This window comes from Acidobacteriota bacterium, assembly GCA_016700075.1.
In the GTDB taxonomy this organism is placed as follows: Bacteria; Acidobacteriota; Blastocatellia; order Pyrinomonadales; family Pyrinomonadaceae; genus OLB17.
Genome location: CP065000.1, coordinates 1,554,636 through 1,612,306, shown reverse-complemented (window position 1 = coordinate 1,612,306; position 57,671 = coordinate 1,554,636). Strand labels below are relative to the sequence as shown.

The window sequence follows — 57,671 nt, the reverse complement described above, 5'->3', positions numbered from 1 at the left end:
GTAGTAGTCGCTGCGACCTGTGAACGTGCCGTCGCCCACACCGAAGATCACCGTCAACGTTTCTCGCCCACTGTTGCCGCTCGATGAGTTGGCGGTGGCGAAGTCCGCATGCCCGTCGCCGTTGAAGTCCGCGACAACGACATAGCGGGGCCCGCGGCCCACGTTGTAGACGACCGCCTCCTGAAATGTCCCGTCGCCGTTGCCGAGGTGGACGTTGATGAAGTCATTGGCGCCGTTGATGCCCCAGTGAGCCGTGACGAGGTCGACGTTCCCGTCGTCGTTGAAGTCGCCGTGGCCGAGGTCGCGCGGGATGCGGCCGATGTTGATGGTGTATGCGGGCTGGAACGTTGCGTCGCCATTATTGAGGCGGATGAAGATGTGCTGAGGATCGTTGCCGCCGGCACAGCCGAGCTGTTCGAGGTTGACCACGTCGAGGTCGCCGTCATTGTCGAGGTCTATCGCATCGATGTCGCCATTGCCGCAGGTGTTTAGGTCCCACTCCGTGAGCGGCCCGAACGTGCCGGTGCCATCGTTGAGGCCGACCCAGAAGTCGTATCCGGTTACGGAGTCCGTATGGGCGTCGTTGTATAGGAGGTCGAGGTGACCGTCGCCATTGAGATCGCGGAGCTTGGCGTTCGAGACGCCGCGCCCGTAGGCCGTGGAGTGCGTGTAGATGACAGGGTCAGCGAACGTACCATCGCCGTTGTTACGGATCAGTGCGCCCGGAGTGCCGAAAGCCTCACCCGAGGCGAAGAGGTCGAGATCGCCATCACCGTCTACGTCCCCAGCGACGAGGTGAAGCGTGGTGCCTGTGCCGCTGGGGTATCGAGGCGAATGAACGGGGAACTGACCATCGCCGGGGTTCTTGTGGACAGTGACGGCCATCGAATACCGGTCGGCCGAGAGGAGGTCGAGAGAGCCATCGCTATCCACATCGGCTACCGCCAGGGCGAAGGTGCCCTGCCCGGCGGGGATCATGGTGGACGGGCCAAACCCACCCGCACCGTTGTTATAGACCACCCGCAGCCCGTCGGTCGCACGTCCGTCGAAGTTGAGCCCGGCGACGTCCAGCCACCCGTCGCCGTCAAAGTCGGCCACGGCGAGGTCGGACGGGCCGGAGGAGTAGATGTTCAGGATGATGTCGGGCGCACGCGAGAAGGTGCCGCCGTTGTTGCGGAGGTGGGCGATCCGCGGCACTTCGGAGCCGACTGGTTTGCTGTCCGTGTTCGAGTAGAAGATGTCGAGGTCGCCGTCGTTGTCGCTGTCACCGAGAGCGATGGAGCCATAATACATGGCGTCGTGCCACGGGAAGATCTGGTCGTAAACGAGCGGCGCGCCGAAGCCGCCGGTGCCATTATTGATGAGGACCGAGACCTGCTGCCAGTTGTGGGCCACCGCGAGTTCGGGGCGGCCGTCACCGTTGAGGTCGCCTGCGGCCAGCTTAAAGGGACGGTCCCCCACGGGGTAGGTCACGTGAGACGCGAAATGCCCGGTCCCGTCGCCTCTAAGCACGGACACACTCCCGCCCGTCTGGAAGTTCTGGAAGTTCGAGGTCGCCACATCGAGGTGGCCATCGCCGTCAAAATCGGCCACGGTGATGCCGGTCGGGGCCGCGCCGCCTACGGTGAACGTGCGCTTGTTCGGGAAGGCACCTGTGCCGTCGTTGAGGAAGAGCACGACGGTGTTGCCGGTTTCCCAGAACGTGTCGGCCACGGGCACGACGATGTCGATGTCCCCGTCGCCGTCAAAGTCGCCCACCGCAATGTCCCAACATCCCTTATTCGAGACCGTGTAGTGCGTTGGCGTTCCGTAGGCTCCGTTCCCGTCGTTGAGAATGACCACGAAACCGGACGTTCCATCGGTGCCACCGCCCGGTGAGGCGAACTCGTAGTTGGAGACGGCCACGTCGGGGGCGCCGTCGCCGTTGAAGTCGGCCGTGACGAGAGCGGTGGGATCGCGCTCAAAGGGCGCCGGGTTGCCCGTGTAGGCGCTGGAGCCAACGTTATAGCCAACCCACGGAACGCCGAAGGGCAATGCCGATTTTGCGCCGCCGGCCCTGATCGGGACGGTCGTCAAGGAAAATGACACCACGCCGGCAGCCAGCGTCAGAAAAATGGCCCGCATCTTCCCCTTCAAGAGTTTTTTGTAAACTCCCCAGATCCTTTCCCCTTTGATGAAAAGGCACCACCGCTGTGCTATCTGCTTCATATTGCTCTCCCCGGTTGACGGACGACTGGGTAATAACTACTGAGCATTCGGCAATCTATCCAAACATCTCGCAATTTTTACACGTTAGTACAGTGTCATATTCCTAAGGAAAAAGACAAGGCAGATGCCGTTCGATATGGTAAACGCAAACACCGTGCCGTCAAATGGCTGCTATAAGCCGCTGGAACGAGACGAAATAAGCTTTCGATAGGGCTCAGGTAGCTTAATTTGTATGCGAGTTATTGCACATTTTGGGGATGGTCGGTGCGAAATTTCCCGCGCTGTGGCCGAAATCACCGAGGGGTGACATAGATGGGGAGATCGAAGGAGAGAGCCTCGCGGTGGGGAATAACCCGACCGCGTTGCATTCTTGCACTCTCAACTCTTAACTTTCAACTCTCAACTCCCCTCATTCCAGCCCAACGAAATCAACATCCGTCAGCGTATCTGTCACAACGACGACACGCGGAACGAAGCGGTAGTTGCGTGAATTTACGCTCATCACGAACGACTCGCCAACCGGCACTTCGTCGAATCGGTAGTAACCGAAGCTCGAAGTTACCGCACGGCGTACCACACCGTTAGCGTCCGTCATCGTGACCTCTGCGTTGCGGAGCGGAGCACCGGTCGACGTGAATACGCGTCCCGATACCTCGACTCCCGCAGCCGTGACCGGCAGCAGTTCGAGTCCCCAGCCGCAGATACCGCCGTTCTGCGTGTCGGGCCTCGGGAAGCCGCCGTCGTCTCTCACATACAGGCTCCATGTTCCGTTGGCGTTGATGCCGCCGAAGTTGCCGAACATCGTCTGGCTGACCGGCCGTGCGACGGTCGATCCCGGCTCGACATACGGTCCTGCAGGTGCAGGTACCGGGAATGTCGTTACAGGGGTCTCCCAGTTCGTCGGCTGATAGACGCCGGTTGCAGGTGCAGTGCTGTTCGCCACGACCTGCGGAGCGGAGTCAGTAAAGGTCAGCGTCCTCGCGTCGTTCGGATTGATCGGGACCACGCCGCCTGCGTCTGCCATCAGGATGTATTTCGCTCCGTTCGGGCCTACAAGCAGGATGTCAACGTTGTCCGGTGAATTCGACCAGTAGTCGAACAGCGTCACACGTACGCGGAACAGGTTCGTCGTAGCGCCGTTGACGAATATCTGCGACGGATATGGCAGACCGATGCTGTTCTCGAAGATATCGATGCACTGCGTGTTCCTGAACTGGTTGGCAGTGTCATTGATGGTCAGAACGGCATCCGTGCCCGGACCGAGCGGCGGAGCACCGCCTGCAGGCCCGATGCCTGTTCCCACAGGATTCGAAAGCTGCAGGATGACTGTCTCAGGGCCTTCTGCAGAGATGTCTCCGCAGATCTGTACGTTTACGATCGCAGTCGTCTGGCCGGGCGGCAAAGTTGACCGTCTGGTTCGTTACTGTGATGTAATCCACCAGCAGCCCACAAGCCGCTCCGCCAAATGCCGTTCCCGGCAACGTGCTGAAATCAACACTTGCCGCTCCCGACGTGTCACCTGATCGGTTTAATGTGATCACTGCCGTATTCGGCTCGTCATCCATATACGTCGGCGAGCTGAAGAACACGAAGTTCGTCGGCGTTGGCGACGGGCTCGGCGACGGCGAAGGAGTTGGTGTCGGCGTTGGCGTCGGTGTTGGCGTCGGTGTTGGCGTCGGCGTTGGCGTCGGCGATTCGACAGGTGACGGGCTAGGCGTCGGCGTCGGCGTCGGGCCTGTCGGGCAGCTGATCTCGACCGTATCTATGCCGATATAGTTCGAGTTGTTGCCGGTTGGTCCGCCGTCCTCTACGAAATACCTGAATCCAAACCGTCCGGTCGTCGGCCCGCCAAGTCCCGTTACAGTTACCGTAAACTGCGTCCAGACTTCAGGATATACACCGCCGGTTTGATACGTCGGGTTGATATCAAGAAGCAGGTTGGTGAAATCACCAACCGATGTGGCGGTTGAGCCAACGTTCGTGCTTGTGCCCGCCGTGCTCATACGCACCTGCAGGCGATCGGGGAAAGGATTGTTGGTTGTTGTACGCGTCCAGAAGGACATCTGCACGCCGTTCTCAAGCGTGACCACTGGTGTAAGTAGCCAGTTGCTAAGCGTTGCGACGCCCGTTCCGTTGTTGAAATTCGCTCCGATATATGAATTTGGGTCTCCTGTATGCGACGGGAACACCGTTGGATTGCCCTGGAACCAACCAGTCGTCCCTGGACCCGGTTCTGACAGGTTCTGCAGTGACCAACCACCACCCGGAAGTGTTCCAACATCCTCGAATCCCTGAGTGAAAGGCGTGCAGGACGGCGACGGCCCAGGTGACGGGCTCGGTGACGGTGTTGGTGACGGTGACGGCGTCGGTGTCGGTGTTGGCGTCGGTGTTGGTGACGGTGACGGCGTCGGTGTCGGTGTTGGCGATGGTGTCGGTGTCGGTGTTGGCGTTGGCGTCGGCGTCGGTGTCGGTGTTGGCGTCGGCGTCGGTGTTGGTGTCGGTGTCGGTGTTGGTGTTGGTGTTGGCGTTGGCGTCGGCGTCGGTGTCGGTGTTGGCGTCGGCGTCGGTGTTGGTGTTGGCGTCGGTGTTGGTGTTGGCGTCGGTGTTGGTGACGGTCCGGTACCTGCGACCGGTGCGAAATCAACACCCTTGATGATATTTCCAGCCGGTGCAGTAAAAAGTGTGACGTTATCCGCAGTATCGATCGCGATGGCCGCGTTATATCCCGCCGTGTCGATCAGGCGGATCACGCTGTTTGCCGTCAGAGCACCTTGACCGGTCGATACATAAAGGAACGCTCCAGGCGCGGTCGAGCGGCGTGCGGCTGCAAGTCCGAATCCGCCGAACGTTGTCGTGTAAGTTCCGTTTGCGACCCACGTCGATCCGTCAAAAGAGTATTTTGCGATCGTTCCTGCGGTGTTGCTCGTAGCTGAGAGCACGTATAGGACATCAAATGCCGAACCGTTCTCCACTGACGAGATGAAGTAAAAGTCCTGAGTGTTTGCGTTGTTCGTCAGCCCCGGCAGACCTGTGATCACACCGCCGCTCGGAGCACTTACGGTCGAGACCTGTATGTTTGTGGCCGTACCCGAAGCGAGGCCCGTGTAAACGACGCCGCCAAATGTCCTGATGTTCCTGATATTTGCGGCCGGGCTGGCAGAAGTCGATCCGTTAGTATAGACACCGCCTTGATCGGCGATCCACCAGGTTGAATTGTCTGCCGATGTCGCGGCACGCGTTTGGTTGCCGCTGTTGCCGGTGTATGTCGTCGGAAGAGTGAAGTTGCCGTCTGCGGTAAAAGCAACGACAGCCCGGGGGTTCAATGTATTGACATTCGAGCCGGTAACTTCAGAGTTTGCTCCGGTAAAGGTGAGACGAGTCCGGTCAGCCGTAAGGCTGGCGTATCCGGTGCTGGTCGCGGAGCCGCTTATGCGAATGGCGTCAGGGCCGGTTCCGGGGACGGCAATTGTCTGAACCGGGTTCGACGCGGGACTCGTCGGGCTGAGTTCGACCACTGACGCCGTAGTATTGTTGGCGCTGGCGGCGGCAACCACAACGGCTAGATTTCCGGACGTGAACGCTGCATCGTTGTTCGAGGCTTCAAAGCTTGCAGCTTTTTCAGCCGCCGCTTCGCCGCCTCCGACAACCGCATCCGGCCCGAAAAGCCCGCTGAAGGATGTACGTGCCTGAGACACCGATACATTTCCGGCGAGTGAGAACGCCGCGGTAAGCATTACGGTCAGTCCCAGGATACCTAGAAAATACCTGCCATTTCGTTTCTCAATGTTCTTCATTAGAAATACTCCTATAGGTGCGTTTGCCGGGCATACGTACCGCCCGCTTCAAGCAGAAAACTCGATCTGTGTTTCAAATAGACTTAAGCAGTAACGTCTAATTTACGTTCGTGAAGCTATCAAGGGAAATAAAAATCTCCCTGATTTAACATTCCTGCAATATGGCGTGGCCGGAGAGAAAAATGCGGCCCCCGAGATCGAAGGCCGCCTGCTTTGTGCCGAATTGTTTAGAGGGGATCACTCTTGCCCGATGAAATCGAGGTCCGAGATCGGATCGAGTACCGGCACGAGCCGCGTCGTAAAGCGGTACCGACGCGACGATACGCCCACGATGTAGGTGTCGCCGACCGGAATGTCCGTGAAGACATAGTAGCCGAGCGAACTGGTCGTTACCGTGCGTTTGATGCCGAGCGAGTCGGTCATCGAAACGACAGCGTTACGCAGGCCGGCTCCTTCCGATGTTGTCACGCGTCCAGATACGGTAACTGAGGTCGATGTCGGCGGGAGCAATTGCAGGCCCCAGCCGCCGAGTATCTCGCCCATGAGCGTGTCAGGTGCGAGAGGCGTTCCCGCGTCGTCGCGTATGTACAGGCTCCAGACGCCGTTGCCGTCCGCCAGGCCGAATTGCCCGAACATCGATTGTTCGACAGGCCTGATCAATGCGCAGCCCGGTTCCGTGTAGGGAAGTCCCGGTGCCGGCGGTGCGAATGCCAGAACAGGCGTCTCACAGTTCGTCGGCTTGTAATTGCCGGTCGTCGGTGCGGTGCTGTCGGGCACCGTCTGTGCGGCGATGTCCGAGAACGTCAGTGTGACGTGGTTCGGGAACTGTATTCCCGGTCCCGGTCCGCCAACGTCCGCCATCAGCACGTACTTGTTGCCGTTCGGGCCGACAAGCAGTATGTCCACGTTGTCCGGGAACTCGTGATAGAAGTCATACAGCGTGACCCTGATCGAACCGACCGATGCCGGTGCTCCCGTGACGTTGATGCTCGACGGATACGGATTCGCGACATTGCCGAGCGTGATGTCGATCGGCGTGGTGTTGCGCCACTGGTTCGCCGTGTCATTGATCATCAGAGTCGCCGTAGAAGGAGTGCCGATGTCAGCTCCGACGTTGTTTGTCAGCGACAGATCTGCGCTTTCCGTATTCTCGAACAGCATATCCGAGCACAGAGGCACGCTGAACGACTGCGATCCGCTACTGATCGGGAAGCTGACGTTGATCGGCCCGGAATAGACATAATCCACTGTCGGCCCGCACGTCGCTCCGCCGGTCGCGGTGTTGTCAGTAATGACCACATCCACGCTCGACGCCACAGTCAGATCGCCCGTTCTCGTAACCGTGATCAAAGCAGATTGCGATTCATCGTCCATGAACGTCGCCGCCGCGAACTGCACCTCAGTTATCGGCGTCGGTGTCGGCGAAGGCGGTATAAGGTCAAATGTCGCGGTCACGTTGCGAGCTTGCGACATTGTCACAATGCACGTTCCCGTTCCCGCACATCCGCCGCCCGACCAGCCCGTGAATACCGAGCCCATATCGGCGACAGCGGTCAGCGTAACTACGGTATTCTCGTCGTACAGCTCCGTACAATCGCCGCCGCAGTTGATGCCCGCGGGCGAACTCGTCACCAATCCCGTTCCTGTTCCCGCCGGCGTCACCGTCAGCAGATACTGCGGCGTCACCAGCACCTCGTCCGCACCGATGTCATACGCCGCACCCTGCGGTCGCGCATCGCCATCTATATCGATGGACACGCCGGCGATGGTCACACCGGTATCGAAAGCAGGGCTTAGATTCGTGATATGCAGGTCCGTAGGTGATACAAATAGCGGATCGCCTGATAAGGAGTTTGCGTCGCGTGCCGTCGCACCTTGCCACGCCGCCAGGGTTGCATGATTAACTGAATTGAGTCGGCCAAAGTTTGCCCCGGTCGGATTGTGATAGAGATTATAGTCGAGGGCTGAATAGGCCGCTGCGGTCGTGCCCATGTCGATAATTCCGTAACGATTGCCGATCGTCTGAGTATTTACAATGATGTTATTTCTTAGATCGACCCCGCCAGCAACAACTGTGGCGAGAATTAGGAAATTCGACGAATGGCCGCCTACCGTAGTCTGGTTTGTGTCCATTACAACAGTATTGTTATAGACGTTATAGCCACCGCCTGTAGCGATGGCTACGCCGTAGCCATTATCAGCAACGGCAAAACCATTAAAGCCTTGCGAACGGATATCCGAGATGAAGTTATTTGCAATCACCAGGCCTGACGTCGACGACGTCGAGCCAATCAATAAGCCATTGCTTCCCCAACCAACAGTGTTGTTCTGACGGATATCCTTTATTTCATTCCTCGCTATTAGACCGCCATTAATGACGCCGGCAATCTGAATACCGGACATTGTGGCGGACGTTCCCGTTGAGGAGGCGATACCACTAATGCGGTTCTCAGTTATCTGGAAATTATCGGCCCCACTGACAAACACCCCACGGAATGAGAGTTTTTGAGCGACCGTTGTCGAGCCAAAATCGTTTTCGGAAATGACCCAGTTCTGGTCACGCGTTACGGCATCACCTGAGGTGAAGACGCAATTCTGTACCCCGACGCAGCTATTATTCCTGATCGCGTTATTCGAGTTCGGTCGTCCGTTCTCGGCTGCGTTTCCTAATGTAGCGCCGCTTCCCGCGAGTATGCCTTGACCGGCAAACGAACCGGGCCCGACGAGGTTCAGGTTTTGAATTGAGTTATTGTTTGCACCGCTCGTAGCGTTAGTACCGATCCAAATGATCGCTCCCGAGCCGGTGTTGGTTATCGTCATCTCCCGCAATGATGCGTTGCCGCCAAGCACTGAAGCCGCAGACGAGCCGTCAATGCGTACTCGGTCGGCACCGTTAAGTTTGATAAGTCCATTAGCGTTCGATCCTGTGATAGTTCGCGGACCTGCACTTGGTTTGATCAGCACCGTGAATGGCGATGCAAACTCATTCAGAGCGTGCGTACCGGTCTCGCCCGCGAGGTCTGTGGTGATGTTGATCGTGACGTCACCGGTGACCTCGTTATTGTTGATGTATTCGAAAATACCGCCGGGGTTGGTCAGCGAAGTATATGTCTCGCCGGTCCCGACGTCATAGCTGCCGGAGACGGAGCCCACAATGTTGTAGGTGACCGGGTTTGTCGGTGTTGACGAGATGTTGTTTACGTCCGTCGCGGCAAAGCCCGCGTTCGGATTCGCTCCGACATTACCGACGGTATCCTGAGCGACTATGAAGTAGCGGATCTGGTCGCCCGCGACGACACCGCCGACCGTTGTGTAATTGATCTCGCAATCCCAAGTGCCGTTCTGCGGCGTGCCGCCCGTCTGTGTACAGGTTGTGCCGACATACGGAGCAGCGTTCTTGCTTATATATATCCTCGGGCCTAATGTGACCGTTGTGTTAACGCCTGTCACGTCAGTGATCGTCGCCGACTGCGTACGATTCGACGTGCTGCTCGTATTGCCAAGCGGTGTGTACGAAATGACCGGCGGTGCGAGGTCGATGCCGACAAAGTTGCCTGCGTCGGCTCCGATATCGACCGGTGTCAGGCCGCTGCGGGTCTGTCCGTCGAAATCGAGCACTACACCAACATCTACGCCGTTGCCCTCCGCAACCGTCGGATTCGTCGGGTGCAGGTGCAGATCAGGCGTTGCCGCCGTCGGTGCATTGAACTGCGGGTTTGATTCAAAACTGCCTAGGTCTTGGCCGACCGCTGTTCGCCATGCTGCCAAATTGGTTCGGTCGGCACCATTAAAATAGCCGAATACACCGCCGGTTCCGTTGGCAAAATAAACGTTGTTGTTTACCGTCAGGCCGGTAGGGTTAGGGACTCCTCCGTTGTATTTGATGGCATAGTTTGTCCCCGTGCCGCCGCTGTTCGTACGTGCGTTGAAATAGATATTGTCGCGGTTCGAACGGGTGTTTGTCGTAACCGTCCCGTTAAATGCGTACGAAGCACCCGCTCCGCTCGTTGCCGTACCGCCGATGTAAACGCTGTTGTGGAAAAATTGATTCGTGCCGAGAGCCTCGTTGATACCATTAATACCGGAAACGGCGGAGTTCGATGCAGCGTTACCGAGGGCGGTCGCCTGATTCGCCCCCAATGCGATCATATTGTTGCGATACTGCGTCGTACCGCCCGCGATACGGATACCGCTTATCTCGCCTCCGGTGTTGGTCGTCGGTGCAAGCAGGTTGTAGATCAGATTACGCTCAACGACGTTCGCTGTGCTACCGGTGAACTGAATGCCCGTTACAACACTCGCCGCCGTTGCGTTAGTGTTCGTCAGCGTGTGGATAGTATTCTGCGACAGCGTGTGATTAGGTGTTGAGCTTGTTATATTGATACCTATTACCGAGGCTCCGATGGTTGTTCCCGTTCCAATATTTGTTGTTAGATTTCTAACCGTATTTGATGTGAACACAGCCGGGGCGTTTGAAGTCTGTATGCCGATCATTTGCGACGCTGTGCCCGTGGCATTCAATTGAATGGAATTCGCAACCGTTCCGCCGACTAAATTTGAAGTGAGGTTTCCGGCAACCGTGGTTCCAGTGTTGAGTCTAATTCCGTAGAAGACAAAGGTTCCTGATGCCGCTGCATTGGTTACGGTAATACCGCCGATATTGTTGCTTGCCGCGTTCGTGATATCGAAACTGAAATTGAAGATTCCATGTACGTCCGTTGCGTTTGTGGTGTTAGTGGAAAACGTCAACGAACCACCACTTACGCCTTGCCCTCCGATCGAATTGCTGTTGGTAGTGGCAAGGCCGTTGTTAATAAGAATCCCAGTAAATGGACTTGAAGTACTGGTGCCGCTTGACGTAACACCGGACAAAAGGACTGATTGAATGGTATTGCTGTTGATATTGGAAACAGCTCCGCCCGTAATACCATTAAAGACGATACCTTGGAATTTTCCGGTAGAACCGGTCAGTGTATAAGTGCCGGTCCCCAAACTCGACGAGAATCCGATAGTATTTCCCGTGATCGTAAAACCTTGAGCACCGTTGGTTGCACTTGTATTACCAATATCAATCGCTCGGTGTATCGCACCAGTCGTCCATGTACGTGTTCCGGTTTGATAGAAACGGTTGTTGGTGATGGACCAAGTATTGCAACCGCCGTTGGTAGCAACTCCCGAACTCGTGACCGCCGCACCAAAATAATCGAAAATATTGTTGTTATTGATGACAATTCCGCTGTTTCCAATAGCGGTTGTTGTTGTTGAGCCGTTGCCGAGGATCGCCTTTGTCGGCAGATTCGCTCCGGCTGGGCCGATGTCGTTGTTTGAGATCGTGTTGTTGTCGTTGCCGTTGGCGGTAACAGCGTCCGTGCTGAAAAAGATCGTTGCACCGTTTGTCGCAACGCTCATCGTGCCCGAGCCCTGAATGTTCGAGTTCGTGATCGTGTTGTTCGTCGCACCGCCGATGAATCGGATCGTCGAAGTACCGCTCGTCGCCGAAACGGTCGTGTTTGCGATCGTCAGCGAGCTGCCGCCGGTGTTCAGGCCGTCGATAGTTACGTTGTCGGCGCCATTGAGATCTATTAGCGGATTGCCTGCGTTCGTTGCACCTGAAATGGTTCGGGCCGCACCGCCTGCCGGACTAATTGTTATTGTCGTGTATGAAGCTGAGCCAGTCCCGCTCGCGTTCAGCGTCGCCGTTGCCGTGCCTTCGTCTGTATTGCCGCAGACGTCTATCGCAATATCTCCCGTATGCACGCCTCCGTTAATAGCAACGAAAGCCGCCGCCAACGTCGGATAAGCTGTCGGCGTCGTGCCGAGGATCGAACCCTCGACCTCGATCGGCCCTGCTGTATCGCACGTGCCGGGAGCAAACGCGGCGGGCGGTTCTACGTCAAAGACGTTTACAGTCTCGGCCGGGGCGAAAAGTCCGAAAGACGCCGCTGACGCGCGGTCGGTGATATAGGCACCTGCCGCAACTGCGGCTGCGATGGCGATGACGAGGGTTGCAAAACGAAACGATAGCTTGTTGACGACCATGATTTTTCCTTCCTGTTGATATCTGAACTTTCTCGTTGAGATCAAAGCGCACGGATGCTCTCCGTCAGCCCTCTATACAAAGGGGAAGCGGGGCGTCCATTCGCAAGAGAGCTGAAACAGCTGATCATACTGACTGCGCGAGATTGTTCTGTGAGTATAAACCTATACAAATATATGTCAAGGAAAAAGGCAGGGGCATGGGCGACAGAGAAGCGGTCACGGAGCGGGGGCGTTGCCCCCTTCCCGACTGTCCGGTTGTGATCTTGCATCAGTTTCTCTGCGTTGACCGGTGATCAGGCTTTGATCTTCTCTTCAACACAAATACAAGTGTGTCAGGAAGGGGGCAACGCCCCCGCTGATCTGCGCAGGCTGCCAGCCCGCATCTTGTCAGAACCACCTGCGGTAGCGGGTGGTTGGACTCAGAGACCGCAGGCTGCCAGCCCGCATCTTGTCAGAACCACCTGCGGTAGCGGGTGGTTGGACTTAGAGACCGCAGGCTGCCAGCCCGCATCTTGGAAATAATTATTTAGAATTGCCGTCGGCTTTAGCCGACGGACAAGGTGAACAACCCTGATCCGGGCTTTAGCCCAAATTGCTTTCCATCATTGAGGGCTAAAGCCCAGGTTCTAAAGAGCATCAAAAAACCCCGCTCTAAAGGGTGGGGCAATTCCAAACAAAACCATTAACCCTCAACTCTCAACTTTCATCTGTCAGCTATCAACTCTGCACGCTGCTCTGCTCGCGGCGCCTCACGGCCCCATGCGTATGGTATATCCCGCTTCGATCCGATGCCTGCCGCCATTCTGCACAGCGGCCCGTCTATTATCTGACCTTGTTGCGTGATCCTGACGTGCAAACGGCAAACGGCGACGGGCATTTTTTGCCCGCCGCCGTAAAGAGCCGTGTGTAGCCGAGCCCCTTTTTAGCTATTTTTTGATCGAAATGTCGCCGTTTTCGTCTATTTTTGGAGCATTCTGGCCGAAATCCGTTTCTGAGAGCGAACGCATCTTTCGGATGGCTTCGCCGGACGGATCGAGGACGGGAATTCCGCGGCCCTCCTGTTTGCCGGCGTGGAGCTTTCCGCCGAGGAAACGGCCTTCGGGATCGAGCTTTGCTTCGAGGATGATGGTCAATGCCGTCTCACCGGCAAGCTGGAACCAGCCGTAAGTGCAGAAATTGCCGAGGCTATACGCGATCAGGCGGTCCTTGTAGATCTCCATCCCGCGAAGCACGTGCGGCCCATGGCCCAGGACCAGGTCGGCACCCGCATCGATGACCGTTCGCGAGAACAGCGGCAGATTGCCTCGTGCCTCGCCAAAATACAGCTCGGTGCGGTTCGGGACGTTCTGTGCGCCGGAGCCCTCGGCACCGCCGTGGAACGAGACGACGACGATATCAGCCTGTTTGTCGGCCTCAATTACATAGTTGCGCGCCGCCGCCAGATCGTTAATGTTCGGAACGACGTTGTTGTGTGCAAACCCAATGAATGCAACGCGTTTACCCTTTACGTCGAGATATGTAGTGGAGAACTGTGCGCGGTCGCTGCCGGCGTGTTTTATGCCGACCGCGTCCAGAGCCGCACGTGTATCTGCACGGCCCTTGTCGCCGAAATCACCGGCGTGATTGTTGGCAAGGCTCATCACGTCAAACCCCGCTTCTTTCAGGTATTTGTTGTAACGCGTAGGCATCCGGAATGCGAAACAACGCGTCGAACCGGGCCGGCATTTAGCCGAAACGCCGCTGTCGGTCATCGGTGCTTCAAGGTTGCCGAAGGCGATGTCAGTAGCAGACAAAATGGGCGTCACATCCTTCAGCAGGTCGGCTCCGTCGTTCGGCGGCATGCGGGATTCATTGGGAAATGGCGAACCCAGCATTATATCGCCGACAGCCGCGATCGTGACGGGTTCAGTGTTCTTCGGGGTCGCCTCGGCCTGAGGTTTCTCCGGCTGTGAGGGCGACTCGCCGCTCGCCGTTTTTGACTGGCACGCAAGAAGCAGCACGAGGACCGCTGCGGACGCCAGTGACGTAAAAAGAAGATTACGGATCTCGATATTTACCTTCATTCTTCAAACTTCTAATTCTGTACTGCAGCGGTGCTCTCCGCAGAACCGGTATTCAGAGTTTCCGCGACGAGCTTAGACTGTTCGAGCTCGTGTATCGCGTATGATCCCGTTGCGGGTGAAGCGGACGCGGGCCGGCCGATAAATCTCAATGCCTTGCCGTCGGGCAAAACAGCCTCGATGCGGCGTTCGACGAACTGCCAACCGCCCATATTCATGGGTTCTTCCTGCACCCAGACGATCTCTGCAGCATTTGAATAAGAGGCGATGGCATCACGGAGCCGTGTCGCCGGAAAAGGATAAAACTGTTCAAGCCTGATGATGGCTACGTCGTTGTTTTCACGTGCTGCCAAGAGGTCGTAATAGACCTTTCCGCTGCAAACCGCAACGCGGCGAACTGATTCCTTGCTTTCGATCGAAATGTCATCAATTACAGGTTGAAATCCGCCATTCTCAAGCTCGGCCATCGTGGATGTGGCGGCCGGCAAACGGAGCAGGCTTTTAGGCGTCATCACGACGAGCGGACGAACGCTGTCTTGCCTGACCTGCCGACGCAGCAGGTGGAAATACTGTGCAGGTGTGGTCGGATAGCAGACCTGCATATTGTTCTCGGCACAAAGCTGCAGGTAGCGTTCGAGCCTTGAGCTGGAGTGTTCCGGACCTTGGCCTTCGTAACCGTGCGGCAACAGCATCACCAGTCGGCATTTCTGCTGCCACTTGTCCTCTGATGCCGAAATATACTGATCAATGATGATCTGCGCGCCATTCGAGAAATCGCCGAACTGAGCCTCCCACATTACGAGGTCGTTGACGCAGACGACGGAATAACCGTACTCGAAACCGAGAACGGCGTATTCGGAAAGCGAGCTGTCGAAAACGTAGAACCTCGCAGTTGGGTTTCGTTCGCTGGTCAGTTCGCCGAGCGGTGTCCAGCGGTCGCCGGTCATTGTGTCGTACATCGAAGCGTGCCGCTGAGAGAAAGTTCCACGCCCCGAATCCTGACCGCTGATCCGAACGGGAGTGCCTTCGGCCACCAGCGTTCCGAAAGCCATAGCTTCCGCAAAACCCCAATCCATCGGCACTTCGCCCGAGCCCATCTTTGCACGACGGCCGAGTTGGCCAACCATCTTAGGATTGATATTGAATCCGTCAGGAACCAGCGATACCTTGTCCGCGACCTTAGAAAGTACATCTGCAGACGCGCCGGTCTCCAAAATGGTCGAGCCGTCCTCGTCATTAGGATGTTGGGGCAAGGCAGCTCGTGCAGGCTTTTCGGACGCGATCTGTTTCGCATGCGACAAAATGCCTTCGTACTTTTCGACGACCTTGTCGGTCATCGCCTTAAGGTCGTCCTCAGATATGACGCCCTCACGGATCAGCTGCCGGGCGTAAAGGTGCTGTGTGCCCGGATGTGCCTTGACGCGGGCGTACATCACAGGCTGTGTATAGCTCGGCTCATCGCCTTCGTTGTGGCCAAGTCGTCTAAAACCGACAAGGTCGAGTACAACGTCCTTGTTGAAAGTGTGACGGTATTCAAGTGCGATCTGTATGACGCGAAACGCAGCTTCCGGATCATCGCCGTTGATATGGAAGATCGGCGTCTGCGTGATCTGAGCGGCGTCGGTAGAGTAAATAGAACTTCGGCTAAGTTCCGGCGATGTCGTGAATCCGATCTGGTTGTTGATAACGATGTGTACCGTACCGCCGGTCCGATAACCGGGCAGATTAGCGAGCTGCAGCGTTTCCATCACGACGCCCTGACCCGCAAACGCTGCATCACCGTGGAGCAGGACCGGCATCACTCTATCGTAGGCTTCCTCACGAGTTAGCCCTGCACCGTTCCTCAGATCGTCCTGACGAGCACGGGCCATGCCCTCAACTACGGGATTCACGGCCTCCAGATGGCTGGGATTACACGACAACTGTATGCGTATCTCTTTTCCGTTCCGTGTTTTACGGTTGCCGATGGCACCCTGGTGATACTTCACATCACCTTCGTCAGCAGGGAAGTCAGGGTGCGACGTTCCTTCAAAGACCGTGAAAATACGTTCCGCCATGTCTCCCGTTTCAGGGTCGCCAATGATGTTCGACAGAACATTAAGGCGCCCACGGTGAGCCATTCCCATGTAGATCTCGTCTATGCCGCGGATCGCGGACTCCTCGACAAGCTGATCAAGCATAGGAATAACGGTCTCACAGCCTTCGAGCGAAAAACGCTTCTGGCCCAAATATTTCTTGTGCAGGAACTGTTCGAACTGCTCAGCTTCGATCAGCTTTTGCAGCAATTCTTTCTTAATGTCGGCTGCGAGCGGCTCTGTATCGACGAAGTGTTCGCGGACTTTCTGCCTGATCCATTCTTTTTCTTCTTTAGATTGGATGTGGCGGTATTCGATACCGACCTTGCCGCAGTATGCACGCCGAAGAATACTCAAAATTCGCCGCAAACTTGCCGTTTTTTCACCGTGCAGTCCGCCTGTAATGAATTCACGGTCGAGGTCCCAGATCGTAAGCCCGAAATTTTCCAGATCAAGCTCCGCCGCATGGTAAGAGGTCATCCCAAGCGGATCGATATCCGCCAAAAGATGGCCGCGCGTGCGATATGCGTTAATGAGCTGAAGGACATTCGCCTGCTTTTCTATGTGTTCGGCTTCGCGGTTGCTGCCGAAAAGAGCGGGATTGTTATCCGTGGCCCAGCGAAGCGGAGGGTAATTCAGTTCGATATCGGCAAAGATGCCGTCATAAAAACCGTGCTTTCCAACCAGATATTCATGAATTCGGGCGAGAAAGAGTCCGCTCTCCGCACCCTGAATGACGCGATGATCGTAAGTGTTCGTCATCGTCATTATCTTGCTGATGCCGAGCTGGGACAGGGCTTCGTCGGTCATCGCCTGATATTCAGCAGGGTATTCAATAGCTCCGGTCGCAATGATCGCACTTTGGCCGGACATTAAACGCGGGTTCGACGCCACAGTGCCTATCGTGCCGGGATTGGTCAGCGAGATCGTGGTGCCCTGAAAGTCGGCTATCTCGAGCTTTCCTTCGCGAGCCCGGGAAATCTTGTCATTGTAAGCATCAAAAAACTCAGAGAAATTCATCGCCTGAGCTTCTTTGATATTCGGAACGAGCAGGTTCCGCGAGCCGTCCTTTTTCTTGATGTCGATGGCTATGCCGAGATTGACGCTTTCACGTTCCAGACGGGCCGGCACTCCGTTCGTAAGGCCGTAGCCTGTGTTCATCGAAGGAATAGCCCTTGCGGCCTCTACTATCGCCCAAGCAATGATGTGTGTGAACGATGCTTTGCCGCGGCCGCGGTTCGCTAAGTGTTCGTTGATGATCCGTCGATTTTCCTCTAAAAGCTTGACGGGGATGGATCGGAAGCTGGTTGCGGTCGGAACCAAAAGGCTCTGCTCCATGTTCTCGACGATCTTTTTAGCCGGGCCCGTGATGGGTTTCCCATCTGTAACCTCGAGTGCCGCCGCTTTTGATGCTGTCTTTTGCGGTTCTACGGGCTGTACCGACGCATTTGCTGCTTTGGGCTCACCGCTTTCCGACGAGGCGGTCAGCAGTTCACCGAAATACTCCTGCCACGACTCATCGACCAGCTTGGGATCCTGCCTGTATCGTGCAAGCAGTCCTTCTACGTAGGTGGCGTTAGAGCCAAAAGCCTCTTTGATAAATCCCGAGATATCTTTGTTTTCCGTCGTATTCATCTCAACCTCTGACGTAAACCCCTATGATACCGCATATCGCGGCCGCAAAGTAACTCTTTGGCGATCGAATGCAGCGAAATGTCAGCGGAGCGGATTCGGGACCTCTAGGTCAAAGTCAACTGGGATAACGCGTTTGAAGGAAAAGCCGAACTTCTTAAAACGCCCGAACACAAAGATGCGGCCTTTCACCTTCCATTGCTCTTTTGAGTCAACGAGTTCGCGATAAGCGGCACGCAAGATATCGGTATTGCGGATATAAGCTCGAACGGGAAGCGTGAGCGGTTTTGAGGGGTCGCCCGAAAGCTCGAACGGCTTGCGATATTCCTCAATTTCTAGGGGTATTCCGTTTACGGTAATACCGTGAAACATAAGGAATTCGACTTTACCTCGTTGTTTCGGAGGCGAAATGTTGGTTGTGACCTCCAGGATAATTCCCGTCAGCCCGATGTCGACGACACGCGGACGAGGCACCTTGACGACGGCATCAGGCTTAGCGGAATGCCCCTGATCGGCGTTGCTCTGTTTTGGGTCGGGTTCAACAAGAACCTTGGCTCTGTGGACCTTGTAGCCGCGGATCTCTTTTGGCAGCTCCTGAGCCGCTGCGGTGGAAAAGAGAACAAGAATGCCGAGGAGAATAACAGCGGATACCCCGTAATAGGTTCTGCTGCTATTTTGTTGTTGCCTTGGTCTTGATGGCGTCATCTGCTGTCGATGCGTCATTCTCGAGATCGTGCTTGATCGCATCAAGGATGCCGTTGATGAACTGGGTAGATTCAAAGGTCGAAAAACAACGAGCGAGTTCGAGTCCTTCGTTAATGATGACAGTCGCCGGCGTATCCCGATACAGGAGTTCGTAAATGGCGAGTCTGAGAATGTTTCGGTCAACGCACGCCATTCGCTCGATGCGCCAATGTTCCGCCCGATGCTTGATCCGCTCATCAACGACCTCGATCTTCTCGAGAGTACCTTTCGCCAGGCTGTCGGCGAAATCACGAGTGGCGGCGTCTAGGCCATCCTCGCCAAGAGTGCCCCAGTAGTTGTTGCAAAGGTCGTCGGGAGCGGTTTTCGCCACATCTGCGGCAAAAAGCATTTGCAGTGCGGCTTCGCGGGCTTTGTGCCTTGTGCCTGAACTCTTCTCTGGCTTTTCAAAAGACATCGGGATACTGCTGATGTTGCTAAATTTGGACGGGATCGCTGATCTCCCGGCAGATGTGAGCCATTTCGATCGCCGTGACCGCAGCCTCATTGCCCTTGTTGTGAGGATCGTCCGCGTCACCGGCTCGGGCGATCGCCTGCTCTAAATCCTCGGTCGTTATCACTCCGAATATCACCGGCACGCCTGTTTCCAGCGAAACATCCATTAAACCGCGTGCTGCCTCGCCTGCGACAAAGTCAAAATGCGGCGTGTCGCCCCTGATAACGCAGCCCAAAGCAATGACCGCATCAAACTTTCGCGTATCAGCAGCCTTTTTGCAAGCGAGCGGCAACTCGAAGGCCCCGGGCACAGCAAAAATGCTGATATGTTCTTCCGCACATCCGGCAGATGTCAGCCCGCGGATGGCACCTGCCTCAAGCTGTGATGTGATGTTGCGGTTCCAACGGGCAACGACGACCGCAAACCTCATTCCTTCAGCAGACAGGTTCGTGCGTTCGAATTCAGTTTTCAAATAGTGCCTCCCATCATTGCTGCGTACCTCGTAAAGTATAGTTAACGCAGAGCTTAAAACACAAGGGAAACGCTGCGTCAGCCAAAATCAACGCGAACTGCCTCGCACCTTCCGCGTGGCTGAGATAAAATCTCGGGTGTGACGCGAAACATACTTGTAACGGGCGGAGCGGGTTTCATTGGCTCGCACCTAGTGGACAGGCTCCTGGCGGAAGGCGGCTGGCAGATCACCGTCGTTGATGATCTTAATGATTTTTATTCGCCGGAGATAAAGCACTCGAATATCGCGGAGCATCTGAAGCGGCCGGAATACAAATTCATCGAGGCGGACATTCGCGACGAGGACGCGATGGCGAAAGTTTTCGCTAGTGAGAAATTCGATGTCATCGCCCATCTCGCGGCACGAGCCGGAGTGCGGCCGTCGCTTTCCGAACCGAAGATATACGCGGAAACGAACATCAACGGTACGTTGAACTTGCTGGAACTATGCCGTGAACACGGTATCAAGCAGTTCGTTTTTGGCTCATCATCGAGTGTTTATGGCATTAATCAAAAAGTGCCGTTTGCGGAGGACGACCGCATCCATCAGCCGATCTCGCCATACGCGGCTACAAAGGCAGCCGGCGAACTCATTTGCCACACATACTCGCATCTCTACGATATTCGCTGCATTTGCCTGCGGTTCTTCACTGTTTACGGTGCGCGGCAGCGGCCCGACCTCGCGATCCACAAGTTTGCGAAACTTATCACCGAAGGCAAACCGATACAGGTTTTCGGTGACGGTTCGACGCGGCGTGACTACACATATATTGACGATATAATCGACGGCGTCCGAGCAGCGATCGACTACGACAGCTCGATATACGAGGTTTTTAACTTAGGTGAATCGGAGACAACCGAACTCAGCCAACTGATCTCGCTGGTCGAACGGTCGCTCGACATGAGCGCGGTCATCGACCGCCAGCCGATGCAGCCCGGCGACGTTCCGGCGACTTTTGCGGATATCAGCAAATCACGCCGGCTTTTGGGTTACGATCCCCAAACAAAGATCGCCGATGGTATTCCCAAGTTTGTCGATTGGTTTAGGTCAACCGTCTAACTCCAACCAAATACTCGTTTCATGATAGGCAGCAGGCGATGTCCGCTCACGACGTCGCGGAAGAACACCTCGTGTTCCACTTCGACGCGTGCCATGTCCAGCAGATCGTTGACACAATCCTGCATGCCGAGTTCACGGGCAAAAACGGCCGCATCCTCGTATTCGACGGAGTTCTTGCTTTCTAAACGGCCGGCAAAGTACATCGGCATGAACCATCCCGATACATAGCAGGTCAGTCCCAAAACGCGGCCGATGGTCCAGAATACCTTTTCTCTAAACGGCCTAGGTGCAGCTCCGAGTTTCGCGAGCCACTCGCCGACACGCCGCCGGTGATCCCATTCTTCTTCTTCGATCTGCCTGATCCGCTCTTTCTCGGGCGAGTTCTTCAAACTCTTCCAGTGTCCGCGGTAGGCATATGCGGCCGCAACTTCGCCGGAAAATGCGCTTTGAAGTATTCGTACTAGGTCTCGTTTGGAGGCTTCATCTGCCATGGCCACAATCTTATCACCAACAAGCATGTCGCATTTCTTTGGAAATGGAGGTACTTGGAATTGACAGCACTTAGAATTGGAATTATTCTAAAAAAGTAAGAGTCGACGCCGGGTTTTAAAAAACTTTTACCGTAAGCCTCTAGTTGGTTAAGGACGTCGGCAGGAGCGATTTCAGGTCGGTTATTATTCGCTGTAACGATAATCTTTAAAGTTTTAAACAGATCTACACAAACAGTTTGGGGGACAATCAAATGCAGAACATAGAAGAACAAAACCAAGGCGAGGCTTTGGAGATCAATGATTCAAGCAGGTGCCCGTTCACGGGCGGTGCAATGAGTTTTACGACCAGCACAAAGCGGTCTAATCGTGACTGGTGGCCGAATGCTCTCGACCTGAAAATACTCAGGCAGAATTCAGAGCTCGCCGATCCGATGGGCGAGGATTTTGATTACGCAGCGGAATTCAAGACGCTTGACCTGAACTCGGTCATGGAAGACCTGAAGGCGCTGATGATCGATTCGCAGGACTGGTGGCCGGCAGACTATGGCCACTATGGGCCGTTCATGATCCGTATGGCTTGGCACGCCGCAGGAACGTATCGCGTTGCGGACGGCCGCGGCGGTGCCGGCAACGGCGAGCAGCGTTTCGCTCCGACGAACAGCTGGCCCGACAACGGCAACCTCGACAAAGCACGCCGTTTGCTTTGGCCGATCAAACAGAAATACGGCCGCAAGCTTTCGTGGGCAGACCTTTTCATTCTCGCCGGTAATGCGGCGCTCGAATCGATGGGCTTCAAGACATTCGGATTCGGCGGCGGCCGTTCGGACGTTTGGCAGGCTCAGGAAGATACCTATTGGGGCTCGGAGGGCGAATGGCTCGCAGACAAACGCTACACCGGCGACCGCGAGCTTGAAAATCCTCTTGCAGCGGTTCAGATGGGTCTCATTTACGTAAATCCGGAAGGCCCTAACGGCAATCCCGATCCGCTCGCGTCTGCACGCGACATTCGTGAGACATTTGCCCGCATGGCTATGAATGACGAAGAGACCGTCGCTTTGACCGCCGGCGGCCACACGTTTGGTAAGGCACACGGTGCGGGTGATGCTGCACACGTCGGACCCGAACCGGAAGGTGCGCCTATAGAAGCACAAGGTTTCGGCTGGTTGAGCACATACGCTTCGGGCAAAGGTGCAGACACGATCACCAGCGGTATCGAGGGTGCTTGGACGCCGACGCCGACGCAGTGGGACAACAGCTATTTCGAGACACTTTTCGGCAACGAGTGGGAGCTTACAAAAAGCCCCGCAGGTGCGAATCAGTGGCGTCCTGTGAACGTTGAGCCGAACGTCCCCGACGCTGCCGATCCAAATAAAAAGCATCTGCCGATGATGACCACCGCCGACATGGCGATGCGTATGGACCCGGCGTATGAAAAGATCTCGCGTCGGTTCATGGAGAATCCGCAGGAATTTGCCGATGCCTTTGCACGAGCTTGGTTCAAGCTGACCCACCGCGACATGGGTCCTAAGGCACGCTACCTCGGGTCGATGGTTCCGTCGGAAGACTTGATCTGGCAAGATCCGGTACCGGCAGGCACGCGTATAGACGCAGGCGACGAAGCCGCTCTTAAAGCGAAGATCCTCGAATCGGGCCTGAGTGTTTCGGAATTGGTATCGACGGCGTGGGCCTCAGCTTCGACGTTCAGATGCTCAGATTATCGCGGCGGTGCCAATGGTGCCCGCATCCGCCTGACCCCGCAGAAATTCTGGGAGGTCAACAACCCCGTACAGCTTGAGAAAGTCTTGAACGTTCTTAGTGCAATTCAGTCCGAATTCAACGCGGGCGGCAAGAACGTTTCGATCGCGGACCTGATCGTGCTCGGCGGCAATGCGGCTATCGAAAAGGCCGCGAAAGATGCCGGAAATGACGTTGCCGTGCCGTTCACCTCGGGTCGTGGCGATGCTACGCAGGAGCAGACCGAGGTCGATTCATTCAAGTTCCTCGAACCGCAGGCGGATGGTTTCCGCAACTATAAAAAGGGACATCACAAGACGCCCGCCGAGGAATTGTTGGTTGACAAAGCCGCGTTGCTGGGCCTGACCGCACCCGAAATGACGGTGCTTGTAGGCGGTTTGCGTGTTCTCGGTGCGAACTGGGACGGCTCGAAGCACGGCGTATTTACCGACCGTCCTGGTCAGTTGACGAACGATTTCTTCGTTAATCTGCTCGATATGGGCACGCGTTGGGAGCCCGCTAATGGCGACGGCCAGGTTTTCAACGGTGTCGACCGTAACACCGGACAGGTCAAATACACCGGCACCCGCGTCGATCTGATCTTCGGTTCAAATTCGGAGCTTCGGGCACTTGCCGAAGTTTATGCCTGTGCTGACGGCAAGGAAAAGTTTCTGAAAGACTTCGTTGCTGCCTGGAACAAGGTGATGAACGCAGATCGTTTCGACGTTGTGTAAACTGTTCAGACTGACGCCTTCAGGCGTGAATCTCTAATTATTGTGGGCGGCCCTATAATGGGCCGCCTTTTTTTCATCGTTGAAATGTTGCCGGATGGGACCATTTCTAATTGAATTTTGAGCCCAATGCCTTCATCCACTCCCATGGTTTCTTAACAACCGGAGCGGCTTTGGCGATGAAGGAACGTTTTTGCCGGGCTTCGTCATCGAAGCCGTCACAATCCGCGGTCTTTCGAGCATCGCTATAGCTGACGGCCACGGTATTATGATCCTCAGAGCGAGCGGGCTTTGGCGGTGTGAAATTGATGCGATCAGCTTTTGAACCGTCGGTTTTTGCCGCGAATGTCGAATTTTTCCTTGCCGGCCGTTTGATAGCCGAGGCGTACACATCCGAGTTCCGCGATACGGCGCGCAAACCGGAAATATCCCAGTTTTTGGCAGGTTCGGACGATGGGGCCGGACCATCAATGCTCACAGGCGAAGGCGTGAGCGGATCAGCGCCAAACTCAACCGCCGCAACATCAAGTTCAAGCGGGGCCTGCAGCTGCGTATAGACGACAAATGCGAACTGGATGATCCCTACTAAAACTATTCCCAAGATCCATTTTTTCATTCGCCCTCCTCGTAAACCTGATAAAACAGGTTTAACAAATCTTAGTATAAACTTTAGTATTCAGGGTTGTATAGGTTCCGGCGAAAAATGTAGTGAATCAGCTTGCGGATCCGTCTTTATCTCCTTGAGCTTTGACCTATTCTCAGCCGCTTTCATATCCTCAGCGAACCGCGAAAGCCCCTCGCGGCGTAATACGATTCCGCTCCGTTGTGATAAATGAAAACGTGGCCGTAACGCCAGTCGCCGAACAACGCTCCTCCGCGCTCACGAATATCGGCAGGAGTCGCGATCCAGCTTGAAGTTTTTGTATCTACGGGGCCGAAACTCTGAAGTTTGCGGTATTCGGCTTCGTCGAGGATCGCGATGCCCATTTCGGCGGCCATTCCGAGAGCACTGTGGGCGGGTTTGTGCTCCTTGCGGGATGCTAAAGCCGCAGCGTCGTAGCAAACGCTCCGCCGGCCTTTCGGACTTTCAGGCGAGCAATCGACAAAAATGAACTCGCCGGTCTTTTTGTCAAAACCCATGACATCAGGTTCGCCGCCGGTGCTCTCCATCGCAAAAAGCGAACCGAGTTTGGCGGGACTTTTCTTGAGTTTGGCCTCGACGGCGGCCCAATTGACGCCTTTGTGGCGGTGTTTATTCGCATCGAAACGTGATTTGAGAGTTTCAATGAGGGCGTTGCGTTCGGCGGCGGAGAGGTTTTTCTTCATAGCGGCGACATTATCGCAAAATATACCGAATCAATACTAATCTGACGCTGAATTGCCCGCGGCATTGTCGAGAACATCCAAAAAGAACTGCGGAATTTCGATCTGGTACCTTGCCGCATACGCGATGAATTCGTTAATGGTCATTGGCGAATACGTCCTGCCGTACTGACATTTGCGGTCTTCCTCATAAGAATAGACCTTGCCCTCAAAATACAGGTATCCGCTCTCGCCCCACTGATCCACGTGCCCGACCGTAAAATGCGGATGCTCAAGATAATAGATGTTCTCGTAGTTTTCAATTTCATTCATTAGGAGGGATCTCCATCAACAAGTCGCCGACCCGACTAACCGTTCTCATTCTCCTCTATCTGAGGCGCTCCGGTTTTTACGTCGCCGTCGCGTGTGTATGTGATGCAGATGTTGCCGTTTGGCGAGATCAGGCTGTCGGTCACCTTGAAGGACGCCGGGATCGTGCCGTTCTGGAAGAGGCGTTTTCCCTCGCCGAGCGTGATCGGCATTATCATCAGTTCCAATTCATCGACGAGGTCGTTTTTGAAAAGCGTCTGAAGCAGGTCCGCGCTTCCGAACACGTACAGGTCGGGGCCGTCCGTTTGTTTGAGCTCGCGTACCTTTTCCGCAAGATCGCCGCCCAAAAAAACCGTCGGCTACCAATCGCTTGAGGTTCGAGTGTTCGAGGCGACGTACTTCGTCGCAGTCATCACATTCGGCCAGAAATGCGAATGCGTCGGCCAATACGGCTCCCACATGTCAAACGTCTTCCGCCCCAACAGCAGATCCACCGGCTTGGCCAGCCGCCTCTGTATCACTTTCCCGGCTTCCTCGTCCGTATATCCGAAAAACCACCCTTCATACTTAAACCCGTCACCGTCTGCTTCCTCGTTCTGTATGACACCATCGATCGTCATGAATTCTGCTGCAATTATTTTTCTCATTATTTCTCCTTATCAGATTTCAGTGCTTGGTGAGCAGCTTCTCGAAGCTTAGCTCCTTATTAGTAATCGTCTGAAGAACACCATCGCTGCACCCATGTTGCTATTTTTGTCTTGCATAGATTGGCGTCAGTCTTGATCGTGTTCATTTTGTTTGGAGCTGCCTTCCACATGTTTGTGACAACAAATTTGCTGTCCACACCCATCTCGTCAAGGTATTTATAAATGTCTACGTAAACCTGCGAGGTGAAGGGCACAGCTCCATTCGTGGTGTAGATTTGATGAAGCCCTAGGGAAGGATAAGGAGACCATATAGTACGTTTCTCACCGCCCATGAATACAAGAGGACAAGCTGAGTAGCAGTTATTCCACAATGTGGTTTCAAGCCCAAGTGAACGAATATATCGCCCGGCCTTTAGTGCTTCATAAACCGATCCTCCCCCGCAACCGAGTGAGATAGTCTCAACATTTGGATTATTTTTTATTGCCGAAATAATCTTGTCAGAAAATCCAGATTCGATCGGTCCCAAAATTTGGAGAACTTTTCCTTGATTGGTAATTCGGAAGAAAGTTTTTTCTTTGCCTTCACCAATCCACCTATTTTTTGGTATCCCATGATTACCCACACAATCAAGATTCCATTCAATTACTCGTTCGCCATATGACATCGCAAGAATGTCCTTTGCGACATTTGAGAAGTTATCTAGCGAAATCGCCATAACCCTTAAATTATGTGCGTTTTTGCTAGTCCTGAGCTTAAAGTTGGGTTGATACTTAACTATTAAATGCTGAACAAACTTCTGCTGTCCTAAGAGACTTCCGAGCACAAAACAGGAATGCTCGGGAATATCAATCTCGTTGTACATAGTTCCAACATGGAGTTCATCGTTTATTGCATCGGCTGCGGAGCGAATCTTTTTTGCTAGACTGTTTGACGCCTTAATCTTCTGACGCAATATTTGTTCGACTTGCTCGGGGGGTGATTTCTTGTTCTGACCACTCATATCGGCTCCTAATCCAAACAAAAAGAACAACAAAAGCAGGAATTTCATATTTCTCATAATGTTCCTTATGCGATTAATTCGTATTCTCAAACCCAAACGCAATTGCCGCTTTGAGAACGTCGGTGTTTATATCTTTTAGAGCTTTGAACCTGATGCAATAGCCGGTCACGGTCGCTTTGCCGAGGGTGCTGGCGTATGTTTCGGCCAGGTATTTTTTGTCTTCGATACCGAGGATATAGACGGAGATCCCGCTTTTGTTTGGACTCAGGCCGATCTGATAGAACTCGCGAGTAGTCCCGTTGGCGTATTTGTGGGGGCGAGACCCGTATCCGATATCCGGATTAGAAACGACCTTGCCTTCGCTGCTTTTGCCGTCGAGAAACCACAATTTGCATCCCGGATCTACACGCCGGATCATATCGTGCAATGTTTGGATATCGGTGCATTTTGGTTCCGGGTGGCTGGCAATAAACTGTTTGATCTGTTCCTGTACGTTCATTAGATTCTTATGAGGCTGCTTCAGCAGTCTTCTTCGATCATAGCCCCGTCGTTCACGGCGGGGCTATGCGTCGCTTCGCGGAATGACCGACCGTCGGTCTAATTCTATTGGGCCGAGATCCCCGCCAGCACGTTGTCGAGCTGCTTATAGCTCATTTCCATGCCGTCGGTCATGCCTGTTGATACCGCCGCATCGCGATCCTCTTTCGATGCGAATTTGATCGAGGTTGTGACGTGGGTAATGCCATCGGATTCGTTGAACGTGACCGTGATGATCGATGCACCATCGCCCATCGATCCGCCCATATTGCCGGGGTCGTAAACCTGCGTATGCACGATCCTTTCGTGCGGCACGAACTCAAGCATTTCTCCCGTGAAGCCGAACTCAACGCCGTTCGCGTCATCGCGCCAACGCCAGCGGTACTTGCCGCCGACCTCTGTGGTCATCTCGCACACCGGCATCGACCATCCGGGCATAGCCGTTAGCCAACGACGCATCAACTCGGGCTCCGTATATGCCCGCCACACCAGCGACGCCGGTGCATCAAAACTTCGTTTGATCAACACTTCTTCATCCGATGGTGTGCTTACTTCTGCAGGTTTCATTTCTATAGCTCCTATTTATCCTTTTGTTTAAGTTCGGTAAGTAACGAATCGAGCTGTTCGAACCTCGATTCCCATATCATTCGATATTGCTCCAGCCATTCATCGATCTCTTTCATCTTCTCGATCTCAAGTGTGTAAAAGATCTCGCGGCCTTTCTGTTCCTGCGTTACCAATTCGCATTCGGTGAGTATCCGAAGGTGTTTCGAAACCGCCTGCCGCGAGGTGTCAAAATGCTCCGCAATAGCATTCGGCGTCATCGCCTGCAACGCGATCAAAGCAATGATCGCCCGCCTCGTCGGGTCCGCAATGGCCTGGAAAATGTCTCGTTTCATGACCGTGAAAACATTATGCAACCACACGGTTGCATATGCAAGCGGATACGTCGCATTTTTTGATCGCGTAGCGATCGACGATTGTAGCCGTGGGTTTCAACCCGCGGTTTCGGTGCAAAAATGAAAGTTGCCGCGTCAGCGGCAAATGAGATGGATCGTTCAATCGTCGCTACGCGACGCGGTTCCTGTGGCAATTGTCCGTGGGTTGAAACCCACGGCTACAGTCAACTGCCGCTACACGGCCGATTCGTCGAGCTGCGCCAACGCTTGCTCGCGAGAAACTATTGGAAAGTCATCCAAGAATTCTTTGAGTGTGTGTTCCCCGGCGAGATAATCGAGCAGGCTCTGGGTGGGCACACGCGTACCGGTAAATACAACCGCTCCGCTCATGATGTCCGGCGACGAGGAAACAACGCTGGTCTCGTGAGTCGTGTTCATAGCCGCATTATAACTGAAAATATCAACGGACCGGGCCGGGTTTCGGCCGGTTGTTGTTGTCTTTTCGGGCTTCGTCGAGCACCCGCGGCCCTTCGGAAGCCATGTTTTGGCCTTCGTGAGGGACTTGCACCGCTTCGGGAGCGACTTGTAGTGCTTCGGGTCGGACTGTTGCTGCTTCGCAAGCCATTTTACTCGCTTCGTCAAGCACTTGCACGGCTTCGTGAGGAAGTTGCAGGGCTTCGTGAGGCACTTGCAGCGCTTCGTCTGAGACTGGCGCCGCTTCGTCTGCGATTTCAATCGTTTCTCTTCGACTTGAACTTGGTTAATAACCACTCGAGCACCGCTTCTTGGTCCGAGATCGTCGCACGGCGAATTTGAGAAAGTAAATGGACGCGATCGGGCTTCGGCATCGATGCATTTTGAATGCCTTCGTTGCAGTTAGTGCATAACGCTCGGAGGTTGTTGACCGAATCGTCGCCTCCTTTGGACTTGTCAACAATATGGCCCATCGTTAGACGAACCGTCCGTGCCGGATTGAACGGGTCGACATCGCCGGCCGCCAGTCCGCACATCTGGCACGTGTTTCCGTTTCTATCGAGAACTCTTGCGCGCGTCTCCTTAGAAATATCCCTTGCAAAAGCGGGCAAGCGTTTATCTGTTTCGAGTAAATATTGGTTGGGCTTCAAGTCTGCTCGATCTTTGTGCGAAAGAATTTGATAGCCGTCCTCATTGCGTAGCTCCCGCACTCTACGCGCCCACTCCACGGCACCGCCGCTCGCGGCCTGAATATCTCGTGACTCCAACACCTTGCCAAGGTTAGCGAGGAAGTAGTCGAGAATCTTCTTTTTCGATCCGGGTTCTCGTGCCATGTCTATTCCGCCGTCTTGCGCATTTGGAGTTGGGGTTGAACTGTTCGCCCACGTTTCTCGCTCAACTCTACGTACTCTGGATTCAGCTCAATCATTATTGCTTTCCGCCCCAATTCCATAGCGGCAACACCAGTGGTTCCCGATCCGCCGAAGGGATCGAGGACCAAATCACCAGTTTTCGAGCCAAGCAGAATACATCGTCGTGCCAATTCCCGCGGGTAAACCGCTTTGTGGCCGTTGCCGCTCGGCTCTGGACCAAGATGCCAGAAGTTCCGAAGGTTTGCTCCTGTTGGTTCACGAAAGCCTTGGGAATCGTAGAAGTATGTCGGCGATTTCGTCAGCAGGAAAATCTCCTCAGTACAGGTTGTCGGGCGGTTTTTGACGCTTTCCGGCATCGCGGTTTTCTTCACCCACGTGATGCGCTGACGCAAGTACCATCCGTCCTCTTGCAGAGCGAAAGCCACGCGCCACGGAAGTCCCATCAAATCCCTGTCCTTCAATCCCCAGATCTCGGGCACCTTACAGTTTCGTTTTTGAATGAGCTTCTTTGTGTTACCTACGATAGCGTTCGGCCCGTGACCGCCGGTACCACCGTTACGGGCGTATGCATCCCCAACGTTGAGCCAAACCGTCCCGTCTTTTCGGAGGACGCGCTTCACCTCGGCAAATACCTTGACCAAATTTGCCACGTATTCGGCCGGCGACGGCTCAGCCCCAATTTGACCCGGATGGTCATAGTCGCGTAGGCCCCAATATGGAGGCGACGTTACACAGCACTGAACAGTTTCAGCATCAATTGTGGGCAGAAGCTCAAGACAGTCGCCGTTAATGACGCGATAGCGATTAATTTCGTCGATGGCCTTTGGGATTTGAAGCATTTTTTCTTTCGATTATATCCAACCTAACCTTTACCCGGAACGCAGCACCCACACTTCACTCAACGTAAAACTCGACAACAAAATCACACTGCGGCGACGCGGTTGTAGACTGTGTCGCGTTCGACGGCCTCGAAGCCTGCACGCTGGATCATTTCGATGATCTCTTGTTTGGTCATTTTTACTTCGCCTTCGGCGGCGTAGGCGTGGGTTAGTTCGCCGCCGTCGGTGATGGTGCCGTCGAGGTCGTTGGCGCCGAAGTGGAGGGCGGTCTGGGCGGTGGCTTTGCCGAGCATGACCCAGTAGGCTTTGATGTGGTCGAAGTTGTCGAGCATCAGGCGTGAGACGGCGATGGTCTTGAGATTATCGATCGCGTCGGGGCCGGACAGGCTGTCGAGCGCGGTGCCCGGCGGATAAAACGCGAGCGGGATAAAGCACTGGAAGCCGCCGGTCTTGTCCTGCTGTTCCCTTAAACGCACGAGGTGGTCGATGCGGTCTTCGATGGTCTCGATATGCCCGTAGAGCATGGTCGCGTTGGTCTTGAGGCCGGCGTTGTGGACCTTGCCGGCAAGCTCGAGCCAACGTTCGCCGTCGCATTTGTGATCGCAGATACGCGAACGCGTCGGTTCGGCAAAGATCTCAGCACCGCCGCCGGGACATGAGTCCATTCCCGCGGCTTTCAGCTTTTCAATGACCTCTTCATCGGACATTTTGTAGAAGCGTGCAAAGAAATCCAGCTCGACCATCGTCAGAGCCTTTAGGTGCAAGGCAGGGAACTCACGCTTCAGCGATGAAAAAAGGTCCGTATAATATTCGAACGGCAGCTTGCTGTTGAGCCCGCCGACGATGTGCAGCTCGGTCGCGCCCTCGGCAACCGCGTTGCGTGCGATCTCGATGCCTTCTTCGATCGAATGCGTGTATGCGTCCTCTTGTCGAGCACGCCGATAAAACCCGCAGAATTTACAATCCGCGACGCAGATGTTCGTGTGATTGAAATGACGATTGACGTTGTAATACGTCGTCAGGCCATGCTTGCGGCGGCGAACGGTGTCGGCCAGTTTGCCGAGAGCGTTGAGGTCAGTCGATTGGAACAACGCCATGCCTTCGTCAAACGTCAGCCGCTCGCCGTCTTCCACTTTGAAGGCTATTTCGATCAATTTTGAGTCAAATGAGAACTGCATACCGATAAATAAATTCTACCACTCTTTCATTCGCTTCGGCGCGACGGGCAGATGTCCGCGAGCGTGCATTCTCCGCATTTGGGCCGGCGTGCGATGCAGACGCGGCGGCCGTGCCACGTGATCCATTGGCCGAATTTGATCCAGTGTTTTTTCGGGACGATCTGCATCAGGTCGCGTTCGATCTTTTCGGCGGTCTTTTCGTTCGAGAGGCCGAGCAGATGCGAAAGACGGATGTTGTGAGTATCCACTACGATGCCTGCCGCTACACCCATCGCCTCGCCGAGAACGACGTTCGCGGTCTTGCGGCCGATGCCGGGGAGGGTGAGCATTTCGTCCATGGTCTGCGGCAGCTCGCCGCCAAAATCATCGATCAGCCGTTGGCAGACCGCACGAATTGCCTTTGTTTTCTGACGAAAAAATCCACACGTGTAAATATCGCGTTCGATCTCTGCCGGATCGGCATCAACGAAATCCTGCGGCGTGCGATATTTGCGGAACAACTCGGGCGTGACCTTGTTGACGTTCACATCGGTGTTTTGAGCAGCAAGTATTGACGCGATCATCAGCTGAAACGCGCTGCCGTGATCGAGCTCAACGCGTGCGGCCGGATAAAGCTTCTTCAGACGTCTCGCTACCTCTGCAACATGGTTCTTTTTGTCGATCATCAAGGCCCAATTATATGACATTCCAGCCGAACGCCGATAAGCCCGTCGGCGGGCCTTTTGTTCGTCCAGTTCCTTTTATGATTGCAATCATTTTTATCGCGGGGCTCCGGATATACGTTGGAACAGGTAATTGGAGATCTAACATTGAAACATATCAAATTGGTCGCGAATTTAATGGATCCGGATACTGATCATCAATCGAAGGACCTCGCGGTGAGCCACCTGTTCGAGGGCGAGTCACGAAAGGTCGTCGCCGTTCGATTGCAGAATAATGCAGTGCTTGCCCGTCATCACGCAGATATCCCGATCACGGTGCAATGCATATCGGGTAAAGGGGTTTTTGCCGCCGGAGCGAAACTTGATGAATTTCAGGAGCTGCGGCCCGGCGTCTTGCTCACGCTAGAGGCGGGCGTCGAACACGAGGTGGTCGCCGATCCGGACGTCTATGTATTGGTAACAAAATTTACGCATAAATGATCTCTTGATCGAGGAGAGGGTCGATATGAAAAGGCTTTGGATAATTCTATTTGCAGTATTTATTTTTTCATTCGGAATTTTGGGTTGGGTCGGTTCAGAGATCTTTCGACAGGCTCCGCCGATACCTGACGCAGTCGTTTCTACAGATGGACGGGTCGTAATAGGCGCCGGGCAGGTGCTAGATGGCCAAAACGTTTGGCAGGCAATGGGCGGAATGCAGGTCGGTTCGATCTGGGGGCACGGTTCATATGTGGCGCCCGATTGGACGGCAGATTACCTGCATCGCGAGTCGATATTTATCCTAAATTCGTGGTCGAGAAGCGAATTCGGCCGCGAATACGAATCGATCACCAGCGAGCAGCAGGCCGCCTTGCGCCAGCGTTTGCAGTATCTGATGCGAACCAATACATACGACGAGGCAACTGGCAAGATCTCGATCGACCCGCTGCGGGCGGCTGCCTTTGAAGACAATCTCGCTCATTACACAAATGTCTTTGCAAACGGCAATGCCGCATACGCGATACAACGCGGAGCTCAGGCAGATCCGGTCAAACTAAGGCATTTAACGGCGTTCTTCTTTTGGACGGCATGGGCATCAGCGGCAAATCGTCCGGACAATACGATCTCATACACCAGCAATTTTCCAGCTGAGCCGCTGGTAGGAAACGTGCCTACAAGTTCGGCCATCGTTTGGACCGGCGTTAGTGTGATCATGCTGATCGCGAGCATTGGGGCGATGGTTTGGTTCTACGCCGGATGGCGAAAAGAGGATGATCATGCTGAAACGCCCGACGACGACCCACTGATCGGCGAGACACTCACGCCATCGCAAAAAGCGACAGTCAAGTATTTCCTTGTCGTGTCGCTATTGTTTCTCTTACAGATCGTAATGGGAATAATCACGGCGCATTACGGTGTCGAGGGCGGCGGGTTTTACGGCATACCGCTTTCTGATTATTTGCCGTATGTCGTATCTAGAACCTGGCATACACAGGTCGGTATCTTTTGGATCGCTACGGCATGGCTTGCAGCCGGATTGTTCATTTCGCCTTACATCTGCGGCAAAGAGCCAAAGTATCAGAAGCTCGGCGTCGATGTGTTGTTCGTTGCACTGCTGATCGTCGTCCTCGGGTCAATGGGCGGCCAATGGATGAGCGTAATGCACAAGCTCGGTAGCGGTGACATGTGGTTCTGGTTCGGCCATCAAGGCTACGAATACGTAGATCTTGGCCGAGTATGGCAGGCGGCATTGTTCATTGGCTTATTGTTATGGCTGTTCCTGATCGGCCGCTCGGCGATACCGGCGCTCAGACGCGAGGGAACCAACAAGTCGCTCGTCTGGCTTTTTATGGGCACGACCGCCGGCATCGCCCTATTCTATGCCCCGGGGTTGTTTTGGGGAATGCGTTCACACATTACGGTCGTTGAATACTGGCGTTGGTGGGTAGTTCATCTCTGGGTCGAAGGATTTTTTGAGGTTTTTGCGACCGTGGTCATCGCCTTCCTATTCGCTAGACTGAAGGTGATCAAGGCCGAACACGCGGCCCAAGCCTCTCTGCTATCGGGCGCAATATATCTGAGCGGCGGCATCATCGGAACACTGCATCATCTGTATTTTGCGGGCACGCCGACGATTGCACTCGCATTTGGTTCTGTCTTCAGTGCACTCGAGATCGTGCCGCTCGTATTTGTAGGATACGAGGCGTTCGAGAATATCAGACATTCAAAAGTTAAGCCGTGGCTCGCTCAGTATAAATGGGTGGTCTATTTCTTCGTTGCAGTCGCGTTCTGGAATCTCGTCGGCGCAGGCATTTTTGGATTTATGATCAATCCGCCGATCGCCTTGTATTATATGCAAGGGCTCAATACGACAGCGGTCCACGCCCACGGCGCCTTGTACGGCGTTTATGGAACGCTCGGCCTGGCACTTCTGCTATTCTGCATGCGTGCGATGCAGCCTGAGCGCATCTGGAATACAAAACTGCTCGGGTTTGCGTTTTGGGCGATCAACATCGGTATGCTGATGGAAATGCTCCTCAGTCTGCTGCCGATCGGCTTGCTGCAAACCTATCAATCGGTTTCGGTCGGATATTGGTCCGCCCGCAGCCCCGAATTTATGCAGACCGATCTAATGCAAGGATTGCGATGGATGCGGATCGTCGGCGATACGGTCTTTGCGGTTGGCGCGGTCGCGTTCGTTTGGTTCGCCCTCAACCTAATGTTGACGAAGGGCAAGTACAATATAGTTGAAGACAATTAGTCCGAGAACCAGGCTGATGCACATCAAGACGTTAAAAATAGCGGTGCCTTTCCTTTGTTTCGGGATGGTCTTGGCCATCTCATTCAGGGAGGCGCCGCTCAAATTTCAGGCTCCGGGGATCACGATACCGCTGGGTTTAGGGATCGGGCGGCTTGTATTCTTCGCGCTCAACAAGATGGAGATCGTCTGGGCTTTGCTGCTACACATCGCGTTCGTTCGAGATCACCCTAATACGCGGACGATGAATATCACGATCGGCATGGCATTTTTGATCCTGTTTCTTGAGACGGTCTGGCTACTGCCGTTACTTGGAGCACGGACGGATAAGGTGATCGCCGGAACCGCGGAGCCGTTTTCCAAATTGCACGTTGTTTATATTGTTTTAGGCGCGATAAAGCTGATCTTGTTAGCAGTACTTGGGATCGCGACAACGCGACGAGCGATCGCAGGAGCCGCGACATGAAACAGGACATCGAAACCCGTGGCGACATAGATCTGCTGATGCGTGTCTTTTACGATCGTGCGCTCAGCGACGACGTGATCGGCTACATATTTACTGACGTTGCAAAGCTCGACCTCGACGGGCATTTGCCGATCATCGGTGATTTTTGGGAGACGTTGCTTTTTAAAACGGGCGATTACGCACGCCGCGGCCGTAATCCGATGGAGGTGCATCGGCAGCTTCATCTCAAGTCCGCGATCGAACCGAAACATTTCGCGAGATGGCTCGAGCTATTCACGAAAAGTGTCGACGATAATTTCGACGGGCCGCGGGCGGACTTCATTAAGATGCGTGCAAAAGCTATCGCCGGTCGTTTTCAAGAGAATCTAGGTTTGAACTAGATTCAACAATCAGCCTCGCAGAAACTGCCGCAATGGTGCGACGTCATCGATCAAGATCTTTCCGTGGACTATCCGAAGATAGCCGAGATCGGCAAATCGGCGGACGACGCGGATGGTCGTCTCGGTGGTAAGGCTTGCCATTTCGGCGATGTCTTGGCGGCGAACCGAGATCTTTAGCGGGAATGCAGGTTCTTGTGCCTCGGTAAGCTTGATGAGGACATTGCCGACGCGATGCTCGGGCGATGCGGTAGCGAGATTGTGTATGATCGCGGATTTTTCCCGCAGCATCTCGCACGTCCATGCGATCACCGCAAGGGCGAATTCTGACGATTCCTTCAAGAGCTGAATAAAGTCACGCCGGCCGATGTTGAGCAGGATGGTTTCCTCGATCGCGACGGCAGTTGACGGATACGGAGCACCATCAAACACAGGCGGCACCGCAAACATCTCGCCGGCACGAAATATCCCGATTATCACCTCTTTGCCCGGTTCGAGCGAACGGATCATTTTTACTGCGCCGGAGATGACTATTGGTAAAAAATCAGCTGCCTCGCCCTCGGCAAAAATACGTTGGTCGATATGGTAAGAGTGCTTGTGTCCGGTCTCGATCAATCTCGAGCTCAATTCAGGGCTGATGTTGTCGAGGAGTTGTCTCATGGCCTGAAGAGGACCGCTCCGCCGAATGTTATCAGCAAGATGATGCTTACGAAAGCGTTTGTCGTGAAAAATGCGGCATTCATTCTGCTAAGGTCGTCTGCCTTCACGAGGGTGTGTTGATAGATCAGCAAGGCTCCAACGGCGATGACTCCGATGAGCGACGGCCAACTGAGTTCTGCGACGGAATAAAGCAGGACCAGCACGACGAACGCCTGCAGGTGAAAGAGCCGTGCGATCCACAGCGAATTTTTGACGCCAAATCGTGCCGGTATCGACCGCAATCCCGCTTTGCGGTCAAACTCCTGATCCTGGCATGCATAGAGCACGTCGAATCCGGCCGTCCACATCATCACGAAAAGCGAAAGAAGCACGGGAACTTCACTGTCCAAAGTTCCGCGTACCGCGATCCAGGCTGCGGACGGAGCGATCGCGAGAGCGATCCCTAGGAAAAAATGTGCGAATGCAGTAAAGCGTTTTGCGTATGAGTAACCGAGAACGATCAGCAAAGCGATCGGCGACAGAGCGAACGTCAGCCAGTTGAGCATATACGCTGCAAAGACAAAAACCGCGATCGACACACCCAAAAAGATCCATGCAAACCCTACGGAGAGTTTCCCGCTTGGCAGTTCGCGGTTCGATGTACGCGGATTTTGCGCGTCAATGTCCCGGTCCGCGATGCGGTTGAAAGTCATCGCGGCCGAGCGTGCCCCGACCATTGCCACCGTGATCCAAAGCAGTTGGTTCCATGCCGGTATGCCTTCCGCGGCGAGGATCGCGCCAAGAAATGCGAAGGGAAGTGCAAAGAGAGTGTGCTCGAACTTGATCATCTCGAGCGTTGTTTTCAGCTTGTTCAAAAAGCCCGCCATCGCGAAAGCACGATTTTAACATAATCGGCAGGCTATCAGCCTTTGTTGCCGGTTCGTGCGTTGACCAAACGGGTCGCGTGGCGGCGCACAGCCTCAGGAACATTACGGTCTTTCGTCAATGATGTAAGGTCCCGCAGCTGCAGCCGGTTCATTATCGACATCGAATTCGCGAGCGGTGTTCGAGGGTTCTTCGCCAGTCCAAGCTGAACCGTATAGCTGCGGCTCCATTGGCGGTTCATCGCGATCAGTCGAAGCACTTCCTCGGGGACCGTACGCATAGCGGCGATCATTTCGACCTCCTGTTCCGTGATCCGCGGATTGTTGATAACGGCGGACGCGACCAGCTTATTCGGATCGCGGATCAGGATATTGCGTGCTTCGCGGTCGCCTTTCATGCCGAGTTTGACGCGGTCTTTCACACCCATTCGCATGACGCGCGTCAGCATCGAGATGCGGTCGCCCGGCACCTCTTCCTCTTCGAGTTTCAGCTCGCCGAGGATTTTTTCGAAAGCCGCTTTCCTCTGCTCTTCGGACTCCTCGTAGATCTCCTCGATATACTCTAGAGCCAGCCACGAATCATCGGTTTCCCGGTCAAGGACCTCGATGTGCTTTGCGAGGAACAAGGCGTCCTCAACGTCCATTTCGTCCGCGTTCTCTGAAGTCTCAAAGAATTCAGCGGCGGCTTCATGTCCGCGGGCCCGCAGTTCGTTGGCGATCTGCTCCGCACCACGCTCCTTTTCGAAGAATTCGCGTTTGATCTCCGCTGCACGACGGTCTGCCTCTGCCGTGCGGGCCGGATTCGAGATCAATGCGTCGAGGATGGACGGATTCTGGATCAGGAGCTGCTGATTAAGAGTGATAAGCTCCAGCAGGCCGCCGTTTTGCGTCGTTTTTGCGAATTGTGCGATCGCCGCCGCCGGCGTTCTTGTGTTTGCAAGAACTGATTCGTGGATCGATGCGGGCAGATCGGTACGTTTGACAAAGTAGGCAAGAACGCTCGGCGCTGTTTCGGCCGAGCGAACCGAAGCCTCGATGTCAGCGGTCTGCTGTTCCCCCAGGGCACGCTGTGCATTCGCACGCAGTTCTTCATCGGAGGCATCGGCAAGATGAACGAGCAGTTCAAAAAGATCCGTCTGCGGCAGCGGCAGAGCTCCGCGCGAGGCCGCAAGCTGCGCGGGACGCGGAGCCGTTCCCTCCAGGACCGCTCGAACGACCGGATTGTTTGAGGTGATCTCAAAACTCATTTTGTTTGCGGAGGTTCGCGTTGATTCGAAGTTTCAATCCTATTCGGACCGAAGTTCCGTTTAAGTTTAGCAGAAGACGATATTCTTGACTAACAACATTGTTTCGCATAGCCTTGATGGTTGACGCAATTGCAGTTCCACAGCCTATTTATACCTCGCTTATTGATCGTTTTTTAATTAAACATGCTGAAAGACCAGTTGATCGGACTTATTAATGACCGTAATGCGCGTGTCGGCGTTATCGGGCTCGGCTATGTCGGGCTGCCGCTGATCGTCGAATTTGCTCTTAAAGACTTTGATTGCATCGGTTTTGAGGTCGATACAAAGAAGTCGCATGAGATAAACAACGGACGTTCATATATCGTTGACGTTCCTGATGAGAAAGTACACAAATGTGTCTCGTCCGGAAAACTCGCAGCGACAACAGATTTTAGCCGTCTGAATGAATGCGACGTCATCATCATTTGCGTCCCTACGCCGCTTCGCAAAACTAAGGATCCGGATATGTCCTACATCCTCACCGCGGGCGGCGAGATATGTAATTACATGCGTCCGGGACAGTTGATCATCTTGGAATCGACGACATACCCGGGGACAACTGACGAGGTCCTACAACCTATGTTCGAGGAAAAGGGTTTTGTGCTCGACCGTGATTTTCTGCTCGCGTTCTCGCCCGAACGCGTTGATCCGGGCAACCCGCAGTTTCAGACGCACAACATTCCCAAGGTCGTCGGAGGTGTTTCGGACGATTCGACCGCTGCAGCATCGGCGCTTTATTCGCAGATCGTTGACACGGTGCACGAAGTCTCCAGCGCACGTGTTGCCGAGGCCGCTAAGCTTTGGGAAAACACCTTCCGTGCGATAAACATCGGCATGGCGAACGAAATGGCGAAGGTTTGCAACGCTCTCGGTATCGACACTTGGGAGGTCGTTCGTGCCGCGGCGACAAAGCCTTTCGGTTTTATGCCGTTCTTTCCGGGGCCGGGAATCGGCGGCCATTGCATCCCGCTTGATCCGCATTATCTTTCGTGGAAAGCAAGGCAGCATGGTTTTGATTCACAGTTCATCTCGCTTGCTGAGCAGATAAATTCAACGATGCCTAATTACGTCGTCGAACTGGCATCCACTGCCTTAAATGATGACAAGAAAGCAGTCAACGGCTCGAGGATATTGATCCTCGGAGTTGCATACAAGAAAGACATTGACGATATGCGCGAGTCACCTGCTCTTTCGATCATCGATCTGCTGCGTGCCGATGGAGCCGATGTCGTTTACCATGACCCGTTCGTACCTGAAGTGACCTTCGATCACGCGTATACGATCGGTGATGGAGAGCCGTTATTCAACTCCGAATTGACCGATGAGATCATCTCAGGTGCTGATTGCGTGATCATCTGCACGGAACATTCCAACGTGGACTACGACCGTGTTTGCAGTTTGGCAAAACTCGTCGTTGATACACGCAACGCTCTGTCTAATGACGTTCGCGACGGTGCATCGGCCAGGATCGTGAGGCTGTAAAATGCTTAAGGTCATTCTCGTAGCGGGGGCACGCCCAAATTTCATGAAGGTCGCGCCGATCTATGCCGAGATGAAACGGCGGCCCGACGAGTTTGCACCTTTGATCGTTCACACGGGCCAGCATTACGACGCGGCAATGTCGAATGCATTTTTTGATGATCTGAAAATGCCGCGGCCTGATATTTACCTCGGCGTCGGATCGGCATCGCATGCAGTTCAAACCGCCAAGATAATGACAGAGTTTGAGCCTGTTGCGATTGAACATCAGCCCGACTGGGTCGTTGTCGTCGGCGATGTCAATTCGACAATCGCGTGTGCCTTGGTCTGTGCAAAGCTGGGCATCCGCGTAGCACACGTCGAGGCAGGCCTGCGTTCGCGGGATCGAACAATGCCGGAAGAGATCAACCGGATCCTGACCGATTCCATCTCTGATCTGCTGTTGACAACGTCTCAAGATGCCGATGAGAATCTCGCTGCTGAGGGAATACCGGCTGAGAAAATTAGATTCGTCGGCAACGTGATGATCGATTCCCTGCTCGATCATCTAAGACTCAGCGAAGATTCGAGTATTCGAAGCGATCTTGGCATCAACGCAAAAGATTACGCGGTGCTCACGCTTCACCGCCCATCGAATGTTGACCAAATAGAGACCTTCTCCGGCATTGCTGATGCTCTGATCGAGATCGCTGAGAGGCTGCCGATCGTGTTTCCTGTGCATCCGCGGACTCGAGCAAAGATCGAGGAATTTGGCCTCAATGGCAAACTCTCCGATGCCGACATAATGTTGGTCGAGCCGCTCGGTTACCTCGATTTTATGCGTCTTTACAGCGGAGCAAGGCTAGTGTTGACTGATTCGGGCGGATTGCAGGAAGAGACGACGGTGTTGGGCATTCCGTGCCTTACTCTTCGCAATAATACTGAACGGCCGATAACGATAGAGATGGGAACTAACGTCTTGGTCGGGACGGACCGTCACGTGATCGTTGAAGCCGCGATGAAGGTAATGGACCGTTCATCGACCGATTCGGACACAAAAATACCGCCGCTCTGGGATGGCAAAGCGGCGGGGCGTATTTGCGACGAATTGCTAAGGTTCTAATCTCCGCTTGCCATCGGATATCCGGCGTTCTTCCATGCCGCCGTGCCGCCGACCAAGGCGTACGTATTTGCTATGCCTTTTTGGTTCATTTGGTAAGCGAGTGCCGCGCTCGTGTGCTCAGCCGCACAGGAACAGTAGACGATTATCTTCTTGTCTTTCGGCAAAACCCCGTAAGCCTCCTCAGATGAGCCCCAAACAACATTCAGTGAATCGGCGATCCGTTCGTGCTTGAATGCGAATTCCGGTCTTGCATCGACGATCACCGCAATGCCGGCATCGACGTCTTTTTTCGCTTCGTCGACGTTGATCCGCGGAACATCAGCGTCGTTTGCATAAGCACGATATGCCGGCAAGCTGTTGCTGGTGCAACCCGAAACCAGAGCCGCTGCTACGACGGCCAAAATAAATACGCCAATACTAGAATTACTTTTCACCAAAAGCCTCCAAAACCTCATCGGCGTGCTCCGCGACCTTTACCTTGTCAAAGATCTTCACGATCTTGCCTTTTTCGTCGATCAAAAAGGTCTTACGGTGCGTGCCCATATACTTTTTGCCGTACATCGATTTTTCGCCCCAAACGCCGTAGGCCTCAACGATGCTTTTGTCCGTATCTGCTAACAGATCGAACGGCAACTGATATTTGGAGATGAATTTCTGATGCGCTTTTTCGTCATCGACCGATACGCCGAGAACCACAATACCTTTCTTTTTGTAAACATCGTCAGAATCGCGAAATGAACACGCCTCTTTTGTGCAGCCGGGCGTGTCATCTTTCGGATAGAAATACAACACGACCCGTTTTCCCTTATAGTCACTGAGTTTTACTTTCGTGCCGTCCTGGTTGGTCGTCGTAAAAGCAGGTGCCTTATCGCCTTCGTTGAGCATATCTCTCCTAGTTCAATACTGTGATTTTAACATGGAAGATATCCGCAGGTATATTTAAGCTAGGTACGTCTGATGAAGTTTCTCTCCGAAACAACAGCCCTCGCCCGGCTATCTGCTCAAAGAGATGCTTTTCGCCGACGGATCGTCTCTGAGTACGAGTTTCGGGCAAAGGATTGCTCGAAATGCGAAACTCAAGGCGTTTGCTGTACTGACGAGCATTTTGTTAATGTCCGAATCACTCGACTCGAGGCTGTGGCGATCAAGAGCGTGATCGAAAATTTGGATGTCCGTCAAAAAGAGTCCGTTCGTGAGCGCATCAAGGCCGCTTCAGAGAATATATCGTCGGGAAGGGAATTCTTCGCGTGTCCTTTATACGTAAAAGGCACCGGCTGTTTGGTTCATGACCAAGCAAAGCCGATGCCGTGCATATTCCACGCTTGTTATGAAAGCCGCGATGATCTTCCGCCCCAAGAGATGCTCGATGATGCAGAGTCTGTTGTCGCGGATCTGAATGCAAGGACCTACGGCGTCGGGACCCTGCTGCCGATCCCGACCGCTCTCGCTAACACGTTGTGGACTAGTTCGAACGCCGTAGACGACCGCCGAGCACTGTCATCGGATATAGCATCAGAACAAAAATGATGTGATACCAGGCAGGGGCGAGATTCCAAAACATATACTCCACGCCCACGCCTACAACTACCAGTATCGCTCCGAGGAACATTGTTACACGTCTATATTCGCCGGCGACGAGTGCTGCGATATACCCGCCGATGATGGATGTAATAAAACTGCGGATCAGGTTGACCACGGCGATCAACGGAGAAGAATTAAGCACCTCGCCGTTTACAAATGCCCTTTCCGCAGCCGCAGAATGCTCAGCAAATTCACCCCAAAAGCGGCCCAGTGTTCCTTCGCTGCCAACCCAAACGATCGACCAAGCTATGAAGCCCGCAACGACGCCAAGTACTATCCGCATAAATGCCCTCCTAAGGAAATGTTGCGGAAATCGTAAGCCTGATGCCTTCAAAAGTCAACGCGGCGCGTCAGTCCATGTCGTGACGACGATTCGATGTTCGCCCTCGCCGGTATTTTCGATCTTCAGCTTCCATGATGCGGCGGAGGTCGGTTTGTCATAGAAGAGGGAACGGAACCAACTCCGCGATCCGGGCGATCCGGCATCATCCCGCCCAACAACTTGTCCGTTTGCGTTGATCAGCGCAACTGAGATAGCGGGGTCGGCCATGAACGTAACGCCGAAATTTGACGCTGCCGCAACGGGGAGCTCTATTTCGACCGTCTGTTTCGCGGCGACATCGACTGACCTCGCGAAAGGATCGGAGCGTACTGACGGAACGATGCCCGGACCATCGACGGCAAACCAAGGCATAGCCGCTCCATAGCTTCGGGGCCGCAACGGCGTTCTTTCGTCTCCCTCGATCAAACTAGCGGCTTGGGGCGCTTCAGGAGCGGCAGGGTTGTGGTTGCCTTTCGGGCCGATAGCCAATCGCGGTTTCACAAAATTAGAGAAATCGGTCGTGCCCGTAAGATCGGTGTGAAGATTCTTAGATTCGGCGGTATCGCTGATGATCCATTTAGCCGAAGGCACCGAGACGACGCCGTCATTCCATACCACGGACTTGCACATTGTCGGCAGAGGATTGCCCGCGAGAGCGGAGAATTTCACACCTTTGCGCGCCGTGTTGATGCGGTTAAAGCCCTCTGCATGATCCTGACGAAGCTGCCTGACAGCCTCGACCCTGTTTCCGGTCAGTTCAAACGCAAGGTCCATTACGTCTGCACACGGTGAACCCATGTTCGGCGTTCCCAGCATTATCAAATGCGAGACCTTAGGGCGTCCGTCCGGCGACCGGGCGTCCATGATCTGGGATATGTAGTACCGCGAGATAAGACCGCCCATTGAGTGGGCGACTATGTCCACATGCCATGCGTTGCGGTCTTCCTGAGCGTATTTGATATATTTCTCCAACTCCCGGGCATTCTCGGCGATCGAATTCGTCGGCTGTGTAGATAGAAACGAACCGCCCGTGTTCATGACGCCTTTATCCGGTTTTTCGCCGACGGGAAATGCTTTCCAGTCATATGAATGCGCTGTTGTGAGGATATTCTGCCAAGTTTCCCATGCCTTCCAATTGCTCCATAAACCATGAACCAACACCAGCGGTTTTGGCGCCACCTTTAGATTCCTGGTCATCTCATCGATCTTTTTCCCCTTTTCCTCAAGCTCAGCTTTGATCCGCTGTAAATACCGCGGCCGTCCATCGTCATACCAGGAATATCCGGACGAGTCCCAGATCATCTCGATCTCTCGCTCTTCGCCTGCGTCCAGTCTGAACGAGGTTTCAGCGTCTGAAAGAGCCGCGTCGGGCCGTGAGCCGTCCCATTTGTCGCCTTTATATGTTTCTTTAAATCTCACCGTGCCGCTCTTCGATTCGCCTGAAGCATTCAATACTGTAGCTTTGATCTTTACGAAGTTGCCGTCGATGGTTCCTGCCTGTTCCGAAACCTCATGCCAATCATCCCAATTAGGGAATTTCATTTGTTCGAAGCGGAGATCTGTTATCCGAAGCGGTGCACCGCATTTTTGGAGATTCCAAGTGATGGTCTCGGCGACATTTCCCGGAAGGCTAAGAGTATAAGATCCGGAAATACGGTTCGGATCGCTCGGGTCGACCCGATCGGTGCCATCGCTCGTCAATGAGTTTCCATCGATCGTGGTTTCGGACCTCGGCGAAGTTAGCGTCTTACCCTCTTTCGGCGTACATTGACCGCTGTAGCTGGAGGTCGTTTCGCCGCTTACCTGGCCGCGTATTTGGGGCAATCCGACGCTAACGGAATATGTGCCGTCATCATTAACGCCGATCGAAACATTGGCAGTTTCCGTGGCATTTGCGCTAGCGATCGTCTTTGAGGTTGACGTGCCCCGCATATCCTTCCACGTTTTGCCGCGGTCACAGGAGTTCTTTTCGACTGCGTCCACTTTTTCAATCGATGAAAACGAATGGTTGATCGTCGCTCGACCTGTGCTTGAGCCGTTTTGCTCAACGGATTCAACCACCGAAACGCGGGCATTGTATTCGTATTTCATCTCCCAACTTCGGGTGTCTTGGCCTCGTCCGGATACCCGTTCGACCGTTTTTGTTTCGCTTTGGGACTGTGATCGCCGATAGGTGACCGTTCCGGTCCATGCAGCAGAACAGGCCGCTGAGGCTTTGGGGCTTGAACGTCGGCTCGCGACCTGGCCGATCGCGAATTGGGAAGTGAAAAGAAACGCTATAACTGCGGTGGTAAAGATTCGGTTCGTTGATCTCATAAATCATTCCGCTTTTGAGAATGGCGGCACCTCATACCGTAAGGCGAAATTGCGCCAAGAAAGGTATCTTTACAAAAGAGAAAATAAAAAAGCCCGGTAATGACCGGGCTCATTTGAAGACGACTCGATCTGTTAGATCTACTTTATCCGCAGCTCATAAGGCATTATGAGCATTGCGTCGCCTGTCGTCATTCGGTCAAAAAGGGAAGAATAGCGGAACGCTCGACGAACGTCGGCAGGCAGAGAGTCAGCGATCATCTTCTCTGTTTTAGCTCCGCTGAAAAGCATTGACTCTTCGGTGTTCAAAAGCGTTTCAATAAAAGGCCGCGGTGCCGGGAACACGACACGCTTGACATCTCTGTCTGAAGGCAGGCCGGCAAGATCACGGGCGATCTCGATAGCTTTTTCAAGGCCTCCGAATTCGTCAACAAGTCCGTTCTCTTTTGCCTGCGTCCCTGTCCAGACACGTCCCTGACCTATGGTGTCTATTTCCTCCACAGACTTTCCGCGGCCGGAGGCGACCTTCGGAATAAAGTTGTCGAAATAGATGATGTTTGCTTGATCGGTCATCTTTTCGCGTTCCTCGGGGGTCCATTTTACTGTCTCACGAAAGATTCCCGCGTTACGGCCGCGCATGACGTATTCGCTCGAAATACCAAGCCAATCATATAGTCCCTTGATCACGGGCTTGCCAAGGAATACACCGATCGATCCTGTAATGGTGGATGGCTGGGCCACGATCTTGTTGGCATTGCACGCAATGTAGTAGCCGCCTGATGCTGCTGCATCTGCCATTGAAACAACAACAGGTTTGCTCTTCTTGGCATTTTCCAGTGCATTCCACATCAGGTCCGAAGCAAGGGCCGAACCGCCGGGCGAATCAACGCGGAGAACAATAGCTTTCACCGATTTGTCGTTAGCGGCGTCGTTAACGGCTTTCACGACGGTATCCGAACCTACCATCTCGCCTGCTAGGGGCCCGCTGCCCGACTTTCCTACATTGATCGCACCGGAAGCGAATATGACAGCGACCTTCTCGCCGTTGTTCAGCCCGAGACTCTCAGACGGGATCTCCTTGTATTGTGATGCTCGAATGGTCCTTAGAGGCTCATTATCGCGATAGTTCAGAGCTCTCCGCAGTTCTTCGTCAACATGTTCGCGATACAGTGCACCGTCGATCAGCCCGAGTTTCAATGCCTGCGGGGCGTTGTGCGGGGCAGTGTCGATAGCGGCCTTGACGTCCTCGATCGGCTTTTTGCGAGTTTCGGCGATGGCATTCGTAAAGCGCGAATAATATTCGTCCAGAACGGCATTTATCACCTCGCGCTGGCCCTCTGACATCTCCGTGCGTGTGTAGCGGTCGGGTGCGTTCTTATATTTCGGGCCTATTTGGATCACGTCGGCCTCGATACCCAGCTTGTCCAGCGAGCCTTTATAGAACATCGCCTCTGCGGCAAATCCGTTTATATAGAGATCGCCCGGCGGAGGCAGAAAGATCCTGTCGGCAGCGGTCGCGATGTAGTATTCGCGATTTGTGCCGATCTCCATGTACGCATAGACCGGTTTTCCGGAATACTTGAAATCAGCGATGGCGTTCCGCAGTTCGTCGGCCTTGGCCCAGCCGATGTCGGGGAAGTTGATCTCCAACATAACGGCACCGATCCGGCTGTCTACTTTTGCTTTTCGCAACTGCGTTAGAAGGCCCGTGAAAGACTGCGGCTGCTGCATTCCCAGTGCCTTGGCAAATGGGTCGTCCGGGACAAAATCAGGCATCGAGCCGCTTATATTCAGCAGGAGGACGCTATTGTCCGAAACCGACGGCCTGTTCATTGAAGTCGCCGCAAATAATAGAGCGACAATTGCAATTATGAACAGTCCAATAAACAAACCACCCAGAAGCAAAAGGACCTTAGCCGATTTTGACATTGCCATAAATCTTTCCCGATCCGGCCGTAAGCAAAGATATGCATGCGGCCGTTGAATTAAATTCTACGTTAAACTACTGCGAAAAGTTTACTTCCACGCTCTAATGCAGGGCCACTCTGCAGTTGATGATGTTGATCACACCCGCAAAACTCTGCTGCACATCTACCAATTCTAAACCGCATTCTTCAGCGGTCCGGGCAGTTTGGCGATTGAAATGGTCATCGATCAAGGCGGTTGTCGCAAGATTCAATACGTCAAAAAATCTTCCAAGAATGCCGTTAGGCCTCACGTGCTCCAGCAAAACCACGGTCCCTCCCGGCCTGACAACCCGGATGATCTCTGCGAATGCTCTTTTAGGCTCAGGTATCGAGCAAAAAACCAAGGTCGCGAACGCGGCATCAAAGCTATCAGCTGCAAACGGCAGATACTGAGCATCCGCGCGAACAAGAGAAACCACAGATCTCTTCGACGAAGCGTATTGCAGCATTTCAGCCGATAGCTCACTTGCCACCGGTGACTGAAAGTTTCCGTAATGCCGAAAGTTCGCACCGGTGCCTGTGCCAATTTCCAGCGTACGTGCTTCATCGGGGACCAATGAAAGAGTCTCTTGACGCAATCGGGCGAGAAACAACCGCTCTGCCGGGGCGAACAGCATGTCGTAGTATTTTGCGAAACTGTCGTACACAGGCCGCATATGCGAAGCTTATCTAACGCCTGACAATGTGCGAAATTAGGATCGTCAGCATCGCTGATCGGCGTTTCTAATTAGCTTTGGATAGTTTATATTGAAAGTTTATGGCAAAGAAGGGGAACATCCTTGTCGTCGATGACGAAGAGATAATGCGCGATGTGCTTGAAGCGATACTCTCAGGTGCGGGGTATAAGGTCGAGCTCGCCCGCACCGGCGAGGACGCAGTAGCTGCTTATTCGGAAAGGCCCTTCGACGTTGTTCTGATGGATGTTTCGATGCCGGGAATCGGCGGCCTTACCGCTTTGGAGGAACTGATCAAGCAGGATCCGGAAGCTGTGATCCTAATGGTGACGGCATATGCGACCTTTGATACCGCCATATCGGCTTGGGAAAAAGGTGCAGCAGGCGTTATCCGCAAGCCCTTCCAAAATGAACAGATACTTGCACTTGTTGCCAAAGGAATAAAGAGCCGCAGAAAAGAAGAAGAACGGCAAAACCTTCGACAGGCGATGTCCCGATCGGTCAAGCGGGAAGGCTTCATCGGGCGTTCTGAGGTGATGGAAGAGATCTTCCGGCTGGTCGATCGCGTAGCTCCTGCCCGCTCAACGGTTCTGATCACAGGCGAAAGCGGAACGGGAAAAGAACTGGTCGCAAAGGCTATTCACGAGGCCAGCCCGCGCGCAAACGGCCCTTTTGTAGTTGTCAATTGTTCAAATATTCCGTCCGAACTGCTTGAATCAGAGCTTTTCGGCCACACCAAGGGAGCGTTTACCGGGGCTATAGCAGCCAAGAAAGGGCTTTTTGAGGTCGCGGATACCGGGACCATCTTCCTTGACGAGATCGGCGATCTGCGGCCGGAGACACAGGTTCGTCTTCTGAGAGTGATACAGGAACGGGAGTTTATTCCCGTCGGCGACACCAATGCAGTGAAGGTCGATGTCCGTATCGTTGCGGCGACGAATGTCGATCTGAAAGAGGCGGTCCGAAATGGCCAGTTTCGCGAAGATCTTTATTTTCGGCTCTCAGTTGTGCCTTTGGAATTGCCGCCGCTTCGCGACCGGCGCGAGGATATTCTCCCGCTTGTTCAGTTCTTCATTAGAAAATATGCGCAGGAGAACGGACGAGAAATTTCCGAAAATCTCGCACCGGAAGTTCTTTCGCTGCTTGAAAGCTACAATTATCCGGGAAACGTCCGCGAGCTTGAGAACATTATCGAACGGGCTATCGTCATCGCACCTGGAAATGAGATAACTACGGACTGCCTGACTCCTGAGGTTCGCGACCCGGAACTTGCTCTGAAGCTCTTTGCGTCATCAGCAGGCGTTTCCGACGAGATCGACATCGCAAAGGGAATAAACTTCTACGACGAGGTCAGGAAGTACGAGATCGATCTGATACGCCGTGCGCTGAAGCAAACCGGCGGCCATCAGTCTCGGGCTGCAAGGCTCTTGGGGCTAAATGCGACCACGCTTAATTCAAAGATCAAAAGCTACAACATTCAGATAGAAAATTAGGCAATGGAATTTTCGGATTTTTTCCGAAATTTCTAATAATTCTCCTCATTTTCGGCACCCGCCGACTCGAGAAGCGGGTTTATTTCCGGCAATTCCCATATCAAACATCTTTGTTAAATCATTGAAAACATTGAGTTAAATCTGAAACCGCGAGACCGCGGGCCGACGCGAGGTCAAACTTTACAAAAAAGTAACGAAATTGGCACAGGTGTTGCCTCTTCGCCAGTGTGTTTTAGTCACGAATTTTGAATTTTGTTGAATTTAACCCCTTAGGAGGATAAGTAATGAAGAGTATGACAAGACTTTTGGTCGTCACTTTCGCCACCATGCTGCTCAGCGCAGCCGCATTTGGCCAGACGATCAACGGTATCATCTCGGGTATCGTCGTAGACGAGACCGGCGCGGTTGTGCCGGGAGCATCGGTTACGGCACGCAACCCGCAAACGGGTTTTACCCGTACAGTGACCACTGACGGCGACGGTTCGTTCCGTGTCGTCGGCCTTCCGGTCGCTTCGTATAACGTCCGTGTTGAAAAGCAGGGCTTCAAAACCTCGGTTAGCGAGAACATTCTTGCGACCGTGGGTTCTGACACCGGCCTTCGCCTGACGCTTCAGACCGGCGAGATCACCGCGGTTGTCCAAGTGACGTCCAGCGGTGAGGTGCTCGACACCACACAGGGCCAGGTCGTCAAGACCGTCAGCCAGGTTCAGATCGCGGAGCTTCCGGGACAGAACACCCTCAACGGACTTGCTCTGTTGAACCCGGGCGTTCTGCCGAACCAGAATGGCCGTCCGGGATCCGGTTTTGCTGTTAACGGCAACCGCACCCGTTCGAACAACTTCACCATTGACGGTGCGAACAACAACGACCAGTCGTTGTCCATTCCCCGTCAGGCACTGCCGTTCGGAGCTCTCGAAGAGTTCACGATCGTAACCAACACCCCGAAAGCAGAGTTTGGCCGCAACGCCGGCTCGTACGTCAACCAGATCACCAAATCCGGAACGAACCGTTTTTCGGGCGAAGGTTTCTGGACTTGGGGCGGCAACGGACTCGATGCACTTACCACAGCTCAGCAGCGCAGCTTTAACGCTAACGTCGCAACGCTCGGCGAACAGCGTGCGCTCCGCAATGCTCGCAGCGTCACGGTGAACAATGCATACGGATTCGTTTTCGGCGGTCCGATCAAGAAGGATCACACCTTCTTCTTCACCAGCATGGACTGGAATGATTTTCGCCAAACGGTCAGCTCGGCTGCACGTCAGGCTTTCTCACCGCTCGCGATCCAGCGTTTGCAGTATGCCGGCCGAACTGGAGTCGTTCCGCAGGCGCTAACATTCATCACCGCGAACTATCCTGTCGCTAACGATCCGACGTCACAGGGTTCGCTTACTCTGACAGGTACGACCGCGCTGGCCACTTGCCCGGCAAATGACCCGACGGATTGTAATGTACTTCCGCTGCAGGTATTCAACCGTGCACGTGATGCGGGTATTCCGTATGGAACTGATTTTGGACGTTATATGTTCAAGGTGAACACCCGTTTCAACAAGAACGACAACTTCTCGGTCCGGTATCTGTATGACAAGAGCGTCAATCCCGGCGCTCCTGCTACGCTTGTCGGTCAAGAGATCGGTCAGACGGTCAAGAACGATTCGTTCACTGTCAACGATTCGTACATCATCAACTCGCGTTGGTTGAATGAAGCCCGCTTCACGTTCAGCCGCCGTGACATCACCTTCCCGGAAAATCTGCCTTTCGCATTTTCGATCGGCGGTTCGGGCGTTCTTACTCGCGGTAACGCAAACTTCCCGCAGTTCAGGAACGACAAGGTGTATGAGTTCACTGATAACGTTTCGTACAACCGTTCGAACCACGCAGTCAAATTCGGCTACAACATGCTGATCTACAAATTGGCCAGCTTCTTTGCACCGAACTTCCGCGGCACGGTTTCCTACGGCAGCATCGTCAACTTCCTGACCGATACGAATGCTTCGTACTCGCGCTATGCAGGCGATGGCCTGACGGACGCAACGACCTATGAGCATTCATTCTTCGTTCAGGATGACTGGCGTGTTAACCCGGACCTCAACGTCAACCTCGGCCTCCGTTATGAATACATAACGACGCCTTACGGCTTCTTCTCGAACGCCAAGCCGGATGTCAACAACTTTGGCCCCCGCTTTGGTATCGCTTGGAACCCGAAAGACTGGTTCGACGGCCGTATGGTTCTCCGCGGCGGCTTCGGTATCTCGTATGACCAGGTGTTCCAGAACGTTCTGCTCAACAACTCGCGTAACTTCCCGCGTGGTGTGAACGTTGCGTTCACGAACATTACCGGACAGCTTCCTTTCGTTAACCTGCCTACGGCTCCGACGCCGCAGCAGTTCACGGGCGATCCGCTTCTTTTGCCGGTTCGTCTGTTCGCTCCGAACGAGCGCGTAAGGCAGCCGATGTCGACGCAGTGGACGCTCAGCATGCAGTATCAGTTGAACAACGACTGGGTTGCCAAGATGGAATACATCGGCAACATCGGCCGCAATCTGATCCGCGAAGTTGAGTCCAACTACGGCTTCACGGTAGCAGCCGGCGGAACGGGCCTCAGGCTCGATCCGACCCGCGGTTCGATCCTGATCGGACAGGGCATAGCTGATTCGTCATACAACAGCGGCCAGTTCACGCTTGAGCGTCGCTTCTCGCGTTTGAGCCTCGGCGGCTTCAACTTTGGCGACATGGTGTTCAACGCGAACTACACGTGGAGCGTGTTCATGAGCGAATCGGATGACGTACTCGGCGGACAGGCCAACAGAACGCTGCCTGCCGATCCGCGTAATCCGAAACTCGACCGTGCACGTTCGGGATTCGATCAGCCGCATAGGTTCGTAACGAACTTCGTCTGGCGCGTCCGTGATTTTGTTAGCCGCGGCGACAGCATCGGCAGCAAGATCGCTGACAGCTTCGCAAACGGCTGGACGATCTCGGCCGTCGGTACCTATGCTTCGGGAACTCCGTTCTCAGTGCTGAACGCCAACAATGCTCTCGGCATCCTGCCGGGACAGATCTCGACCGTTGAAGGTTCACAGCGTGTATCGGTCAATCCGCAGGGACAATATCCCTTGGTTTCGACCCCGACCTCGCCGAACCCGAATGCATACTTCATCGTGAACAATGCGAACTCGGGCATCCTCGGCAACCTCGGTGCAAACACCGAGCGTACGGGCGACACGCAGAACTGGAATATGGCGGCGAGCAAGAACTTCCGCACGTTCGGTGAAAGACAGGCACTCCAGATCCGTATGGATGTCTTTAACGTCTTTAACCGCCGCAACTTTACCGTGAACCCGGCAAACTCTATCGGCAACACGGTGAACACCACCACGTTCCTGAATCTCGGATTCACCAACGTTGGCGGACGCGGATTCACGTTCGGTGCACGTTACACCTTCTAACTTGTTAGACAGGAGTTCCGTGTGAACTTTAAGGCGGCTCTTCGGAGCCGCCTTTTTTTGTTCATCTTCGGCCTCCGGGGCTGCCCTCCTAGCCTATAATCTATCCGTGTTGTCCACGCAGGCCATCATCATCCTCACCGCGGTCTTTCTGATCACCGGGGCTATTGGCATCGTTACCGGCAGCAATTCGCTCATAACCGTGCCGTTGATGTTCCAGTTCGGCATAGAGCCTCGCGTTGCGGTCGCGACCAATATGTTCGCCCTCGTATTCATGGCGCTTGGAGGCACGATCCCGTTTCTCAGGAACGGCGATATTTCGCGAGCGAAAGTAACCCCGCTCGCGGCGATAACATTCTTTGCGTCGGCCCTCGGAGCACTTATTGTAAGTTCGATCGGCGATGCTTCGATAAGGGTCATTGTCAGTGCGGCCATGATCGCGGTCGCTATTTTTATTCTAGTTGTGGGTGAGCCGTCCGATGCCGCGAAAGGACGTTTCGGACCAATGAGGCTGCCGGCCGTATATCTCCTGACCTTTGGGTTAGGCGTCTACGGCGGACTGTTCAGCGGCGGATACGTTACCATACTTACCGCGGTGCTTGTCGGTATCTACGGCATGAAATATTCCGAGGCCATTGCTTCGACCAAGCTGATAAACGTCGTTTCATCAGGCGTCGCGACAGCCGTCTTCATGTGGCAGGGACTGGTGGACTATAAACTAGGGCTGACCCTGGGGGCTGCGATGTTCATCGGCGGTTACGCGGGTGCCACCGTTGTTACCAAGATCAACGATCTTTGGTTAAAGCGGATCTTCCTCACCGCCGTTTTCCTGTTGGCCGCAAAGACGGTCTACGACCTAATTCTCATCTGATTCCGGATCAGGCGGTTTTGTATTGGCTGCCGGCTGTCTGCCGCGGTTCACAGGGTTTGCCGCAGGCGTTTCACGCGGCTGCGGGGTCATCAAAGGCCGCGGGGTTTGTACCGTATTTGGTGTCGGCTGCGTGTTCGCATCACCTAGAGTTCTAGGTGTCGGTGAAGCCGCAGGGGTGACATTATTGGCCGGAACGGGTACCAGGACAATGCCGCTTTCATTCGGCATGAACTGGCTTCCGGAATTGGGATCAATTGTATAAACCTGACCGGGCTGCACGTACGCACCCGGCGGAAGAACCGAATTCAAAGGTGCACCCGGCGGAGGTGCACCGCCGTTCGCCCACGGATTGTAGCCGTCTCCTCCAGGAAGAAGATCTACTGACGTTGACATCAAGATCTCTGCATCGGACATCGGCATCTTTCTCGCCAGATCATCCTCGAGAGCGCCCGTTGCGGGCCCGATCGGCTGGACAGGCAAGCTGGCGGGATCAGCCTCAAGCTGAACCGTCGGGTCTGTTTGCCGCGTGTATGTCGCGTATATCAACCCCGACGCAAGAACGGCAATTCCCACCAGAGAGATGGCCGCGGTCTTCCAAACGCCTTTGCTGCCTGTTGCCGCAGCAACGGCTTTTTCGGTGCCGAGAATGCGGCGGATATCTTCAGCGAGCAATTCTGCCGAGGCATAACGCTCTTCGGGTGTTGCGGCAATCGCCGTCATTACGATCGGTTCGACCGAGGGATGCAAGTCACGTCTGAAGGTCGTCAGCGGCGGCGGGCCCGCTGCGATCTTGGTCAGGAGCTCTGCTGCGTTGCTGCCTTCAAATGGCCGTGCACCGCTCAACATTTCGTATAAAAGGACGCCTAGCGAATAAATGTCGCTTCCTGCACTCGCAGGCTGGCCTCTGAGCCGTTCAGGGGCAGAATACGGTGATGATGACCCTGCGGAATTCGGAAGGTCGATCTCGCCGCCGCCTGCGAATAATTTGACCGTATCGCGGCCTAGCTCGTCGTGCTGCAGAAGAATGGACGAAGGGCCGAGAGAGCTGTAAGCGATCCCGGCGGCATGTGCAGCCTTCAATGCATCAGCTATTTGTGCCGCGACGCGAAGGGCTCTTTCTTGAGCTATAGGTGCTTCTTTCAGGAGATCTAAGAGTGTTCTCGGGCCGCCGGCTTCATAGACAATGTATGCGATCCCGGCAGAGTCGGTGCCGAAATCCGTAATGCGCAGGATATTGTCGTGCGAGATACCCGCGAAGCGCCTTGCGTTGCGGGTGAACGGCTCTGCCAGACGCGGATCCATCGAGAGGGCTTGGGGCAGTAACGCCATCAGGACCGGATCGCCGGTTATCTCATGAATTCCCGAATAGATGTCGCCCGTCGAGCCCTCTCGTATAAGCTCGCCGACGCGATATTTATCCGCCACCAATTTTCCTTCAAATTCGGCCATCGAATATTAGAACGCCTGAAAATTCTTCAGGTTGCAACTAAAAGGATAGAATTCGTGCGGTTGAGTTTCAAGAAAAATCTCGTCCGCTTCTTCAATTCAATAAAAATGCGGACGAAAGGCCGTGGCCAAACGTCCGCAAAGTGTGAATGACAAACTCGGTTTAGAGCTTGACGAAAACGATAAGCAAAGCAAAAAGGACGAGCGATTCGATCAGAGCGAGCGCAATGATCATCATCGTCTGAACGGTACCGGCTGCGCCGGGATTGCGTGCAGCACCCTCTGCCGCACGTGAGCCGACGAGGCCCTGTGCGATACCTGCAAGACCCGCAGCCAGGCCGAAGCCGATGCCGCCGCCGATCGCTTTTGCAGCGCTGACGGTCGATTCGTTATCAGCAGCGCCGCCCTGTGCCATTGCCGCAACCGACATCATAGCGATAGCGAGCGTCGAAAAAAGAACGTATTTGAACTTATTCATTTGTTGTCTCCTATTAATTTATTGAAGACCAAGCTGCATTCATCCGTAAATGGCTGCCGGGGTATGATTTCGCCTCACTTCCGGTATGCGCTTGATTTATACTCCGTGGAGTCAAGGCTCCTGTAGCGTGCGGGCTGAGCGTGGGCCGTAAAATGAAATTGGCCCGGTATAAATGGCCGCCGTTTCACGAGCTTTCTGCTGTCTGGTCCTCAGTTTTTCAAAAATACACTCCCCTTTTTACAGGGCGTGAAACTTATAGATCTTATGCATGAGCGGCCGCAGCAGCGGGCTCGCCATGGGTCTCTTCTTCGTGATGATCGTCGTGGTCGTGGCCGTGGTGACTGACCTCGCTGATGTAGATCATCGAAAGCAGCGTAAATACGAAAGCCTGTACGAATGCCACGAAAACCCCAAGAAACGTGATCACCAAAGGAACAAGAAAATGTGTGAACGGCGGTGCCAGGTTCGATATTTCGAGGAACACCATCTCGTCCGCATAAAGATTCGCAAACAGACGAACACCGAGCGTCAAAGGCCTGATCGAGTTACTGATGATCTCGATAAAAAAGATCAGCACAGTGATCGGCAGCATCAGCATAGGCAGTTTCGGACCCGCAAAGTGGGCAATATGACCGAAAAGGCCATTCTCACTGATGCCGATGTAGTTGTAATAAACGAACGACGAGATACCGAGCGCAAAAGTTACGTTGACCGAAGCGGTCGGCGACATGAATAGCGGAAAATGCCCCATCAGGTTCGAGACCAGGATCAGTACTGCGAATGTCGCAACCACCGGAAAATGCCTGAAACCTTTATCACCGATGATGCTCGTGATCATCCCTTTGATCGCCAAAAAACCGGCCTCAAGCGTAAGCTGGCCGCTGCCAGGGTCTTCCGAAGAAAGCTTGCCCTTAAGAATGTTCACGATGACGACAGTAAGGATACAGGCGATAATGAACATTATCGTGTACCAAGGGATCGCGTTCTCTGCTGTGTACGGTCCGAATACGTTCGCAGCGGTCGTGCCGACGTGTTTAAAAACATATTCGTTCCACAGCGGTTCGGTATATTTGACCTGAAATTGATGAACCGGTTCGCCAAGATAATGGTTGACGAATTGAACGATCAGTGGTGTGTGATGTCCGCCTTCTGCAAATAAAAACATTTGAGATCTACAATATCAATTATTCGATCTGATACTCCTAAAGCCTTGTATCACAGCCGCGATCGCAAAGGCCGCTAGCCCGGCGATCACTGATGCCATCGGAACGGCATCCGTCAGATAAACCAGCAGCAATACTCCGCCAAGCAGAAAGTATCTGAAGATATATCTGGCCGCGACTAGTAAAGTGCCCGTCGACGCATTGCCCGAAAACATAGCCCGGAGTGAACTTTCCAGCCAAAGATAATTGACCAGCGAAAGTCCGCAGCCAAGAACGAATCCGATGCCGGTCGCAGTTCCGCTGACAGCAAAGGCTATCAGCGTCCCCGCGGCCGAGATAACGGCCATTATTTTCAATATTCGCTTGTGCGAGTCGGGCCTTTGCCCATCAGATAGCTGAATGTTCTCGCTCATTGCGAAACGAGTATTCTATCGCGCAATTTTTGAAAATCAAAGCTGTGGTGTGTCGTCGGGATATTCTGACGACGGTTCGGAGAAAAGGGGACGTGTCTTCAGGTCATCGGTCTTGGGTGCGAATATTCGCGAAGTTATTCGGAAGAACTGAACGAAACCGATCAGCGAACCGAAGATAATACCTCCGACCAGACCCCAAGGTGAACTGCCGAGCACCAGGTCGGCCAGCCAACCAAGAAACAGCATAAAAACGACAGAACCGAA

The 57,671-nt window shown here is 54.1% G+C and carries 49 protein-coding genes and 1 pseudogene (2 of these 50 cut by a window edge); 12 read left to right on the top strand and 38 right to left on the bottom strand.

The window, feature by feature from the left end; genetic code table 11:
* The 10 genes from IPM50_07210 to IPM50_07165 all read right to left on the bottom strand — a co-directional run.
* Positions 1-2,208, bottom strand: partial view of a VCBS repeat-containing protein gene (locus IPM50_07210; protein ID QQS34345.1) — the 5' portion only. Its footprint begins 555 nt before the window's first position; 2,208 of the gene's 2,763 nt are visible here — the first part of the coding sequence; its start codon is at positions 2,206-2,208; the stop codon falls past the left edge of the window.
* A 409-nt stretch (positions 2,209-2,617) separates the two neighbouring features.
* The gene (locus IPM50_07205) at positions 2,618-3,610 is read right to left on the bottom strand and encodes a carboxypeptidase regulatory-like domain-containing protein (GenBank protein QQS34344.1); all 993 of its coding nucleotides are present in this window, start codon (positions 3,608-3,610) and stop codon (positions 2,618-2,620) included.
* Entirely contained in the window at positions 3,540-6,002 is a 2,463-nt protein-coding gene (locus IPM50_07200; protein ID QQS34343.1) for a choice-of-anchor J domain-containing protein, read from the bottom strand. The genes IPM50_07205 and IPM50_07200 overlap by 71 nt, the downstream gene beginning before the upstream one ends.
* A 237-nt stretch (positions 6,003-6,239) precedes the next feature.
* Positions 6,240-12,041: a hypothetical protein gene (locus IPM50_07195; protein QQS34342.1), complete on the bottom strand. Its 5,802-nt coding sequence runs from the start codon at positions 12,039-12,041 to the stop codon at positions 6,240-6,242.
* A 703-nt stretch (positions 12,042-12,744) separates the two neighbouring features.
* Positions 12,745-12,918 (bottom strand): hypothetical protein, encoded by a 174-nt coding sequence (locus IPM50_07190; protein QQS34341.1) that lies wholly within the window; start codon positions 12,916-12,918, stop codon positions 12,745-12,747.
* A gap of 49 nt (positions 12,919-12,967) precedes the next feature.
* Positions 12,968-14,104, bottom strand: coding sequence for a CapA family protein (locus IPM50_07185; protein QQS34340.1), 1,137 nt, complete (start codon positions 14,102-14,104; stop codon positions 12,968-12,970).
* Positions 14,105-14,115: 11 nt separating this feature from the next.
* A complete protein-coding gene (locus tag IPM50_07180) occupies positions 14,116-17,811 on the bottom strand; it encodes a multifunctional oxoglutarate decarboxylase/oxoglutarate dehydrogenase thiamine pyrophosphate-binding subunit/dihydrolipoyllysine-residue succinyltransferase subunit (GenBank protein ID QQS34339.1) in 3,696 nt (1,231 codons plus the stop codon).
* An 81-nt stretch (positions 17,812-17,892) separates the two neighbouring features.
* Entirely contained in the window at positions 17,893-18,513 is a 621-nt protein-coding gene (locus IPM50_07175) for a hypothetical protein (protein ID QQS34338.1), read from the bottom strand.
* The gene (nusB, locus tag IPM50_07170; protein QQS34337.1) at positions 18,479-18,967 is read right to left on the bottom strand and encodes a transcription antitermination factor NusB; all 489 of its coding nucleotides are present in this window, start codon (positions 18,965-18,967) and stop codon (positions 18,479-18,481) included. The genes IPM50_07175 and nusB overlap by 35 nt, the downstream gene beginning before the upstream one ends.
* A 19-nt stretch (positions 18,968-18,986) precedes the next feature.
* Positions 18,987-19,436, bottom strand: coding sequence for a 6,7-dimethyl-8-ribityllumazine synthase (locus tag IPM50_07165; GenBank protein ID QQS34482.1), 450 nt, complete (start codon positions 19,434-19,436; stop codon positions 18,987-18,989).
* Positions 19,437-19,616: 180 nt separating this feature from the next.
* On the opposite strand from IPM50_07165, the gene IPM50_07160 reads away from it, so the two are divergent.
* The gene (locus tag IPM50_07160; GenBank protein ID QQS34336.1) at positions 19,617-20,576 is read left to right on the top strand and encodes an SDR family NAD(P)-dependent oxidoreductase; all 960 of its coding nucleotides are present in this window, start codon (positions 19,617-19,619) and stop codon (positions 20,574-20,576) included.
* Here the strand turns inward: IPM50_07160 and IPM50_07155 are convergent.
* Positions 20,573-21,067, bottom strand: coding sequence for a demethoxyubiquinone hydroxylase family protein (locus IPM50_07155; GenBank protein ID QQS34335.1), 495 nt, complete (start codon positions 21,065-21,067; stop codon positions 20,573-20,575). The genes IPM50_07160 and IPM50_07155 overlap by 4 nt on opposite strands.
* A gap of 332 nt (positions 21,068-21,399) precedes the next feature.
* Between IPM50_07155 and katG the strand changes: the two genes are divergently transcribed.
* Entirely contained in the window at positions 21,400-23,535 is a 2,136-nt protein-coding gene (katG, locus tag IPM50_07150; GenBank protein ID QQS34481.1) for a catalase/peroxidase HPI, read from the top strand.
* 106 nt (positions 23,536-23,641) lie between these two features.
* Here the strand turns inward: katG and IPM50_07145 are convergent, their stop codons facing one another.
* From IPM50_07145 to nth, 13 genes and pseudogenes are all read right to left on the bottom strand, one after another.
* A complete protein-coding gene (locus IPM50_07145) occupies positions 23,642-24,148 on the bottom strand; it encodes a hypothetical protein (protein QQS34334.1) in 507 nt (168 codons plus the stop codon).
* A 152-nt stretch (positions 24,149-24,300) separates the two neighbouring features.
* A complete protein-coding gene (locus IPM50_07140) occupies positions 24,301-24,858 on the bottom strand; it encodes a DUF4256 domain-containing protein (protein ID QQS34333.1) in 558 nt (185 codons plus the stop codon).
* A 36-nt stretch (positions 24,859-24,894) separates the two neighbouring features.
* Positions 24,895-25,167, bottom strand: coding sequence for a hypothetical protein (locus tag IPM50_07135; GenBank protein QQS34332.1), 273 nt, complete (start codon positions 25,165-25,167; stop codon positions 24,895-24,897).
* Positions 25,168-25,202: 35 nt separating this feature from the next.
* Positions 25,203-25,811 (bottom strand): annotated as a pseudogene (locus IPM50_07130) (dihydrofolate reductase family protein).
* Between the two features lie 59 nt (positions 25,812-25,870).
* Positions 25,871-26,869 (bottom strand): hypothetical protein, encoded by a 999-nt coding sequence (locus IPM50_07125; GenBank protein ID QQS34331.1) that lies wholly within the window; start codon positions 26,867-26,869, stop codon positions 25,871-25,873.
* Positions 26,870-26,885: 16 nt separating this feature from the next.
* A complete protein-coding gene (locus tag IPM50_07120; GenBank protein ID QQS34330.1) occupies positions 26,886-27,311 on the bottom strand; it encodes a DUF1801 domain-containing protein in 426 nt (141 codons plus the stop codon).
* Positions 27,312-27,415: 104 nt separating this feature from the next.
* Complete coding sequence (locus IPM50_07115) at positions 27,416-27,916, bottom strand: SRPBCC family protein (protein ID QQS34329.1); 501 nt, start codon at positions 27,914-27,916, stop codon at positions 27,416-27,418.
* An 11-nt stretch (positions 27,917-27,927) separates the two neighbouring features.
* Positions 27,928-28,248, bottom strand: coding sequence for a winged helix-turn-helix transcriptional regulator (locus IPM50_07110; protein QQS34328.1), 321 nt, complete (start codon positions 28,246-28,248; stop codon positions 27,928-27,930).
* A gap of 234 nt (positions 28,249-28,482) precedes the next feature.
* The gene (locus IPM50_07105) at positions 28,483-28,686 is read right to left on the bottom strand and encodes a DUF433 domain-containing protein (GenBank protein ID QQS34327.1); all 204 of its coding nucleotides are present in this window, start codon (positions 28,684-28,686) and stop codon (positions 28,483-28,485) included.
* Between the two features lie 293 nt (positions 28,687-28,979).
* A complete protein-coding gene (locus tag IPM50_07100) occupies positions 28,980-29,555 on the bottom strand; it encodes an HNH endonuclease (GenBank protein ID QQS34326.1) in 576 nt (191 codons plus the stop codon).
* Positions 29,556-29,557: 2 nt separating this feature from the next.
* On the bottom strand, positions 29,558-30,433 hold the full coding sequence (locus tag IPM50_07095; GenBank protein QQS34325.1) for a site-specific DNA-methyltransferase: 876 nt from the start codon (positions 30,431-30,433) through the stop codon (positions 29,558-29,560).
* An 83-nt stretch (positions 30,434-30,516) separates the two neighbouring features.
* Complete coding sequence (gene mqnE / locus IPM50_07090; GenBank protein QQS34324.1) at positions 30,517-31,611, bottom strand: aminofutalosine synthase MqnE; 1,095 nt, start codon at positions 31,609-31,611, stop codon at positions 30,517-30,519.
* A 26-nt stretch (positions 31,612-31,637) separates the two neighbouring features.
* The gene (nth, locus tag IPM50_07085) at positions 31,638-32,276 is read right to left on the bottom strand and encodes an endonuclease III (GenBank protein ID QQS34480.1); all 639 of its coding nucleotides are present in this window, start codon (positions 32,274-32,276) and stop codon (positions 31,638-31,640) included.
* A 144-nt stretch (positions 32,277-32,420) separates the two neighbouring features.
* Between nth and IPM50_07080 the strand changes: the two genes are divergently transcribed.
* The 4 genes from IPM50_07080 to IPM50_07065 are packed head-to-tail and all read left to right on the top strand — an operon-like array spanning position 32,421 to position 35,856.
* On the top strand, positions 32,421-32,753 hold the full coding sequence (locus IPM50_07080; GenBank protein ID QQS34323.1) for a hypothetical protein: 333 nt from the start codon (positions 32,421-32,423) through the stop codon (positions 32,751-32,753).
* A 25-nt stretch (positions 32,754-32,778) separates the two neighbouring features.
* On the top strand, positions 32,779-35,013 hold the full coding sequence (locus IPM50_07075; protein ID QQS34322.1) for a nitric-oxide reductase large subunit: 2,235 nt from the start codon (positions 32,779-32,781) through the stop codon (positions 35,011-35,013).
* Between the two features lie 16 nt (positions 35,014-35,029).
* Positions 35,030-35,476, top strand: a complete 447-nt coding sequence (locus tag IPM50_07070; GenBank protein ID QQS34321.1) for a hypothetical protein — start codon at positions 35,030-35,032, stop codon at positions 35,474-35,476.
* Complete coding sequence (locus IPM50_07065; protein QQS34320.1) at positions 35,473-35,856, top strand: group III truncated hemoglobin; 384 nt, start codon at positions 35,473-35,475, stop codon at positions 35,854-35,856. Before IPM50_07070 ends, IPM50_07065 begins: the two co-directional genes overlap by 4 nt.
* Before the next feature lie 9 nt (positions 35,857-35,865).
* On the opposite strand, the gene IPM50_07060 is transcribed toward IPM50_07065, so the two are convergent.
* From IPM50_07060 to IPM50_07050, 3 genes are read right to left on the bottom strand one after another with little or no spacing between them, the layout of a single operon-like run.
* A complete protein-coding gene (locus tag IPM50_07060; protein ID QQS34319.1) occupies positions 35,866-36,513 on the bottom strand; it encodes a Crp/Fnr family transcriptional regulator in 648 nt (215 codons plus the stop codon).
* On the bottom strand, positions 36,510-37,379 hold the full coding sequence (locus tag IPM50_07055; protein QQS34318.1) for a UbiA family prenyltransferase: 870 nt from the start codon (positions 37,377-37,379) through the stop codon (positions 36,510-36,512). Before IPM50_07055 ends, IPM50_07060 begins: the two co-directional genes overlap by 4 nt.
* Before the next feature lie 35 nt (positions 37,380-37,414).
* Positions 37,415-38,623, bottom strand: coding sequence for a hypothetical protein (locus IPM50_07050; protein QQS34317.1), 1,209 nt, complete (start codon positions 38,621-38,623; stop codon positions 37,415-37,417).
* Between the two features lie 183 nt (positions 38,624-38,806).
* On the opposite strand from IPM50_07050, the gene IPM50_07045 reads away from it, so the two are divergent.
* Both IPM50_07045 and wecB read left to right on the top strand, forming a co-directional pair.
* Positions 38,807-40,144 (top strand): nucleotide sugar dehydrogenase, encoded by a 1,338-nt coding sequence (locus tag IPM50_07045; protein ID QQS34316.1) that lies wholly within the window; start codon positions 38,807-38,809, stop codon positions 40,142-40,144.
* A gap of 1 nt (position 40,145) precedes the next feature.
* Complete coding sequence (gene wecB / locus IPM50_07040) at positions 40,146-41,243, top strand: UDP-N-acetylglucosamine 2-epimerase (non-hydrolyzing) (GenBank protein ID QQS34315.1); 1,098 nt, start codon at positions 40,146-40,148, stop codon at positions 41,241-41,243.
* Here wecB and IPM50_07035 read toward each other — a convergent pair.
* Positions 41,240-41,677 (bottom strand): rhodanese-like domain-containing protein, encoded by a 438-nt coding sequence (locus IPM50_07035; GenBank protein ID QQS34314.1) that lies wholly within the window; start codon positions 41,675-41,677, stop codon positions 41,240-41,242. The two genes, wecB and IPM50_07035, sit on opposite strands and share 4 nt — an antisense overlap.
* The gene (gene bcp, locus IPM50_07030; protein ID QQS34313.1) at positions 41,667-42,128 is read right to left on the bottom strand and encodes a thioredoxin-dependent thiol peroxidase; all 462 of its coding nucleotides are present in this window, start codon (positions 42,126-42,128) and stop codon (positions 41,667-41,669) included. Before bcp ends, IPM50_07035 begins: the two co-directional genes overlap by 11 nt.
* A 72-nt stretch (positions 42,129-42,200) precedes the next feature.
* Between bcp and IPM50_07025 the strand changes: the two genes are divergently transcribed.
* Positions 42,201-42,770: a hypothetical protein gene (locus IPM50_07025; protein ID QQS34312.1), complete on the top strand. Its 570-nt coding sequence runs from the start codon at positions 42,201-42,203 to the stop codon at positions 42,768-42,770.
* Here IPM50_07025 and IPM50_07020 read toward each other — a convergent pair.
* The 4 genes from IPM50_07020 to IPM50_07005 all read right to left on the bottom strand — a co-directional run bounded on the left by IPM50_07020 (position 42,706) and on the right by IPM50_07005 (position 48,073).
* The gene (locus tag IPM50_07020; GenBank protein ID QQS34311.1) at positions 42,706-43,107 is read right to left on the bottom strand and encodes a hypothetical protein; all 402 of its coding nucleotides are present in this window, start codon (positions 43,105-43,107) and stop codon (positions 42,706-42,708) included. The genes IPM50_07025 and IPM50_07020 overlap by 65 nt on opposite strands.
* A 54-nt stretch (positions 43,108-43,161) precedes the next feature.
* Entirely contained in the window at positions 43,162-45,462 is a 2,301-nt protein-coding gene (locus IPM50_07015) for an alpha/beta hydrolase (GenBank protein ID QQS34310.1), read from the bottom strand.
* A gap of 138 nt (positions 45,463-45,600) precedes the next feature.
* The gene (gene sppA, locus IPM50_07010; protein ID QQS34309.1) at positions 45,601-47,394 is read right to left on the bottom strand and encodes a signal peptide peptidase SppA; all 1,794 of its coding nucleotides are present in this window, start codon (positions 47,392-47,394) and stop codon (positions 45,601-45,603) included.
* Between the two features lie 94 nt (positions 47,395-47,488).
* On the bottom strand, positions 47,489-48,073 hold the full coding sequence (locus IPM50_07005) for a methyltransferase domain-containing protein (protein ID QQS34308.1): 585 nt from the start codon (positions 48,071-48,073) through the stop codon (positions 47,489-47,491).
* A gap of 110 nt (positions 48,074-48,183) precedes the next feature.
* On the opposite strand from IPM50_07005, the gene IPM50_07000 reads away from it, so the two are divergent.
* The 3 genes from IPM50_07000 (at position 48,184) to IPM50_06990 (ending at position 53,907) form a co-directional block, all read left to right on the top strand.
* The gene (locus IPM50_07000; protein QQS34307.1) at positions 48,184-49,593 is read left to right on the top strand and encodes a sigma-54-dependent Fis family transcriptional regulator; all 1,410 of its coding nucleotides are present in this window, start codon (positions 48,184-48,186) and stop codon (positions 49,591-49,593) included.
* A 284-nt stretch (positions 49,594-49,877) separates the two neighbouring features.
* Positions 49,878-53,039, top strand: a complete 3,162-nt coding sequence (locus IPM50_06995; protein QQS34306.1) for a TonB-dependent receptor — start codon at positions 49,878-49,880, stop codon at positions 53,037-53,039.
* A gap of 109 nt (positions 53,040-53,148) precedes the next feature.
* Positions 53,149-53,907: a sulfite exporter TauE/SafE family protein gene (locus IPM50_06990; GenBank protein ID QQS34479.1), complete on the top strand. Its 759-nt coding sequence runs from the start codon at positions 53,149-53,151 to the stop codon at positions 53,905-53,907.
* Here IPM50_06990 and IPM50_06985 read toward each other — a convergent pair.
* The 5 genes from IPM50_06985 to IPM50_06965 form a co-directional block, all read right to left on the bottom strand.
* Positions 53,893-55,356 (bottom strand): protein kinase, encoded by a 1,464-nt coding sequence (locus IPM50_06985; GenBank protein ID QQS34305.1) that lies wholly within the window; start codon positions 55,354-55,356, stop codon positions 53,893-53,895. The genes IPM50_06990 and IPM50_06985 overlap by 15 nt on opposite strands.
* Positions 55,357-55,516: 160 nt before the next feature.
* Positions 55,517-55,831 (bottom strand): ATP synthase F0 subunit C, encoded by a 315-nt coding sequence (locus tag IPM50_06980; protein QQS34304.1) that lies wholly within the window; start codon positions 55,829-55,831, stop codon positions 55,517-55,519.
* A 262-nt stretch (positions 55,832-56,093) separates the two neighbouring features.
* Complete coding sequence (gene atpB, locus IPM50_06975; protein QQS34303.1) at positions 56,094-56,996, bottom strand: F0F1 ATP synthase subunit A; 903 nt, start codon at positions 56,994-56,996, stop codon at positions 56,094-56,096.
* Positions 56,997-57,011: 15 nt separating this feature from the next.
* A complete protein-coding gene (locus IPM50_06970) occupies positions 57,012-57,407 on the bottom strand; it encodes an ATP synthase subunit I (GenBank protein QQS34302.1) in 396 nt (131 codons plus the stop codon).
* A 36-nt stretch (positions 57,408-57,443) separates the two neighbouring features.
* Positions 57,444-57,671, bottom strand: partial view of an AtpZ/AtpI family protein gene (locus IPM50_06965; protein QQS34301.1) — the 3' portion only. The gene runs 237 nt beyond the window's last position; the window shows 228 of its 465 coding nt (coding positions 238-465); its start codon lies off the right edge, out of view; it ends in the stop codon at positions 57,444-57,446.

Excerpts from the sequence above, each read along its gene's own strand:
- IPM50_06980 (QQS34304.1), bottom strand. The coding sequence starts at position 55,831 with ATGAATAAGTTCAAATACGTTCTTTTTTCGACGCTCGCTATCGCTATG.
- IPM50_07050 (QQS34317.1), bottom strand. The coding sequence starts at position 38,623 with ATGAGTTTTGAGATCACCTCAAACAATCCGGTCGTTCGAGCGGTCCTG.
- atpB (QQS34303.1), bottom strand. The coding sequence starts at position 56,996 with ATGTTTTTATTTGCAGAAGGCGGACATCACACACCACTGATCGTTCAA.
- IPM50_07185 (QQS34340.1), bottom strand. The coding sequence starts at position 14,104 with ATGAAGGTAAATATCGAGATCCGTAATCTTCTTTTTACGTCACTGGCG.
- IPM50_07155 (QQS34335.1), bottom strand. The coding sequence starts at position 21,067 with ATGGCAGATGAAGCCTCCAAACGAGACCTAGTACGAATACTTCAAAGC.
- IPM50_06970 (QQS34302.1), bottom strand. The coding sequence starts at position 57,407 with ATGAGCGAGAACATTCAGCTATCTGATGGGCAAAGGCCCGACTCGCAC.
- IPM50_07045 (QQS34316.1), top strand. The coding sequence starts at position 38,807 with ATGCTGAAAGACCAGTTGATCGGACTTATTAATGACCGTAATGCGCGT.
- IPM50_07075 (QQS34322.1), top strand. The coding sequence starts at position 32,779 with ATGAAAAGGCTTTGGATAATTCTATTTGCAGTATTTATTTTTTCATTC.
- IPM50_07070 (QQS34321.1), top strand. The coding sequence starts at position 35,030 with ATGCACATCAAGACGTTAAAAATAGCGGTGCCTTTCCTTTGTTTCGGG.
- IPM50_07110 (QQS34328.1), bottom strand. The coding sequence starts at position 28,248 with ATGAAACGAGACATTTTCCAGGCCATTGCGGACCCGACGAGGCGGGCG.
- IPM50_07135 (QQS34332.1), bottom strand. The coding sequence starts at position 25,167 with ATGAATGAAATTGAAAACTACGAGAACATCTATTATCTTGAGCATCCG.
- IPM50_07145 (QQS34334.1), bottom strand. The coding sequence starts at position 24,148 with ATGAAAAAATGGATCTTGGGAATAGTTTTAGTAGGGATCATCCAGTTC.
- katG (QQS34481.1), top strand. The coding sequence starts at position 21,400 with ATGAGTTTTACGACCAGCACAAAGCGGTCTAATCGTGACTGGTGGCCG.
- IPM50_07140 (QQS34333.1), bottom strand. The coding sequence starts at position 24,858 with ATGAAGAAAAACCTCTCCGCCGCCGAACGCAACGCCCTCATTGAAACT.
- IPM50_07165 (QQS34482.1), bottom strand. The coding sequence starts at position 19,436 with ATGAGGTTTGCGGTCGTCGTTGCCCGTTGGAACCGCAACATCACATCA.
- bcp (QQS34313.1), bottom strand. The coding sequence starts at position 42,128 with ATGCTCAACGAAGGCGATAAGGCACCTGCTTTTACGACGACCAACCAG.
- IPM50_07200 (QQS34343.1), bottom strand. The coding sequence starts at position 6,002 with ATGAAGAACATTGAGAAACGAAATGGCAGGTATTTTCTAGGTATCCTG.
- sppA (QQS34309.1), bottom strand. The coding sequence starts at position 47,394 with ATGGCAATGTCAAAATCGGCTAAGGTCCTTTTGCTTCTGGGTGGTTTG.
- IPM50_07190 (QQS34341.1), bottom strand. The coding sequence starts at position 12,918 with ATGCCCGTCGCCGTTTGCCGTTTGCACGTCAGGATCACGCAACAAGGT.
- IPM50_07095 (QQS34325.1), bottom strand. The coding sequence starts at position 30,433 with ATGCTTCAAATCCCAAAGGCCATCGACGAAATTAATCGCTATCGCGTC.
- IPM50_07125 (QQS34331.1), bottom strand. The coding sequence starts at position 26,869 with ATGAGAAATATGAAATTCCTGCTTTTGTTGTTCTTTTTGTTTGGATTA.
- IPM50_07175 (QQS34338.1), bottom strand. The coding sequence starts at position 18,513 with ATGACGCCATCAAGACCAAGGCAACAACAAAATAGCAGCAGAACCTAT.
- IPM50_06985 (QQS34305.1), bottom strand. The coding sequence starts at position 55,356 with ATGGCCGAATTTGAAGGAAAATTGGTGGCGGATAAATATCGCGTCGGC.
- IPM50_07180 (QQS34339.1), bottom strand. The coding sequence starts at position 17,811 with ATGAATACGACGGAAAACAAAGATATCTCGGGATTTATCAAAGAGGCT.
- IPM50_07015 (QQS34310.1), bottom strand. The coding sequence starts at position 45,462 with ATGAGATCAACGAACCGAATCTTTACCACCGCAGTTATAGCGTTTCTT.
- IPM50_07195 (QQS34342.1), bottom strand. The coding sequence starts at position 12,041 with ATGGTCGTCAACAAGCTATCGTTTCGTTTTGCAACCCTCGTCATCGCC.
- nusB (QQS34337.1), bottom strand. The coding sequence starts at position 18,967 with ATGTCTTTTGAAAAGCCAGAGAAGAGTTCAGGCACAAGGCACAAAGCC.
- IPM50_06995 (QQS34306.1), top strand. The coding sequence starts at position 49,878 with ATGAAGAGTATGACAAGACTTTTGGTCGTCACTTTCGCCACCATGCTG.
- IPM50_07000 (QQS34307.1), top strand. The coding sequence starts at position 48,184 with ATGGCAAAGAAGGGGAACATCCTTGTCGTCGATGACGAAGAGATAATG.
- IPM50_07065 (QQS34320.1), top strand. The coding sequence starts at position 35,473 with ATGAAACAGGACATCGAAACCCGTGGCGACATAGATCTGCTGATGCGT.
- wecB (QQS34315.1), top strand. The coding sequence starts at position 40,146 with ATGCTTAAGGTCATTCTCGTAGCGGGGGCACGCCCAAATTTCATGAAG.
- IPM50_07060 (QQS34319.1), bottom strand. The coding sequence starts at position 36,513 with ATGAGACAACTCCTCGACAACATCAGCCCTGAATTGAGCTCGAGATTG.
- IPM50_07055 (QQS34318.1), bottom strand. The coding sequence starts at position 37,379 with ATGGCGGGCTTTTTGAACAAGCTGAAAACAACGCTCGAGATGATCAAG.
- nth (QQS34480.1), bottom strand. The coding sequence starts at position 32,276 with ATGATCGACAAAAAGAACCATGTTGCAGAGGTAGCGAGACGTCTGAAG.
- IPM50_07100 (QQS34326.1), bottom strand. The coding sequence starts at position 29,555 with ATGGCACGAGAACCCGGATCGAAAAAGAAGATTCTCGACTACTTCCTC.
- IPM50_07020 (QQS34311.1), bottom strand. The coding sequence starts at position 43,107 with ATGCGGATAGTACTTGGCGTCGTTGCGGGCTTCATAGCTTGGTCGATC.
- IPM50_07025 (QQS34312.1), top strand. The coding sequence starts at position 42,201 with ATGAAGTTTCTCTCCGAAACAACAGCCCTCGCCCGGCTATCTGCTCAA.
- IPM50_07105 (QQS34327.1), bottom strand. The coding sequence starts at position 28,686 with ATGAACACGACTCACGAGACCAGCGTTGTTTCCTCGTCGCCGGACATC.
- mqnE (QQS34324.1), bottom strand. The coding sequence starts at position 31,611 with ATGCAGTTCTCATTTGACTCAAAATTGATCGAAATAGCCTTCAAAGTG.
- IPM50_07120 (QQS34330.1), bottom strand. The coding sequence starts at position 27,311 with ATGAACGTACAGGAACAGATCAAACAGTTTATTGCCAGCCACCCGGAA.
- IPM50_07115 (QQS34329.1), bottom strand. The coding sequence starts at position 27,916 with ATGAAACCTGCAGAAGTAAGCACACCATCGGATGAAGAAGTGTTGATC.